56 protein-coding genes, 2 tRNA genes and 2 pseudogenes (1 of these 60 cut by a window edge) are annotated in these 55,453 nt (G+C 68.3%); 27 read left to right on the top strand and 33 right to left on the bottom strand.

Translation table 11 applies throughout. The annotated features are described in order from the left end of the window. The first annotated feature begins 59 nt into the window (after positions 1-59). Entirely contained in the window at positions 60-755 is a 696-nt protein-coding gene (locus WFH23_RS12230) for a winged helix-turn-helix domain-containing protein (protein WP_090146412.1), read from the top strand. 163 nt (positions 756-918) lie between these two features. Then, positions 919-1,617 carry a DUF4870 domain-containing protein gene (locus WFH23_RS12225; protein ID WP_090146409.1) on the top strand — a complete coding sequence of 233 codons (699 nt, stop codon included), beginning with the start codon at positions 919-921 and terminating at the stop codon, positions 1,615-1,617. 114 nt (positions 1,618-1,731) lie between these two features. Here the strand turns inward: WFH23_RS12225 and WFH23_RS12220 are convergent, their stop codons facing one another. Then, positions 1,732-2,082 (bottom strand): TIGR02611 family protein, encoded by a 351-nt coding sequence (locus WFH23_RS12220; protein ID WP_336662718.1) that lies wholly within the window; start codon positions 2,080-2,082, stop codon positions 1,732-1,734. Positions 2,083-2,151: 69 nt separating this feature from the next. On the opposite strand from WFH23_RS12220, the gene WFH23_RS12215 reads away from it, so the two are divergent. Next, positions 2,152-3,396, top strand: a complete 1,245-nt coding sequence (locus tag WFH23_RS12215) for an aminotransferase class I/II-fold pyridoxal phosphate-dependent enzyme (RefSeq protein ID WP_336662716.1) — start codon at positions 2,152-2,154, stop codon at positions 3,394-3,396. On the opposite strand, the gene WFH23_RS12210 is transcribed toward WFH23_RS12215, so the two are convergent. The 4 genes from WFH23_RS12210 to WFH23_RS12195 all read right to left on the bottom strand — a co-directional run bounded on the left by WFH23_RS12210 (position 3,308) and on the right by WFH23_RS12195 (position 6,757). Next, the gene (locus tag WFH23_RS12210; protein ID WP_336662715.1) at positions 3,308-4,306 is read right to left on the bottom strand and encodes a glycosyltransferase; all 999 of its coding nucleotides are present in this window, start codon (positions 4,304-4,306) and stop codon (positions 3,308-3,310) included. The two genes, WFH23_RS12215 and WFH23_RS12210, sit on opposite strands and share 89 nt — an antisense overlap. Before the next feature lie 7 nt (positions 4,307-4,313). Continuing rightward, positions 4,314-4,514, bottom strand: coding sequence for a CDGSH iron-sulfur domain-containing protein (locus WFH23_RS12205; protein ID WP_090146401.1), 201 nt, complete (start codon positions 4,512-4,514; stop codon positions 4,314-4,316). Next, a complete protein-coding gene (locus WFH23_RS12200) occupies positions 4,511-5,554 on the bottom strand; it encodes an iron-containing redox enzyme family protein (RefSeq protein WP_336662714.1) in 1,044 nt (347 codons plus the stop codon). Before WFH23_RS12200 ends, WFH23_RS12205 begins: the two co-directional genes overlap by 4 nt. Positions 5,555-5,674: 120 nt before the next feature. Next, complete coding sequence (locus tag WFH23_RS12195) at positions 5,675-6,757, bottom strand: YihY/virulence factor BrkB family protein (protein ID WP_336662712.1); 1,083 nt, start codon at positions 6,755-6,757, stop codon at positions 5,675-5,677. Between the two features lie 192 nt (positions 6,758-6,949). Between WFH23_RS12195 and WFH23_RS12190 the strand changes: the two genes are divergently transcribed. Continuing rightward, positions 6,950-8,653, top strand: coding sequence for a long-chain-fatty-acid--CoA ligase (locus tag WFH23_RS12190; protein ID WP_336662710.1), 1,704 nt, complete (start codon positions 6,950-6,952; stop codon positions 8,651-8,653). 69 nt (positions 8,654-8,722) lie between these two features. Here WFH23_RS12190 and WFH23_RS12185 read toward each other — a convergent pair. After that, a tRNA-Ser gene (locus tag WFH23_RS12185) sits at positions 8,723-8,810 on the bottom strand. Positions 8,811-9,090: 280 nt separating this feature from the next. On the opposite strand from WFH23_RS12185, the gene WFH23_RS12180 reads away from it, so the two are divergent. Continuing rightward, positions 9,091-9,687, top strand: a complete 597-nt coding sequence (locus WFH23_RS12180; protein WP_336662708.1) for a CHAP domain-containing protein — start codon at positions 9,091-9,093, stop codon at positions 9,685-9,687. Positions 9,688-9,743: 56 nt separating this feature from the next. On the opposite strand, the gene WFH23_RS12175 is transcribed toward WFH23_RS12180, so the two are convergent. The 9 genes from WFH23_RS12175 to WFH23_RS12135 all read right to left on the bottom strand — a co-directional run bounded on the left by WFH23_RS12175 (position 9,744) and on the right by WFH23_RS12135 (position 19,246). Then, positions 9,744-10,964, bottom strand: coding sequence for a glycosyltransferase (locus tag WFH23_RS12175; protein ID WP_336662706.1), 1,221 nt, complete (start codon positions 10,962-10,964; stop codon positions 9,744-9,746). A gap of 2 nt (positions 10,965-10,966) precedes the next feature. Further along, positions 10,967-12,154, bottom strand: coding sequence for a glycosyltransferase (locus WFH23_RS12170; RefSeq protein ID WP_090146392.1), 1,188 nt, complete (start codon positions 12,152-12,154; stop codon positions 10,967-10,969). A gap of 94 nt (positions 12,155-12,248) precedes the next feature. Next, positions 12,249-13,535 carry an MFS transporter gene (locus WFH23_RS12165; RefSeq protein ID WP_336662703.1) on the bottom strand — a complete coding sequence of 429 codons (1,287 nt, stop codon included), beginning with the start codon at positions 13,533-13,535 and terminating at the stop codon, positions 12,249-12,251. 99 nt (positions 13,536-13,634) lie between these two features. Beyond that, the gene (locus tag WFH23_RS12160; protein WP_336662701.1) at positions 13,635-14,810 is read right to left on the bottom strand and encodes a class I SAM-dependent methyltransferase; all 1,176 of its coding nucleotides are present in this window, start codon (positions 14,808-14,810) and stop codon (positions 13,635-13,637) included. Next, complete coding sequence (locus WFH23_RS12155) at positions 14,807-15,229, bottom strand: heat shock protein transcriptional repressor HspR (protein WP_176698262.1); 423 nt, start codon at positions 15,227-15,229, stop codon at positions 14,807-14,809. Before WFH23_RS12155 ends, WFH23_RS12160 begins: the two co-directional genes overlap by 4 nt. Before the next feature lie 87 nt (positions 15,230-15,316). Beyond that, complete coding sequence (locus tag WFH23_RS12150; RefSeq protein WP_090146386.1) at positions 15,317-16,270, bottom strand: DnaJ C-terminal domain-containing protein; 954 nt, start codon at positions 16,268-16,270, stop codon at positions 15,317-15,319. Continuing rightward, on the bottom strand, positions 16,263-16,874 hold the full coding sequence (locus tag WFH23_RS12145; protein WP_090146384.1) for a nucleotide exchange factor GrpE: 612 nt from the start codon (positions 16,872-16,874) through the stop codon (positions 16,263-16,265). The genes WFH23_RS12150 and WFH23_RS12145 overlap by 8 nt, the downstream gene beginning before the upstream one ends. A 2-nt stretch (positions 16,875-16,876) precedes the next feature. Beyond that, entirely contained in the window at positions 16,877-18,727 is a 1,851-nt protein-coding gene (dnaK, locus tag WFH23_RS12140; RefSeq protein ID WP_200330334.1) for a molecular chaperone DnaK, read from the bottom strand. A 204-nt stretch (positions 18,728-18,931) separates the two neighbouring features. Further along, a complete protein-coding gene (locus WFH23_RS12135; protein ID WP_090146380.1) occupies positions 18,932-19,246 on the bottom strand; it encodes a Dabb family protein in 315 nt (104 codons plus the stop codon). 152 nt (positions 19,247-19,398) lie between these two features. Between WFH23_RS12135 and WFH23_RS12130 the strand changes: the two genes are divergently transcribed. Continuing rightward, positions 19,399-20,718, top strand: a complete 1,320-nt coding sequence (locus tag WFH23_RS12130) for an MFS transporter (protein WP_336662698.1) — start codon at positions 19,399-19,401, stop codon at positions 20,716-20,718. 38 nt (positions 20,719-20,756) lie between these two features. After that, positions 20,757-22,031, top strand: a complete 1,275-nt coding sequence (locus WFH23_RS12125) for an AAA family ATPase (RefSeq protein ID WP_090146376.1) — start codon at positions 20,757-20,759, stop codon at positions 22,029-22,031. Between the two features lie 83 nt (positions 22,032-22,114). On the opposite strand, the gene WFH23_RS12120 is transcribed toward WFH23_RS12125, so the two are convergent. Next, on the bottom strand, positions 22,115-23,128 hold the full coding sequence (locus WFH23_RS12120) for a biliverdin-producing heme oxygenase (RefSeq protein WP_336662697.1): 1,014 nt from the start codon (positions 23,126-23,128) through the stop codon (positions 22,115-22,117). Between the two features lie 119 nt (positions 23,129-23,247). On the opposite strand from WFH23_RS12120, the gene WFH23_RS12115 reads away from it, so the two are divergent. The 9 genes from WFH23_RS12115 to WFH23_RS12075 all read left to right on the top strand — a co-directional run bounded on the left by WFH23_RS12115 (position 23,248) and on the right by WFH23_RS12075 (position 28,169). After that, on the top strand, positions 23,248-24,504 hold the full coding sequence (locus tag WFH23_RS12115; protein WP_200330342.1) for a serine hydrolase domain-containing protein: 1,257 nt from the start codon (positions 23,248-23,250) through the stop codon (positions 24,502-24,504). A 68-nt stretch (positions 24,505-24,572) separates the two neighbouring features. Beyond that, positions 24,573-24,643, top strand: a tRNA-Gly gene (locus tag WFH23_RS12110). Positions 24,644-24,811: 168 nt separating this feature from the next. Beyond that, positions 24,812-24,934: a hypothetical protein gene (locus tag WFH23_RS12105; protein ID WP_255536989.1), complete on the top strand. Its 123-nt coding sequence runs from the start codon at positions 24,812-24,814 to the stop codon at positions 24,932-24,934. A gap of 98 nt (positions 24,935-25,032) precedes the next feature. Next, complete coding sequence (locus WFH23_RS12100) at positions 25,033-25,230, top strand: hypothetical protein (RefSeq protein ID WP_336662696.1); 198 nt, start codon at positions 25,033-25,035, stop codon at positions 25,228-25,230. 450 nt (positions 25,231-25,680) lie between these two features. Beyond that, complete coding sequence (locus tag WFH23_RS12095; protein WP_090146368.1) at positions 25,681-25,959, top strand: hypothetical protein; 279 nt, start codon at positions 25,681-25,683, stop codon at positions 25,957-25,959. Between the two features lie 141 nt (positions 25,960-26,100). Further along, on the top strand, positions 26,101-26,961 hold the full coding sequence (locus tag WFH23_RS12090; protein ID WP_336662695.1) for a cytochrome c oxidase assembly protein: 861 nt from the start codon (positions 26,101-26,103) through the stop codon (positions 26,959-26,961). Further along, entirely contained in the window at positions 26,958-27,470 is a 513-nt protein-coding gene (locus tag WFH23_RS12085; RefSeq protein ID WP_336662694.1) for a DUF2243 domain-containing protein, read from the top strand. The genes WFH23_RS12090 and WFH23_RS12085 overlap by 4 nt, the downstream gene beginning before the upstream one ends. A 4-nt stretch (positions 27,471-27,474) precedes the next feature. Then, the gene (locus WFH23_RS12080) at positions 27,475-27,885 is read left to right on the top strand and encodes a protease inhibitor I42 family protein (RefSeq protein WP_336662693.1); all 411 of its coding nucleotides are present in this window, start codon (positions 27,475-27,477) and stop codon (positions 27,883-27,885) included. Positions 27,886-27,968: 83 nt separating this feature from the next. Next, on the top strand, positions 27,969-28,169 hold the full coding sequence (locus WFH23_RS12075; RefSeq protein ID WP_090146358.1) for a hypothetical protein: 201 nt from the start codon (positions 27,969-27,971) through the stop codon (positions 28,167-28,169). A gap of 24 nt (positions 28,170-28,193) precedes the next feature. Here WFH23_RS12075 and WFH23_RS12070 read toward each other — a convergent pair whose 3' ends face one another. From WFH23_RS12070 to WFH23_RS14120, 3 genes and pseudogenes are all read right to left on the bottom strand, one after another. Next, positions 28,194-28,763 (bottom strand): methylated-DNA--[protein]-cysteine S-methyltransferase, encoded by a 570-nt coding sequence (locus tag WFH23_RS12070; protein ID WP_336662692.1) that lies wholly within the window; start codon positions 28,761-28,763, stop codon positions 28,194-28,196. Then, entirely contained in the window at positions 28,760-30,046 is a 1,287-nt protein-coding gene (locus WFH23_RS12065) for a DNA-3-methyladenine glycosylase 2 (RefSeq protein WP_336662691.1), read from the bottom strand. The genes WFH23_RS12070 and WFH23_RS12065 overlap by 4 nt, the downstream gene beginning before the upstream one ends. A gap of 39 nt (positions 30,047-30,085) precedes the next feature. Beyond that, a pseudogene (locus WFH23_RS14120) lies at positions 30,086-30,412 on the bottom strand (Ada metal-binding domain-containing protein); the annotation flags it as partial. Here WFH23_RS14120 and WFH23_RS12060 point away from each other — a divergent pair. The 5 genes and pseudogenes from WFH23_RS12060 to WFH23_RS12040 all read left to right on the top strand — a co-directional run bounded on the left by WFH23_RS12060 (position 30,385) and on the right by WFH23_RS12040 (position 34,402). Next, positions 30,385-30,927, top strand: coding sequence for a TetR/AcrR family transcriptional regulator (locus tag WFH23_RS12060; protein WP_200330350.1), 543 nt, complete (start codon positions 30,385-30,387; stop codon positions 30,925-30,927). The pseudogene WFH23_RS14120 and the gene WFH23_RS12060 overlap by 28 nt on opposite strands. Before the next feature lie 149 nt (positions 30,928-31,076). Then, complete coding sequence (locus tag WFH23_RS12055; protein ID WP_336662689.1) at positions 31,077-32,234, top strand: tyramine oxidase subunit B; 1,158 nt, start codon at positions 31,077-31,079, stop codon at positions 32,232-32,234. Between the two features lie 50 nt (positions 32,235-32,284). Then, a pseudogene (locus WFH23_RS12050) lies at positions 32,285-33,031 on the top strand (FAD-dependent oxidoreductase); the annotation flags it as partial. Beyond that, positions 33,024-33,662: a carbon-nitrogen hydrolase family protein gene (locus WFH23_RS12045; RefSeq protein ID WP_336662688.1), complete on the top strand. Its 639-nt coding sequence runs from the start codon at positions 33,024-33,026 to the stop codon at positions 33,660-33,662. The pseudogene WFH23_RS12050 and the gene WFH23_RS12045, both read left to right, overlap by 8 nt. Positions 33,663-33,676: 14 nt before the next feature. Further along, complete coding sequence (locus tag WFH23_RS12040) at positions 33,677-34,402, top strand: GntR family transcriptional regulator (RefSeq protein ID WP_336662687.1); 726 nt, start codon at positions 33,677-33,679, stop codon at positions 34,400-34,402. Between the two features lie 21 nt (positions 34,403-34,423). Here WFH23_RS12040 and WFH23_RS12035 read toward each other — a convergent pair whose 3' ends face one another. The 9 genes from WFH23_RS12035 to WFH23_RS11995 all read right to left on the bottom strand — a co-directional run bounded on the left by WFH23_RS12035 (position 34,424) and on the right by WFH23_RS11995 (position 44,081). Continuing rightward, positions 34,424-34,966, bottom strand: a complete 543-nt coding sequence (locus WFH23_RS12035) for a hypothetical protein (protein WP_336662686.1) — start codon at positions 34,964-34,966, stop codon at positions 34,424-34,426. 201 nt (positions 34,967-35,167) lie between these two features. After that, positions 35,168-35,827 (bottom strand): TrmH family RNA methyltransferase, encoded by a 660-nt coding sequence (locus tag WFH23_RS12030; RefSeq protein ID WP_336662685.1) that lies wholly within the window; start codon positions 35,825-35,827, stop codon positions 35,168-35,170. 159 nt (positions 35,828-35,986) lie between these two features. Continuing rightward, positions 35,987-37,003, bottom strand: coding sequence for a sugar phosphate isomerase/epimerase family protein (locus WFH23_RS12025; protein WP_090146331.1), 1,017 nt, complete (start codon positions 37,001-37,003; stop codon positions 35,987-35,989). After that, positions 37,000-37,884, bottom strand: coding sequence for a sugar phosphate isomerase/epimerase family protein (locus WFH23_RS12020; protein ID WP_200330366.1), 885 nt, complete (start codon positions 37,882-37,884; stop codon positions 37,000-37,002). The genes WFH23_RS12025 and WFH23_RS12020 overlap by 4 nt, the downstream gene beginning before the upstream one ends. Before the next feature lie 84 nt (positions 37,885-37,968). Further along, the gene (locus WFH23_RS12015; protein ID WP_336662684.1) at positions 37,969-39,186 is read right to left on the bottom strand and encodes a substrate-binding domain-containing protein; all 1,218 of its coding nucleotides are present in this window, start codon (positions 39,184-39,186) and stop codon (positions 37,969-37,971) included. Further along, positions 39,183-40,409, bottom strand: a complete 1,227-nt coding sequence (locus WFH23_RS12010; RefSeq protein ID WP_336662683.1) for an ABC transporter permease — start codon at positions 40,407-40,409, stop codon at positions 39,183-39,185. Before WFH23_RS12010 ends, WFH23_RS12015 begins: the two co-directional genes overlap by 4 nt. Next, a complete protein-coding gene (locus WFH23_RS12005; RefSeq protein ID WP_200330372.1) occupies positions 40,406-41,449 on the bottom strand; it encodes an ABC transporter permease in 1,044 nt (347 codons plus the stop codon). Before WFH23_RS12005 ends, WFH23_RS12010 begins: the two co-directional genes overlap by 4 nt. Next, on the bottom strand, positions 41,446-42,984 hold the full coding sequence (locus WFH23_RS12000) for a sugar ABC transporter ATP-binding protein (protein WP_336662682.1): 1,539 nt from the start codon (positions 42,982-42,984) through the stop codon (positions 41,446-41,448). Before WFH23_RS12000 ends, WFH23_RS12005 begins: the two co-directional genes overlap by 4 nt. Next, positions 42,981-44,081, bottom strand: coding sequence for a Gfo/Idh/MocA family protein (locus WFH23_RS11995; protein ID WP_336662681.1), 1,101 nt, complete (start codon positions 44,079-44,081; stop codon positions 42,981-42,983). The genes WFH23_RS12000 and WFH23_RS11995 overlap by 4 nt, the downstream gene beginning before the upstream one ends. 98 nt (positions 44,082-44,179) lie before the next feature. Here WFH23_RS11995 and WFH23_RS11990 point away from each other — a divergent pair, with 98 nt between their 5' ends. Continuing rightward, the gene (locus WFH23_RS11990; RefSeq protein WP_090147360.1) at positions 44,180-45,364 is read left to right on the top strand and encodes an ROK family transcriptional regulator; all 1,185 of its coding nucleotides are present in this window, start codon (positions 44,180-44,182) and stop codon (positions 45,362-45,364) included. A 9-nt stretch (positions 45,365-45,373) separates the two neighbouring features. Here the strand turns inward: WFH23_RS11990 and WFH23_RS11985 are convergent, their stop codons facing one another. The 3 genes from WFH23_RS11985 to WFH23_RS11975 all read right to left on the bottom strand — a co-directional run bounded on the left by WFH23_RS11985 (position 45,374) and on the right by WFH23_RS11975 (position 48,737). Next, a complete protein-coding gene (locus tag WFH23_RS11985) occupies positions 45,374-46,306 on the bottom strand; it encodes an aldo/keto reductase (protein ID WP_336662679.1) in 933 nt (310 codons plus the stop codon). Between the two features lie 47 nt (positions 46,307-46,353). Further along, entirely contained in the window at positions 46,354-47,322 is a 969-nt protein-coding gene (locus WFH23_RS11980) for an aldo/keto reductase (protein WP_336662678.1), read from the bottom strand. A gap of 506 nt (positions 47,323-47,828) precedes the next feature. Then, the gene (locus WFH23_RS11975; protein WP_336662677.1) at positions 47,829-48,737 is read right to left on the bottom strand and encodes a PfkB family carbohydrate kinase; all 909 of its coding nucleotides are present in this window, start codon (positions 48,735-48,737) and stop codon (positions 47,829-47,831) included. Between the two features lie 159 nt (positions 48,738-48,896). Between WFH23_RS11975 and WFH23_RS11970 the strand changes: the two genes are divergently transcribed. Genes WFH23_RS11970 through WFH23_RS11960 form a run of 3 tightly spaced genes read left to right on the top strand, consistent with a single transcriptional unit; the run spans position 48,897 to position 51,129 of the window. Continuing rightward, a complete protein-coding gene (locus WFH23_RS11970; protein ID WP_336662676.1) occupies positions 48,897-49,697 on the top strand; it encodes a glycosyltransferase family 2 protein in 801 nt (266 codons plus the stop codon). Further along, positions 49,694-50,560 (top strand): endonuclease/exonuclease/phosphatase family protein, encoded by an 867-nt coding sequence (locus tag WFH23_RS11965; protein WP_336662675.1) that lies wholly within the window; start codon positions 49,694-49,696, stop codon positions 50,558-50,560. Before WFH23_RS11970 ends, WFH23_RS11965 begins: the two co-directional genes overlap by 4 nt. Then, positions 50,557-51,129, top strand: coding sequence for a hypothetical protein (locus WFH23_RS11960; RefSeq protein WP_336662674.1), 573 nt, complete (start codon positions 50,557-50,559; stop codon positions 51,127-51,129). The genes WFH23_RS11965 and WFH23_RS11960 overlap by 4 nt, the downstream gene beginning before the upstream one ends. A 32-nt stretch (positions 51,130-51,161) precedes the next feature. Here WFH23_RS11960 and WFH23_RS11955 read toward each other — a convergent pair whose 3' ends face one another. Beyond that, positions 51,162-53,333: an ATP-dependent Clp protease ATP-binding subunit gene (locus WFH23_RS11955; protein ID WP_336662673.1), complete on the bottom strand. Its 2,172-nt coding sequence runs from the start codon at positions 53,331-53,333 to the stop codon at positions 51,162-51,164. A 116-nt stretch (positions 53,334-53,449) separates the two neighbouring features. Beyond that, positions 53,450-54,091, bottom strand: coding sequence for a TMEM175 family protein (locus tag WFH23_RS11950; protein ID WP_336662672.1), 642 nt, complete (start codon positions 54,089-54,091; stop codon positions 53,450-53,452). Positions 54,092-54,192: 101 nt separating this feature from the next. Here WFH23_RS11950 and ddaH point away from each other — a divergent pair, with 101 nt between their 5' ends. Next, the gene (gene ddaH / locus WFH23_RS11945; RefSeq protein WP_283242030.1) at positions 54,193-54,963 is read left to right on the top strand and encodes a dimethylargininase; all 771 of its coding nucleotides are present in this window, start codon (positions 54,193-54,195) and stop codon (positions 54,961-54,963) included. 97 nt (positions 54,964-55,060) lie between these two features. Continuing rightward, on the top strand, positions 55,061-55,453 hold the 5' portion of the coding sequence (locus WFH23_RS11940; protein ID WP_211649878.1) for a DoxX family protein. The gene runs 42 nt beyond the window's last position; 393 of the gene's 435 nt are visible here — the first part of the coding sequence; it begins with the start codon at positions 55,061-55,063; the stop codon falls past the right edge of the window.

Here is a 55,453-nt window from a genome sequence, read left to right as displayed (position 1 = left end):
CTCCGTGTTCCGCGCACCGGTGCGCCGAACCGCATTCGACAGCCTCGAAGGACATCATCATGAACGCCACCACCCAGACCCTCCGCGCCGCTCGCCCCGACCTCGCCGCAGATCTCTCGCCGCAGCAGACCTCAGAGCGCCGCGTTCCCGAAGGCACCGAGGTGCGCGGTTTCGCACTCTACGTCGGCCTCGCCGACGACAAGATCGCCGACGGCGACCCGAAGCTCGGCGCCATCGTCACCCGCATCAAGCAGCTCGTCGCCGAACTCGCTCCGGCGGCCGAAACCTACGCAGCCGTCGCCCTCGCCCCGGAGCAGACGGGCGGTCGTGACGTCGACGTCGTGCGCCTCGCGCTCGGCGACCCCGCAGCTGTCGCCCGTCAGAAGCAGCACGAAGCGGAAGAGCAGGATCACGCTGCGAGCGGCGTGATCCTCGATCTGTCGCGGAAGCGCGTCCTGCTCGACAACGTCACTGCCGCGCTCACGTTCCGGGAGTTCGAACTGCTGCAGTACCTCGTGCTGCGCGAGGGGCGCACGATCAGCCGGGAGGAGCTCATCTCCGCGCTGTGGAGCGAGGGCACCGACGAAGAGGTGCCCAGTGAGCGCACCATCGACGTGCACATCCGCCGTCTCCGGGTGAAGCTGGCGCAGTACCAGGACATCGTGCGCACGGTGCGCGGCACCGGATACCGCTTCGACCGTCACGCTGACGTCGCGATCCTCCACACGGCGGCACCGAGCCCCGACGCTTTCTGAGCCGCACCGCACGAGTTCACCGCACGGGTTCACCGCGCAGCGCAGGCCCGTGATCGCTGCTGCCGTGCTGCGCCGCCCCGTCGCGCGCTGCAACGCGCTACCGCGTCGTGAGCCACCTGCGGTAGCCTCGGAAACGCATCCTACGTCTTGAAGGAGACCGAACATGACTACGTTGCCCCCAGAGGATCAGCCCGGCCGAGAGTCTGCCGCACCCGTTTCAGGCGATCCCGCACCGACCACGCCACCGGCTCCTCCCGCGCCTCCGGCGACGCCCCAGTCGCCCCCGAGTGCTCCCGAGACGCCTTCGACGGCGCCGCAGTTCCAGTCGCCGCAGTACCAGGCGCCGGCTACGCCTCCGGTCCCGCCGCAAGCGCCGCAGTACCAGTCGCCGCAGTACCAGGCGCCGAACGCGCAGCAGCCGCAGCAGCCCCAGCAGCCGCCGCAGTACGGCACGCCGGGCCAGACGCCTCCGCCTCCGGGCGGCTACCAGCAGCCGCCCGCCGGCTACGCTCAGCCGGTCGCCGATCCGGCCAGCAATGTCGTGCTCAACTACTGGCTGTCGGTCTTCTTCTCGTGGATTCCCGCGCTGATCTTCTTCCTCGTCGACAAGGACAAGGGCGATCAGCGTCTCTACGCTTACCAGCGCGACAACCTGAACTTCTCGCTGCTGCGCGTCGGCGTCGGCCTCGCCACATGGATTCTCGGGCTCATCCCATACCTGGGGCTGATCTTCGGCTTCCTGCTCGGCATCGGCTCGGTCGTGCTGTTCGTGTTCCACATCATCGCCGCTGTGAAGGCGAGCGAGGGCTTCCGCCGCGGCGAGCAGCCCGGATTCATCTTCAACGTTCCGCTCATCAAGTAGCGCGGCGTTCCTCCGTCGACGGCGCCCCGGTCAGCTTCTGCGAAGCCGGGGCGCCGTTGTCATTTCCGCGCCGAGCTGGAGCCGTGATCGCGCCGCTCCCGAGCGGTCAGCGGCTCAGGTGCCGAGAGCAGCGCGGCGCGAGCGCCATGCTCGCCAGCGCTCGGCGAAGCGAGCGAGGGCCATGCGCGCCCATACGAGCAGCCGGCGCGCCCAGTGGAACTCGGTGCCGAGTATGGCGAGTCCGAAGAAGACGATGAGCCAGCCCGGCCCGGGCAGCGGCACCAGGATCAGCCCGATGCCGACGATGAGCGCACCCACCGCGGTCAGGGCGACGCGGTAGAGCGTGTCGAGCCACCGACGCCGTTTGATGACGGCGCGAACGCGCGACGAGCCACGCACGATGCGATCCCAGCGACGACGCGAGCGCCCGTCGGGCGCGGCTCGGTGTGCGTCGGGTGCGGGCATGGGGCGAGCCTAGGTCGTGACGCTGGCAGCCCGCCGCGAGTCAGGTGAGTGCTCGCTTAGACTGTCGGAATGACTGAGCGATGGCGGTCCGTGGCGGCAGCGGCGGGCCTGGCGGCCGACGACGGCTCGACCCGGCCGACCATCTTCGCGGAGATGACCGCACTGGCGCTGGCGACGGATTCCGCGAATCTCGGACAGGGGTTTCCAGACGCCGACGGCCCGGAATGGATCCGTCGGCTCGCGGCGGAGGCGATCCTGCAGGGAGAGAATCAGTACCCGCCCGGGCGCGGGATCCCAGCCCTGCGCGAATCGATCGCGCAGCATCGCCTCCGCCACACCGGCATCGCCGTCGACCCGTCGACCGAGGTGCTGGTGACGGCTGGCGCGACGGAAGCCCTGGCTGCGGCGCTGCTCGCATTCACCGGTCCCGGTGATGAGGTCGTGACGCTCGAGCCCTTCTACGACGCCTATGCCGCACTCATCGCCATGTCGGGTGCGACGCATGTGACGGTGCCCCTCCGGCACATCGACGGAGCGTTCCGAGTGGACCGCGCCGCCCTCGCCGACGCCGTGGGCGACCGCACTCGCGTGATCGTGATCAACACTCCGCACAATCCCACCGGCACCGTGCTGAGCGCCGACGAGCTCGGCCTCATCTCCGACGTCGCGCAACGCGTCGACGCACTCGTGCTGACCGATGAGGTCTACGAGCACCTCACGTTCGACGGAGCCCGGCATCATGCGCTCGCGGCGCTTCCCGGCATGGCCGACCGAACCATCACGATCTCGTCCTCCGGCAAGACGTTCTCGCTCACCGGTTGGAAGATCGGATGGGCCGTCGGCCCCGCGCCGCTCATCGAGGCGATGACCGCGGTGAAGCAGTTTCTCACCTACTCGGGCGGAGCTCCGTTCCAGCCCGCGATCGCACGAGCCCTTGCCGCAGGCGACGACGACATTCTCGAGCTGCGCGACTCGTTGGCGGATCGCCGTGACCTGCTCGTCTCGGGCCTGCGCGCGGCCGGGTTCGATCTCGTGGTCCCAGGCGGCACGTACTTCGTGTGCGCCGACGCGACACCGTTCCTGAGCGATGCCGCACCCGATGGTGCGGCGTTCGCGCGCATGCTGCCCGGTGCGATCGGCGTGGCGTGCGTGCCGATCTCCGCGTTCTGCCGCGCAGGGTCGGAGACGGCTTCTGCGCTCTCGTCGTGGGTGCGCTTCACCTTCGTCAAGGACGAGCGGACTCTGCGTACCGCGATCGATCGCCTGTCTCGGCTCGGCGGCGCAGCTGAGCCTGCGAGTGAGCAGCACGGCTGAGCCGCGCGTCTCCGTAACGCACACCTCCGCGCAGGCGCAGTGCGAGGGCGATCCAGATCGTGACGCCCCGTTCGATCATCCACAGCGGAGCCCACCATGGCGCGCTCCGCGGGAAGACCCTGCGACCGTTGCTGCGCCGCCGACCGCGCTCTGCGACGAGCAGCAGCGCACCGAGCAAGGCGATGGCACGTGCGCGCTTGCGCAGGCACCAGAGCACGACCGGGAGGATCGCTGCTTCGGCGAGCAGACGCGCCGGCTGAGCCCAGCTGTCGTACGCCTGGCGCACGCGCTGGGACCGGAAGTGGCGCGCCGAGGGCGGGCGCCGCGCGACGTAGATCCCGGGTCGGTGCGCGACCCGCCCCCCGTGCGCGCGGACGGTGCGTTCGAGTTCCAAGTTCTCGAACAGCACTTCGGGATCGTACCCGCCCATGGCGGTGAACGTGGACCGTCGCAGCCCGTACGTGCCCGGGTAGTCTTCACCCAGCGCGCGATTGACCAGGCTGCGGCCCGTATCCCACCTCGCGTGCCAGGGGGCCGGGGTGAAGTAGTTCTGCGGTTTGACGAGATCGGCGGCGCCCAGGGCGCGGATCACGGCGATCAGCGCGGGGCGGTCGTACCGCACATCGTCGTCCGCGAGAATGACGCGCTCGTGGCGCGCGGCTGCGACTCCCGCGAGCACCCCGAGCACCTTGCCGTTGCCCGCGCCGGAGCCGGTCACCGGAAGGTGCCGCACGATACCCCGCCAGGCGTCAGCATGCGCCGAGAACCGCTCCTCGTCCGACCCGTCGACGACGGTGACATCGATCCATGCGGCGAGTTGTCGCAGGTACGACGTCATCTCGGCGAGCTCGTCATCCGCGCGCCAGCGCAGCGGGATGATGTACTCAGCCGCTTCCCGGTCGCCCATCATGCCGCCATTAGTCGTCCGTGCGGAATCCGGAGAGCCGGTGGGTCCCATCGCAGAACGGTTTGATCGTCGAGAGGCCGCACCTGCAGAGCGCGATGGTTCGTCGCTTCTGCGGAATCGGCGCTCCGTCCGACGTCCGAAGGTTGATCGCCCCGCGCACGATCAGCGGACCGTCGGGGTAGGGAGTGATCGACGGTTCCTCGGGAGTCATGCGGCCGTCGCCTCTCGGAGCGACGAACGCCCCTCAGTCCAAGCGGTGAGCATGTGCTCTCCCATCCAACCGTCGACGGTGAGACACGCCACCGCTCCGAACATGATGTCCGGCAGGAGCTCGGGGCGGTCCTCGGCGAGCGCGCCGGCCATGTCGCGCCCGGCGATCTGCTCGTGCACCGCGTCGGCTTCGACGTGCTCGTCGAAGTAATCAGTCACTTCCTCGCCGTATCCGAGGCGCCGGAATCCGTCGCCGTACAGCCGATTCGGGATGGCGGAGGTCATTTCGAACGCGGCGAGATGCCCGACGATCGCCCCGACCAGCCTGCGGTTGAGCCCGAACATCGACATCATGTTGTGCGAGGCGAAGGTGATGGCGGGAACGACGTCGACGTATCGCCCGTAGGCGTCGTCGAGCCCCGCCTCGCGCATCGTCTTCGCATAGATCGTGGCGTGGACTCGGTCCGGCCGGCCGCTCCCGTACTCGTCCGCCTGAATCTCGACGAGCGCCGCCTTCGCTCCCCCGCGCAGGCGCGGAATCGCCCAGGAATGCGGATCGGCTTCGCGGAGCGTGTAGATCGACTTCTGCATCAGGAACTCTTCGGCCTGCTCCTGCGTCGCCCGTTTGGCGAAGTACCGCGACAGGCTGGGCCCGGCGTCTGCCGACGTCAGATCGAAGAGAGCCTTCGCGACGGCTCGCGCCTGCGGGGTCGGAATCTCGGGAAGCGAGATGCGCGCGCGCAGCTCCGATTCGAATGCCGCCTCCAGCACCGCTCGCGCCTCGATGAGCGCGGTGTCCCACTCGCAGTCGGCGGAGATGCCGTCGATGGACCCGTAGTGGCAGGCGTAGAGCAGGAAGAGCGCGAGCTGAATGTCATCATCGTGCGTGATGTCCGCACTCTCCTCGACCGCGCGCCGCGCCGCCTCCGGAGCACCTGCGGTCTCCTCCGCCCCGGCGAGGCTGCGGAGCAGCGATTCGCTCAGCGGCCCCCGCGCGTGAAATGCGAGCAGTGCGGATGATGTGTCGACGGTGGCGGACATGGCTCTCCTATCTCAAGTCTTCTCAGCTTGGCCGAGCGAGAGGTGCACGAACAGGGCTTGGCGCCGTGCCAGTGCGTGCGCTATGCGCTGCCGTGACCGGCCCTCCGCCCGCGGTGCCCGTCAGCTCTCGTTGCGCTCGCGGATCTCCCGCCCTTCGTCGATGTCCTTCTGCTCCTTCTTCGCGGCCTTGTCGCTCTTGCGGGTATCCCGCGGAGGGAGTTGGATGCGTTCTTCCGCGGGCATGCCGGCCTGCAGTTCACGGCCGCGCTCCAGTTCGGCGTCGAACTCGGCTCCGAAGAGAATGGCGTTGTTCGCGATCCAGAGCCACAGGAGGAAGATGATGACACCCGCGAGCGAACCGTAGGTCTTATCGTAGTTGGAGAAGTTCGCGACGTAGAAGCCGAACGCGGCAGTCGCGATCGCGAGGAGAATGAGCGCGAGGAAGGCTCCCATGCTCATCCAGCGGAACCTGGGCTGCTTGGCGTTCGGAGTGGCGTAGTAGAGGATCGCCAGGATCAGCGCGAACACCACGGCGAGCACGGGCCACTTCGCGATCGACCACACCATCGTCGCAGTCTCGCCGATGCCGAGCGCCGAGCCGACCGCGTCGGCGACCGGCCCCGAGACCACGAGCATGACCGCTGCGATCACGATGAGCACGAGCGAGATGATCGTGACGAGCAGCTGGGCCGGCTTGAGCTTCCAGAACGGTCGTCCCTCTTCGATTTCGTAGATCCGGTTCATCGCACGGCTGAAAGCCGTCACGTAGCCGGAAGCCGACCAGATGGCGACGACGAGGCCGCTCACCAGGGCGAAACCGGCAGCTGGCGAAGTGGCGAACTGCTCGATGGGCCCGCGCACCACATCTGCCGTCCCCCCGGGAGCGACTTCGTCGACGATGCCCAGAATCGCATCCGTCGCGGCAGGGCCCTGCCCGAAGACGCCCAGCAGCGAGAAGATGGCGATGAGCGCGGGGAAGAGCGCGAGTACGGCGTAGTACGTGAGGCTCGCCGCGATGTCGGTGCACTGGTCCGCTCCGAATTCGCGGAGAGTTTTGCGCAGAACGTACACCCATGACCGCTTCTGCAGATCCGTCGGCCCATCGGGCTTCCGCGAATCCTCCGGGTCCGGTGCGGCCTTCCTGGCGTCGGTCTGCGGGCGCCGATGCGCGCTCGCGGTGCGTGAGGTGTGATCCGTGTTCATCAGGTGCTCTTCCCGTGTCGGCTCGAAGATGCGGACGTTCCTCTCCAGTGAATGACGGCCGGCGCGCGTCGTCATCGGGGTCGCGAACTGGCGTCGGCTGCCCTATAGTGGCGCGATCTGCTCCGCACCGCTCCTCCGAGTTCGACGCGGAATATTCTGCCGGGGCGACCGGCGAGACGGCAGGATAGAACCATGGTCGCCTCCCCGTACGCTTCTCGCCCCTGGCTCACCTCGTATGCGGAGGGTGTGCCCGCAGAGATCGATGAACCGGCGCAATCGCTGCCCGAGATGCTCTCGGCGAGTGTGCGAGCGTTTCCCTCCCATGTCGCACTCGAGTTCTTCGGTGCTCCGACGACCTACCGGCAATTGGGGGAACAGGTCGAACGCGCGGCTGAGGGGCTGCGGCGCATCGGCGTGACCAAGGGGGATCGCGTAGCGCTCGTGCTCCCGAACTGTCCGCAGCATGTCGTCGCGTTCTACGCCGTGCTCCGGCTCGGCGCCATCGTCGTGGAGCACAATCCGCTGTACACGGCGCGCGAGCTGCGGCACCAGTTCGAGGATCACGGCGCCCGGTTCGCCATCGTCTGGGACAAGGTCGTGGACACCGTCGCCGGGTTCCCGTCGGATCTCAAGCTCGAACGCATCGTGAGCGTTGACCTGACCGCCGCCATGCCCCGCGCGCAGCGTCTCCTCCTGCGGCTGCCGATTCCGGCGGCGCGCGCATCGCGGGCGAAACTGACGGCCGCGCCGCGGGCGAAGGATCTCATCTCGTGGAAATCGCTGCTCGACCACCGACGGCTCTCCAAGCGCGTCCCGGGTCCTGCGCTGCGGGATACGGCGCTCCTGCAGTACACCAGCGGCACCACCGGAACCCCGAAGGGTGCGATTCTCACGCACGCGAACCTCATGGCCAACGCGATGCAGGGCCGGGCGTGGGTGCCGGGGCTCGTCGCAGGATCTGAGACGTTCTACGGAGTGCTGCCGCTCTTCCACGCCTACGGGATGACGCTGTGCCTGACCTTCGCGATGAGCATCGGGGCCAAACTCGTCCTGTTCCCGACCTTCAGCGTCGACCTCGTGACGAAGGCGGCGCGCAAGAGCGCTCCCACGTTCCTGCCAGCGGTTCCTCCGATCTACGATCAGCTCGCGCGTGGGGCGTCTCGCGGAACCATCGATCTCTCCAGCGTGCGCTTCGCCATCTCCGGCGCCATGAGCCTGCCAGTCGCGACGGTCGAGCGATGGGAAGACGCGACGGGCGGCCTGCTCGTCGAGGGCTACGGGATGACGGAGAGCTCGCCGGTCGCACTCGGCAATCCGATCGGCAAGACCCGGCGTCCTGGAACGGTCGGCGTGCCGTTTCCCAGCACCGAGATCCGCGTCGTCGACCCGGAGGATCCCCTGACCGACCTTCCCTTGGGCGAAGCCGGAGAACTGCTCATCCGCGGCCCCCAGGTCTTCCAGGGATACTGGGGTCGCCCGATCGAGACTGCGGAGGCCCTGCTGCCCGACGGGTGGCTCAGAACGGGTGACATCGCCGAAGTTTCTGACGACGGGTTCGTGACGATCGTCGATCGACTCAAAGAGATCATCATCACGGGGGGATTCAACGTCTCGCCGAGCGAGGTGGAGAGCGCCATCGCGGCGCACCCGGACGTGGTCGCGGCTGCCGTCGTGGGGCTGCCGAGGCCCGATGGCGGCGAGGAGGTCGCCGCCGCCGTGGTGCTCCGAGACGGTGCGGAGCTGGAACCGGCGGCCCTGCGGGACTTCTGCCGCACGCGCCTCACCCCGTACAAGGTGCCGAGACGCTTCTTCCAGGTCGAAGACCTCCCCCGCTCGCTCATCGGCAAGGTGCTGCGCCGAAGCGTGCGAGAGCAGCTGCTCGCCAGCTCAGAGTGAGCTCGGCGCGGCTCTCCCCCACCAGGCCGGCAGACGCGACAGGGCCCGCCGCAATGCGACGGGCCCTGATGGCGGAGGATGGGGGATTTGAACCCCCGAGGGCGTGAACCCAACACGCGTTCCAGGCGTGCGCCATAGGCCGCTAGGCGAATCCTCCTCACTGGCCGAAGCCAGCGCGCACCAGTCTAGCGGGTTCTCGTCAGCACGCCGAACCGGGGGCGCCGCCGACCGCGTCGGAGACCTCACAGACGCCTGTTCGTCGCCCGAAAGAAACCTGAAGATGTACGAGACCTGACTACTGAACTTGAAAGTAACGGAACGGTAACGCATACTAGGTGAGGCGCACGGGCCACCGCCCGGCGCTTTTTGTTGGAAAGTCCGGAGTTTATCGCGTGAATGTTTCTGCCAAGGTGTTCGTAGTCGGCCTGGTTTCCTCAGTGACCTTTGCCGTCGGCGCAGCACCAGCGGCGGCCGATGTGCCGCTCGAGGATTTCTCCTCACCGGCCGCAGCCGTACAGCCCGTCACCACCGTCGCCCAGCAGCTCGACACCACTGAAGACGCCCTCGCCGGCGCTTCCATCGAGTCGGTACTGCAGGTCGAAGAAGAGATCGCGACGGTTCCGCACGGTTACGACGTCGAAGCGGCGATCGAGCTCGCGAAGAGCGAGATCGGCACCAGCCGCCCCACCGGGTGGAACGCTCCGGGCGAGTGCATCATGTCTGCGCAGCGCTGGGTCAAGGCAGGCAACGGCGCCTGGAACGGAAGCGGCGATCCCGTGGCGAACTACACGGGCGCGACTCGCGTGTCGCTCGCCGATGCCGAAGCCGGCGACATCATCCAGTACGAGTACACCGCTTCCCCCACGTCGTGGGTGACCGGCGTCCACACGGTGCTCATCACCGAGGTCAACGACGACGGCACCTTCACGATCATCCAGTCGAACAGCCCCGGCGGCTCCGGCCTGGTCACCGAGGAGCAGGACTGGACCCCGGCGCCGCCGGAGGGCTTCACCGCCGCCGTCTGGCGCTTCTAGCCCCGTCGCGCGCACCGCGCGGCTCCGGCAGCTTCACGCGCTCCCCATCGCGCCCCTCAGGCGCTGCGAGCGGCGCTGAGCACCGACTCGTACAGGGCGAGCATCTCGCCGCTGCGAGCCGACTGCAGAAAACGCGTCGCCGCTGACGCATCCACCCGTCGCGCTCCCGGAGCAGCCGCCAATTCCGCGGCGGCCTCCCGCAGTGCACGCGCGAGGGCTGCGACGCTTCCGTCGGCCACCACCCACTTCTGGTCGACGTCGACGTCGTCGGCGATCTCCGCGTCGGAGAAGATGGTCGGCGTTCCGAGCGCTGCAGCTTCGAACGGCGTGAGGCCCTGCGTCTCGAACCCGATCGACGTCTGCACCAGGGCGTCGGCATCCCGCAGCGCCGCGAGCGCAGCGGGATAGGGCACCGGCCCGGGAATGGTCACCCGGTCGGCGAGCCCGAGCGCAGCGATGCGCTCTTCGACGCGCGGCAGCAGCAGCCCGGCTCCGTGCAGGGCGATGTCGGCGTCGATTCCCGACAGCGCGATCGCGTCGATGAACTCGAGTACGCGCTTCTCGTGACTCATGCGCCCGAGCCACACGAGCTTCGGGCGAGTTCGTTCCGAGCGCGGCACCTCCCGAGCAGCGGCGACCGCTTCGTCGTCCACCCCGTTCGGCGTGACGAGCACGGTGGAGCTCACCCCGTGCCGTCGCAGCGCCTCGGCGAAGTGCTGCGACGGTGCGGTGACGGCGTCGGCGTCGGCTGCGAGCTCGGCCAGGTACCGCCACGCGCCGCGCGAAGCAGGGTCGACGCCCCCGCGCGGGCGGCCGAGAACGAGCTGTCGCCACGCGCGCAGCCCCGCGAACGCGAGCGGCGCGAGCGGCGTCACGGCGCGCGTGCCCTCATCGACGTGGTTGTGCATCGTGTGCACGATCGGCACCCGGAGACCTCGTGCCGCACGCACGCCGATCATCGCTCCCCAGAAGTCGCCCTGCACGTGCACCAGATCGACGGGCGGCCTGGTCGCGAGCGCGTTCGCGAGCCTGCGATCAGCACTCCTCCCCGGCCAGGTCAGGCTGTACTCGCGATCGCGCGTGATCGACCGAGAGGGGAGATCGATGTACGCGTCGCGATCCGGCTCCGCCGTCGAGTAGCCGAGTCGGTGCAGTGCGGGTGCCGCGACCGTGACACGATGCCCGAGGCGTTCGAGAGCGCGTCGCTGCATGCGGATCGCCACCTGCACACCGCCGAGCGATTCGGGGTGCTGATCGGTGACGATGAGGATGTGCACGGTCAGCGGGAGTCGGCTTCGCCGCGGTAGAGCTCCTCGAACGTGTCGAGGGTGCGATCGATGTCGTGCACGGTCACCGCTTCGAGCGACGCGCGCTGCATGCGCAGGTACTCCTCTGGCGTCTGCTGCAGCACGCGGGTGATGCGGCTCGCGAGCTCGCGGTCGTTGCCCGGTTGGAAGAGAAAGCCGTTCTCCCCGTCATGCACGAGGTGCGGCAGCGCCATCGCGTTCGCGGCGACGATGGGGAGACCCGAGGCCATGGCCTCCATCGTCGCGATCGACTGCAGCTCGGCGATCGATGCGATGGTGAAGACGCTCGCACTGGTGAGGTGCGCGCGCAGTTCGGCGTCGGTGACCCGGCCCGTGAATTCGACACGATCGGAGATGCCGAGTTCTTCGGCGAGCTTCTCGAGATTCTTGCGCTGGTCGCCGTCGCCGACGACGGTGAAGTGCACGTCGAGTGATTCGTCGAGGCGCGGGATCGCGCGGAGAATCACGTCGATCTCCTTCTCGAGCGTGACGCGACCGACGAAGACGAGCTTGTTCGCGGTGCGCGGCTCGAGATCCGCGGTGTAATCGGAGGCGCGAAGCCCGCAGCTCACCGGTCGCACACCGCGGCGGTGGGTATTGCGCTCGAGGAAGTCCGCCGCCCGACGGGTGGGCGTGGTGACGGCGGCGGCGAGCCGGAGCACGCGGTCAGCGGCGTTCCAGCCCCAGCGCACGAAGACGCGCTTCGCCTTCTCGGGCAGCAGCGTGAAGTCGAGCACGTTCTCCGGCATGACGTGGTTCGTGGCGACGATTCGGATGCCCCGCTTCGCGCCCTCGATGGCGAGCGCCCGGCCGATGACGATGTGCGACTGGATGTGGATGACGTCGGGTCGCACCCGATCGAGCAGTTTTCGCGCGTATCCGCGCGCCCTCCAGGGCAGCACGAACCGCAGCCAGTCGTGCGGGTACCAGCGCCAACTCGCCCACCGGTGCACGGTCATGCGCTCGCCTTCGATGGTCTCGACGTAGCTGCCGTGCTGGCTGTGGCGCTTCGCGGGAGCGACGACGTGGACGTCGTGGCCGCGCTGCACGAGCCCGGCTGAGAGGCGTTCGGCGAACCGAGCGGCGCCGTTCACATCTGGAGAGAAGGTGTCGCAGCCCTGCAGAATACGCAGGGGAGCCTGGCGATCGGTGGTGCTCACGGTGCGCGGGAGTCCTTCGGTCGGAGATGGGTGCGGATTCGCGCGGACGACGCACGACGCTGCACCAGTCTACAAACCGCGGCTTGGAACCACTTCAGTCGGCGGATCGCGGCGGGCGCCGACCGACGTGCGGCAGATACCGCGGAATCCATCGCCCGAATCCGACGGCGCCGGCGACCGCGAGCAGCCCGGCGGCGACACTCGCGACGGGCAGCGATACGGCGGCGAGCCCGGAGACGGCGAGGGGCGCGACAGCGCCGCCGAAGTCGGTCAGCGTGCGCCATGCCGCGAGAAACGGCGCCGGATGGTCGGCGGGCGCGAGGTCGGCGCCCAGCGTCATGTTGATGCCGCTCGACAGGCCGTTTCCGAGACCGACCACGATCGCGATCACGAGCAGCCAGACGCCGGCTCCCGGCAGGTCGTGCGTGCCCGCGAGCACGAGGAACCCGATCGCCATCACGACCATCGCAGGGAGGCTGGCCCACAGGCGGCCGAAGCGATCCATGATCTGGCCGCTCGTGTAGAAGAAGAGGAAGTCGACGGTACCTGAGATGCCGACGACCAGCGCGACCTGCGTCGCGTCGAGTCCGATCGACACTCCCCAGAGCGGGAGCAGCACGTCTTTGATCGACCGCATGCCGGAGAGGATCGCGGAGGCGCCTCCGATGCGCAGGAGCGCCGCCCCGCCGTCGCGCACCGCTCCGAGCACTCCCGGGCGGGATTCACTGGGGACGGTGCGCGACGCGGTGCTGCGCGCGCTTCGATCGGCGATGTCGTCGGGCGCTGTGCGTTCAGGATCAGGCGCTGCGCGTTCGGGATCGGGCGCCCAGGCGATGAGCGCCGCGGCGAGCACCAGGCAGGCGGCGAACGCCCAGACCGGGGCCTCCGGATCGCCGGTCGCGGCGATCATGGCCGCGGCGAGGAACGGGCCGATGAACCGCCCCAGCCGGTTCGTTCCGCCAAGCAGCGACAGGGCCCGAGCCCGGAAGTGCAGCGGAACGCGCGTCGTCATGAACGCGTGCCGCGCGAGCCCGAACGAGGCGGCGGCGAACCCGATGACGAGCACGGCTGCGCCGAGCAGCGCTGGAGTCGGGGCGAAGGCGACCCCGAGACAGCCGAGCAGGGCGACGGCGGCGGCGAGCAGCATCGCCGCGCGTTCACCGGCTCGTGAGACCACCCAGCTCGCCGGAAGGCTGCCGAGCACCTGCCCGACGACGGCCGCGGAGGCGATCACCCCGGCGAGCGCGATGCTCGCGCCCATCTCGACCGCGATGACGGCGACGAGCGGCAGAATCGCGTACTCGCCCAATGAGAAGAGCACCGACGGCCCGTAGATGCTCGGGGCCAGCCGCCAGAGGAACGCCGGAGCCGAATTCGTCATATCGGTTCCACAGTACTCTCAGCACCGCGCGCCGCCGGCTTCACGCGGCGCCGCGCTCCGGCGCCCTCCGCGCGCAGCGCCGCGTCGGCCTTGTCCCGGTCAGGATTCGCGCGTCGCCGACAGCACCGTGAAGACGGCATTGCGCGCGAGCTGCCGCGTCGGCCCCACCTCTCGCTCGACGAGCGGCCGGTACCCGAGATGCGAGTTGAAGACGAGCCGCAGTTCCCCGCCTGGCGCGAGCGCACGGCGGCACGCGCGGATGAGGCGATGACCGACTCCGGCGTGCACCGTGGCGCCGGTGTGGAACGGCGGGTTGAGCACGATCAGGTCCGCCCACGCATCGGGCACCGCCTCGAGCGCGTCGGAACGCTCGACGGCGATGCGATCCGCCACCCCCGCCGCCTGGGCCGTGAGGCGGGTGGCCGCGACGGCCGCCGTGGACTGATCGGTCGCCAGCACGCGCGCCTCGGGGAAGCGGCGCGCGGCCGACACGGCGAGCACACCGTTGCCGCATCCCAGATCGACGATCGTGGCGGGTTGCCGCTGCGTGTCGGCGAGCGTGGTGAGGAGCAGCCTGCTGCCGTGGTCGAGCACCGGGCCGCCGAATGTCGCGCCGAAGGCCGCGAGCGAGAAGTCGAGATCTGGATCGGCGCCCCACCTCGGGAACGCGCTCTCCGTCGTCGCCGGCACTCGGGGCCCTGCCGCGCGGAGCACGCGCGACTTGCGCCAGCCGAGACCTGCCGAGACTTCCGCGAAATCGCGAGCGAGCACGTCATTCATCGCGCGCGTCATGTGCTTCACGCGACCGCCGGCGAAGACGCGCACCTCCGGGTCCGCCCAGCGCGCGATCGCCCGAGACACCTCGGCGAGCGCGTCGAGGCCGCGCGGCAGCTGCACGAGCACGACCCGTGCCCCCGTCAGCGCAGCGGCATCGAGCCCGTGGTTCGTGTACCGGCCCGCCAACTGCATGCGCCGGGCGTTCTGAGCCAGGGCGCGCTCTCCGAGCAGCGGGTCCTGATGGGTCCGGATCCCCGCGACTCCGAACACGGTCGCGGCTCCGAGGGTGAGTGCGCCATGGCGGTCGCCGATGACGACGACGTCGTCGACTCCCAAGGGGACCTCGAATGGATGGTCGGCCAAGTCGTCGGCCGCGGTGCGGAGGATGAGCTGGTCGGCGGCATCGAACGCTTGCAGCTCCGGCGCGTCGAAATCAGGTTCGCGCGTCAGCTGCGCGAACAGGGCCTCGAGTCGATCATCGGTATCGTGCGGACTCACGGCTGCCACACGACGACCTCGGCGTTGCGCCGCATGCGTGTGCCGCGACGGAGGGTGACCACTTCTCCCCCGGCGGATCCGGCCGCGAAGACGCGGCGGTCGGGGCGCTGCAGTCGTTCCTCCGTCAGTGCGCGTTCGAGGTCGCGCACGCGATCCTCGAGACGGCGCACCTGGTCTTCGAGCTCGAGCACGCGGCGGATGCCCTCGAGGCTGAGCCCTTCTGCGGAGAGACGCGCGACCTCTCGCAACCTGGCCACGTCGTGCAGCGAGTACCGCCTGGTGTTCCCGCGGGTGCGCTGCGGTGAGACGAGTCCGATGCGGTCGTACTGCCGCAGGGTCTGGGGGTGCATCTCGGCGAGCTCTGCGGCCGCGGCAATGGCGAATACCGGCGTGAAACGGTCCAGTTGCGGATTCGCCATGATGCTGACCTGCTTTCGTGTGGCTCGTCGAGGAGCGCAGTGCGGGCCGCACGGCCGGCACTGCGCTCCTCGCTCAATGAGAGGAGATTATCCCTTCGCGCGAGCCAGGAGATCGGCTCGCGGGTTCTCCTGCGGTTCGACGTCGCGGAACGCTTCGAGCGCCGCCTTCGCCTCTGGCGACAGATGCGAGGGAACCACGATCTGCACCTCGGCGAGAAGGTCGCCGGTGCCCTTCGAGCTCGACACTCCGCGCCCCTTGACGCGAAGCACGCGGCCGCTCGGCGTGCCGGGCTGCACCTTGAGCTTCACCGGAGCGCCACCGAGTGTCGGCACTTCGACCGTCGCCCCCAGCGCCGCTTCGGAGAACGTCACCGGCAGCTTCACGCGGAGGTTCTGGCCGTCGCGCTCGAACACGGGGTGCTTGCGCACGCTCACGGTGAGAATGATGTCTCCCGCTGGTCCGCCCGTGGGGCTCGGTTCGCCCTTGCCGCGCACTTTGATCTTCTGGCCGTCGGAGACCCCTGCAGGGATCTTCACCTTGACCGAACCGGTCGAGGCCTGCAACGTGACCGTCTTACCCTGCACCGCCGTCTCGAAGTCGAGGGTCGTCGTGGCCTGGATGTCACGCCCGGACTGCGGCCCGCGCGGTGGAGCTCCGCCGAACATGCCTCCGAAGATGTCTTCGAAGCCCTGAGGGCCGCCCGACTGGAAATGGGTGTTGCGCCCGCCTCCGCCGAACATGCCGCCGAAGACGTCCTCGAAGCCCTGGTTTCCGCCGCCACCCGCGGTGAAGCGGGCACCGCCGGCGCCCATCGCGCGGATCTGATCGTACTCGGCGCGCTGCTCGGGGTCGGAGAGCACCGAGTACGCCTCGCTGATCTCCTTGAATTTCGCCTCGGCAACCGCGTCACCCGGGTTGGAATCCGGGTGGTACTTGCGCGCGAGCTTGCGGTAGGTCTTCTTCAGCTCGGCGTCGCCGACGTCTTTCGAGACGCCGAGAAGCTGGTAGAAGTCTTTATCGAGCCAATCCTGACTAGCCATCCGCTCCCACCGCCACCGCGACCTTGGCGGGGCGCAGTTCGACCTCGCCGATGCGATATCCGCGCTCGATGACGTCGAGCACCGTGTGCTGCTCGGTGCCGGGAACCGGAACCTGCGCAATGGCCTCGTGGATCTGCGGGTCGAACACTTCACCCGTTTCACCGAAGCTCTGCACGCCGATGCGCTCGAACGTTCCGCGAATCTTCTGGGCGATCGTTGCGAACGCCGTGCCCTCTGCCAGATCGCCGTGCTTCTCAGCGCGATCCAGATCGTCGAGCACCGTCAGCATCGGGGAGACCGCCGCTGCGATCGCCCGCTGCTTCTCGACAGCCGCATTCGACTCCGTGCGCTTCCGATAGTTGGCGTACTCGGCCGTCAGCCTCCGCAGATCATCGAGATACGGGTTGTCCGCCTCGTTCCCCGCCGCTGCCTCGTTCGCCGCGTCGGCGTCCGCTGCGGCGTCGCTCTGCTCCGCTCCCAGAATGTCATCGACCGTGAGATCGGGCTGGGGCGAGGAGCCGGAGTCCTGCGACTCCGGCTCCTGAGCAGGAACCTCGTCAGCGTTCGGGTCTTCCCCGGGCGTGCGCTGTTCCTCGTTCGCCATGGTTACTTCTTCTCCTCGTCGTCTTCAACAACTTCGGCGTCCACCACGTCATCGTCGTTCGACGTTGCATCGGCGCCGCCTTCAGCAGGAGACTCGGCCTGCGCGGCCGCGTAGATCGCCTCGCCGAGCTTCGTCTGGCTCTGGCCGAGCTTCTCCGAAGCGTTCTTCACTGCTTCGTCGTCGTCACCGGCGAGCGCCTGCTTCAGCGCGTCGAGATCTCCCTGCACTTCGGTCTTCACATCCTCGGGCAGCTTGTCGTCGTTCTCGGAGATGAGCTTCTCGACCGAGTAGGCGAGCTGCTCCGCGTTGTTGCGCACCTCTGCCGCTTCGCGTCGCTGCTTGTCTTCAGCAGCGTGCTCCTCGGCTTCGCGCACCATGCGTTCGATGTCCTCCTTCGAGAGCGTCGAGCCGCCGGAGATCGTGATCGTCTGCTCCTTGCCGGTGCCCTTGTCCTTCGCGGAGACCTGCACGATGCCGTTGGCGTCGATGTCGAAGGTCACCTCGACCTGGGGCACGCCGCGCGGGGCCGGGGCGATACCGGTGAGTTCGAACGTTCCGAGGTTCTTGTTGTCGCGGGTGAACTCGCGCTCGCCCTGGAAGACCTGGATGGCGACGGAGGGCTGGTTGTCTTCCGCCGTCGTGAACGTCTCGCTGCGCTTCGTCGGGATCGCGGTGTTGCGGTCGATGAGCTTCGTCATGATGCCGCCCTTGGTCTCGATACCGAGCGAGAGCGGAGTCACGTCGATGAGCAGAACGTCCTTGCGCTCCCCCTTCAGCACGCCGGCCTGCAGTGCGGCGCCCACGGCGACGACCTCGTCCGGGTTCACGCTCTTGTTCGGCTCCTTGCCGCCGGTGAGCGACTTCACCAGTTCCGTCACGGCGGGCATACGGGTCGATCCGCCGACGAGCACGACGTGCGCGATGTCGGACACCTTCACACCGGCTTCGGCGATGACGTCCTGGAACGGCTTGCGGGTGCGCTCGAGCAGATCCTTGGTGAGTTCCTCGAACTTGGCGCGGGAGAGCGTCTCATCGAGGTTCGCCGGACCGTTCTCGGTGAGCGAGAGGTACGGGAGCTGGATCTGGGTGCTCGTCGAGTTCGAGAGCTCCTTCTTGGCCTGCTCCGCCGCCTCCTTCAAACGCTGGAGCGCGATCTTGTCCTTCGCCACGTCGACACCGGTCGAGGACTTGAACTGCTGGATCAGCCACTGCACGATCCGTTGGTCCCAGTCGTCGCCGCCGAGGCGGTTGTCACCGGCCGTGGCGCGCACCTGGATCGTCGAGAAGTCGTCATCCTTGCCCACCTCGAGCAGGGACACGTCGAACGTGCCGCCGCCCAGGTCGAAGACGAGGATCAGCTCGTCCTCTTTGCCCTTGTCGAGGCCGTACGCGAGCGCCGCAGCGGTCGGCTCGTTGATGATGCGGAGCACGTTGAGCCCTGCGATCTCGCCGGCTTCCTTCGTCGCCTGACGCTCTGCGTCGTTGAAGTAAGCCGGAACGGTGATGACCGCGTCGGTCACCTTGTCGCCCAAGTAGGTCTCGGCGTCGCGCTTCAGCTTCTGCAGCGTGCGCGCGCTGATCTCCTGCGCGGTGTAGCGCTTGCCGTCGATCTCGTCGGTCTTCCAGTCGGTGCCCATGTGGCGCTTGACCGAGGAGAGCGTGCGGTCGACGTTCGTGACGGCCTGGCGCTTCGCGGTCTCGCCGACGAGCACCTCCCCGTCCTTCGTGAACGCGACGATCGAGGGCGTGGTGCGAAGGCCTTCGGCGTTCGCGATCACGGTGGGCTCGCCACCTTCGAGTACGGAGACCACCGAGTTCGTGGTGCCGAGGTCGATGCCTACTGCGCGTGACATATGTGCTCCTTCTGTCGATCGGATCGACCAGACGAAGCGCCTGGCCGGAGACTGCTCGTCACCGCCGACTCGCACGAGAGCGCGAGTGCTCACGATGTTGAGCCTGTTGGACTCAAGTTTACTCGCCGCTCAGCGAAGGTCAAGTCTGCACGGCAAAACTTGAGTCGATCCCACTCAACTCTCAGAATGAGAAGTGCGAACGTCTCAGCGCTCGTCCGAGCTCACCTGCACGACGAAGTCGTACTCCTGGAATTCGGCGACCTCGACAGCCCACCTCGCCCGCACGAACTCGACGTGAGCCGGATGGTCGTTGTAGGCGCGGAACGCGCTCTCGTCGAGGAACACCATGGAGAACTGCCATTCCAGGCCGCTCTTCGGACTGATCTGGCGCTGCACGGTGAACCCGTTCACGCCGGGAATCTGCGCGAGATCACGCGCCGCCGACTCCAAGAACTCCGCCTCCTCGGAAGACCCGCTGGCGTGGATGAGGCGGAAAACGACGGTGTGCTGGATGGGCATTCTGGCTCCTCGGGCCAGGGAAGCTCCTGCGCCTCCGGCCCGAGCCTACGGCGGAGCGGAAGCGCGCACCAGGGAACCAACGGAAGATGACGGAGCCATGAACGGCAGCGAAGCTCCTCACCCCGAGCCGTGACGGGGCTACGCTGAATCCCATGAGCGACCACGTGCTGCCGGCCCCCGCCGCGTCGGGCCCAGCCGCCCCCGCCTCCGTGAAGAAGCGAACCGTGTTCGCCTGGTCACTGTGGGACTGGGGGTCGGCATCGTTCAACGCGGTCGTCACGACCTTCGTCTTCAGCGTCTACATCACGAGCGCCCCGTTCGGCCCGGAAGAGCGGGTCTCGGCCGAGCTCGGGATCGCGTTGCTCGTCGCCGGCATCGTCGTCGCGCTGTTCGCGCCGGTGATCGGGCGCCTCACCGACCAAGCGGGACGCCGGAAGACCTGGCTCGGCATCAACACCGGCATCGTCGTCGTCTCCACCCTGCTGATGGTGCTCGTGGCCCCGGAGGAGCAGTTCTTGATCTTCGGCCTCGTGCTGCTCGCGATCGGCAACGTCGCCTTCGAGTTCGCGAGCGTCAGCTACAACGCGATGCTGGGGCAGATCGCGAACAACGGCAACGTCGGCAAGATCTCGGGCCTGGGCTGGGGCATGGGGTACCTCGGCGGGATCGTACTGCTCGCCCTCATCCTCGTCGGGTTCATCTTCCCCGAGGTCGGCTGGTTCGGCGTCACCTCGGATGGCGCCTGGAACGTGCGCATCGCCATGCTCCTCGCCGCCGCGTGGTTCGCCGTCTTCGCGATCCCCGTCTTCTTCGCGGTGCCCGAGATCCCGGCGGCCGCTCACCCCGAGAGCAAGGGACGCTGGTTCCTGCGCGCATACGCCGACGTGTTCCGCAGCGTCGCCGGCCTCTGGCGCGATGCGCGGCACACCCTGCACTTCCTCATCGCGAGCGCCGTGTTCCGCGACGGGCTCGCAGGAGTCTTCACGTTCGGCGGAGTGATCGCCGCGCGGAGCTTCGGGTTCGACAACACGACCGTGATCCTCTTCGCCATCGCGGCGAACGTCGTCGCGGGGCTGGCGACGATCCTCGTCGGCTTCTTCGAGGATCAGCTGGGGGCGAAGCGCGTCATGGTCTGGTCGATCGTGCTCATGGTCATCTGCGCCATGCTCGTCTTCGCGCTGCACGACTCGGGCACGTGGGTGTTCTGGATCTTCGGTCTCCTGCTCTGCATCTTCGTCGGACCGGTGCAGTCGGCGAGCCGCTCGTTCCTCGCCCGGCTCATTCCGCCGGGCCGAGAAGGAGAGATCTTCGGCCTCTACGCCACCACCGGCCGCGCGGTCTCGTTCCTGGCACCCGCGGGCTTCACCATCGCGATCGCGATCGGGGGCGCGACCATCTTCGGCATCATCGGCATCGGAGCCGTGCTGCTCATCGGGCTCCTGCTGCTGCTTCCGGTGCGCGCCCCCAGGTGAGGGGCGCAGCACGGGCCCTGGGGCAGTAGCCTGTTCGGGTGGCCCGTCCTGAACTTTCCGCCGAGCAGCTCGCCGTCTACGAACGCATCGAGCACACCCGCGAGCACCTGTTCATCACCGGCCGCGCCGGCACCGGCAAGTCGACCATCCTGAACCACCTCTCGTGGAACACGAGCAAGATCATCGCGGTATGCGCCCCCACCGGCGTGGCCGCGCTCAACGTCGGCGGGCAGACGATCCACTCGCTGCTCCGGCTGCCCACCGGCATCATCGCGGACCACGAGCTGGATCAGCCCGCTGAGCTCAAGAAGATGCTCGCCGCGATCGACACCCTCGTCATCGACGAGATCTCCATGGTGTCGGCCGACCTGATGGACGCGATCGACCGATCGCTGCGCCTCGCGCGCGGCAAGAAGCACGATCCGTTCGGCGGCGCGCAGATCATCATGTTCGGCGATCCCTACCAATTGCCGCCCGTGCCTCCGCGCGACCCCCACGAGCGCGCCTACTTCGCGGACACGTACCGCTCGCTGTGGTTCTTCGACGCCAACGTGTGGACATCGACGCCGCTCTCGACCATCGAACTGCTCGAGGTGCACCGTCAGCGCGACGACCGTTTCAAACAGATTCTCGGCGCGGTGCGCCACGGGGTCGTGACTGAGGATCAGGCGCACGAGCTGAACTCGGCGGGCGCGCGGCCAGCCCCGCGCGACGTCATCACCCTCGCCACGACGAACGCCACGGTGAATCGCCTGAACGCCCAGCGCCTCTCCGAGATCACCGGCTCATCGCTTCGCGCGGTCGCCGAGATCAACGGCGAGTTCCGCGAGAACACCTACCCTGCCGACGAGGTGCTCGAGCTGAAACCGGGAGCGCAGGTGATGTTCCTGCGGAACGACTCGGACGGACGCTGGGTGAACGGCACGATCGGCACCGTCTCGCGCGTCGACGGGACCGTGTGGGTCGAGGTGGATCGCGAGGAGTTCGAGGTCGAACCGATGGTCTGGGAGCGGTACCGCTACCGGTACGACGCCGAGACGAAGAAACTCGAGAAAGAGGTAGTGGCTGAGTTCGAGCAGTTTCCGCTGCGCCTCGCCTGGGCGGTCACCGTGCACAAGTCGCAGGGACACACCTACGACGCAGCGGTCGTCGATCTCGGACCCAGAGCCTTCAGCGCGGGTCAGACGTATGTGGCGTTGAGCCGCGTGCGCTCACTCGACGGCCTGTACCTGCAGCGTCCGCTGCAGCCGCGCGACGTCATCGTCGACCCCAATGTCGTCCGGTTCATGCGTGGCAAAGAAGAGTCCGTCTGAGCGGAAGAACTCGCCGCAAGGACAGTACGCGTGCGGGGACCGGGCTCCGCCCGATCCCCAGAGCCTGCATCGCGTGACGGGGACTACGCCACCGCGAGCTTCGCCTGGCCCAGGTCGCGGAAAACCGCCGTATTGAATGCGTACGCCGCGCGCACCTCGTCGAGCATGCGGGCGCGCTCGGCCTCGTCGAGTTGCTCGCCGAGAACATCGAGGGCCGCCCGGTACTGATTCTTGAAGTCGGCGAGATCGCCCAGCTCGGAGAAGTCGTAGAACGCGATGCCGGCGCTCGGCAGATCGTGCTGCTTCGCGACGCGCTTCGCGATGTACTGCCCGCCCGAGAGGTCGCCGAGATACCGCGTGTAGTGATGCGCGACCACGCCGGCCGCCCAGCCCTCAGCCGCGACCTCCCGCATGCGCGCCGCATACTCGAGCGTTGCAGGAACGGCGACGATCTGCTCGCGCCAGTCGGCGCCGATGAGGTGCACGAGGTCCGCCTCGAGTGCTGGCAGACGCACGAGCGACGGCGAATGGAAACCGGCGAAGCGCGGGTCTGCGGCGACCTGATCAGCGGCAGCCTCGAGGGCTTCGTACATGAAGTAATGCTGTGCGACGAGATCGATGTAGTCCTGCAGCGACCCCTTGCCGCGCATGATGTCTTCCATGAACGTCGCCCCCTCGCTGTCGGAGTGATCCGACCACGAGCTCTCACGGATGACGACTGAGAACGGCCGGTCCTCTGGCGCTGCGGCTGGCGCGTCGACGGACGCATCAGCAGCGTCGCTCTGCGGTTGCGCGCCGTGCTCGTCGCGCGCCGGCACACCGAGCTTCGCGCACGCCGCGGTGTAGAGCGCGACGACCTCGCGCCGGATCTCCGGTCGCTCCGTGATCGGGCCGCCGGGCCATTCGACCGACAGTTCGTGCTCTCCCTCGGCATCCGTCACGAGCCATCGGCCGGAGGCGCCGGTCACGCCCACCATGGTGCTCGAGGTGGCGCCGGGGTACCCGAAAGCACGCGCGATCAGGAGGTTGTCGGCCATATGGTCGCCGTTCATGTGCCGGGTCACGCCCGAGATCACGTCATCCGAAAAATTCGTCACCACGTCAGTCTAGTAAGGGTCGCCTCACTTCGCCCTACCCGGCGCCAAACTTCCCAGTCGCACGCAGTAGACTCCCGTGTGTTCTGTGTCCAATTCACCTTCGAGATTGGCGGTCGAATTTGATTCCGCGCTTTGCCCCTCGCACCCGCCTGCTGGCCGTCGGGGCCATCGTCGTCGCCGCACTCGGTCTCACGGCATGCACCGACGGCGATTCGGTGACCAGTTCCGCCGACGTCAACACCGTCGACCCGGCACTCGCGAGCGGCATCGATGACGCCATCGCGTCGGCCATGCAGCAGAGCGGTTCGACCGAAGCCGTCGTCGGCGTCTGGGGCAACGATGGAAGCGAGTATCTGCGCGGGTACGGCGACAGCGGGGTCGACGGCTCCGTCAGCATCCGCGGAGCACAGGCGACCCAGCCGGTCATGTGCGCACTCATGCTCGACCTCGTCGATGAGGGAACGATCGATCTGGATGGGAAGGTGTCGGAGGATCTGACCCGCCAGTCCGGCATCGAAGACGTCACGTACCGGCAGCTCTGCGAGATGCGGTCCGGCATCGCCGACTACAAGAGCGGCTTCGCCGACATCTTCGCGAACAACCCGACGCGGCCGTGGGCCGAGCAGGAGCTGCTCGCGCAGGGGCTCTCGCGGTCACCCGAATCGTGGCCGGGGCTCGACTTCCACCAGTCGGACTCGAACCTCGTGCTCCTCGCCCGCGCCCTGAAGGTGAAGACCGGGCTCGAGATTCCCGACCTGCTGCGCGATCACGTCTTCTCCGACGCGAATATGGGATCGACGTACTTCCCCGCCCTGAACAGCACCACGATCTCCGGTGACACGCTGCAGGGCCTCACCTATCCCTCGAGCGGTGGCAAGGCAGTCTGCGACGCCGAACCGGTCGAGGTAGCCGAGGTGTCACCCTCGATGCTCGCGGGAGCGGGAGCGACGGTCACGACCGTCACCGACCTCAAGAACTTCTACGACGGGTACCTCAGCGGCACCTTCGGCGGGGAGAGTGCCGGAGTCGTCACCGAGGCCTTCCCGACCAAGAACCCCGAGCGCGACGAGAACGGCGAACCCACCGAGGAGATCGCCATGGACGGTCGCCTCTGGAGCTTCGGCGTGGAGAAGGTCGGGCCGCTGTACGGCCGGAGCGGGGCCATCACCGGCACCCTCACCGCCGCCTACAGCGACCCCGACAGCGGCTTCTCCGTCGTCGTCTCGCTCAACAACTCCTCGGCGGGGGCGGGCTTCGCGAAGTCGCTCGCGTTCCAACTCGCCTCGCTCGCACAAGCGCAGGGCGTCGCGCCGGAACTGACGTGGAGCGCCGAGGAGCAGACCGAAGCGCTCGCGAAGGCCGCCGTCTGCCAGTAGCGGCGGTGCCGAGTACTCAGCCACTTTCTGCTACGGTGGGTGAGTCGGAATCCTCGTGATTCCGTATCGGGGATGTAGTTCAATGGTAGAACTTCAGCTTCCCAAGCTGATAGCGCGGGTTCGATTCCCGTCATCCCCTCTGAACGGGCCCTTTCCTCCACGATTGGGCCCGTTCTTCGTTTTCCCGGTTCCTTCGAGCCCCGTCCGAGCAACGGGGGTTCCGTCGCCCATTCCTCGTCCGTGACCTCCGCGCCCGGGTGGGCTATGGTCGGGTCAGGGTGGTCGCACCCGGAAAAGAGGCATCATCATGTCCAAAGACAAAGGCCAGAAGGCCGCCAAGAAGCCTGCCGCTTCGACTGCGAAAGAGAAGAAGCAGGCGAAGCGCGACAAGAACCAGGCCGCAGCGAACACGCTGAAGATGGGCAAGTAGGCCGTGTGCCGCCCGACGTCGCCGGGCGGCACCTGCCATCTACAGGAGTGAGAAGCATCGGCTGCGGTTGCCGGCTGGCGGCTGGGTAGGCTGGCCGCATGCAGCCGCAGCCGAACCCCTTCCTTCCCAGTATCGACACGATCATGGTCCTCACTGTCGTCGCCTCGATCATCGGAAGCCTCGTCTGGCTCGGCCTGCTCTGGGTGATCGTCCGCGGCGCCACGCTCTCCGCCCTCCGCAAGCATTCCGAGGAGCAGGGCGAGCGTCGTCGGAACTCCGCATCTCCGCTGAGCTGACGAACGCGAGTCGACGACGTTCGCGAACGACGCTGCAGCGTGAGCGAGCTTCGGCGATCAGCTTCTCGCGTTCGCCTGTTACCGTTGCCGCATGATCCTCGGGCTCGGCCTCGCACTCCTCGGCATCGTCGTGCTCGTCAACTGGATGCGAGACCGCAAGAACTGACGCCGGAGTTGCAGCGATACGAGCGCCGCCGCCCGGAAAGAGCCGGAGAACGCCGCCGTGGCATCATCCTCTCCATCGCGGGGGTCGTCAGCGCCGCCCTCGAAGACCGACGTACCAGAAGGGCTCGCGTGAGCGGCGCGTCAGGTCAGTAGCGCCGAACGGGAGGGTTCGCGCCGAGAGCGCGGGTTCGGAACGGGCGTGACGCCTCGCGCTCAGCTGAAACCCTCGGGCTCGATAGAGAACGCGCGTCACGCGCGTTCCGAGCGAACTGTAGGCTCGAATGCATGACCGGTTCGCAGCAGGATCACCGCGTGCGGCATCTGATCGCGCTCGCGCTCGGTCTCCTCTGCATCCTGTACCTGTTCGTGCAGGCGGGCGATGTGACCACGTACGTGATCCTTCTCGGGTTGAGTTGCGGTGGCGTCGCCGTCGGCCATCAGGCGATCCTCCGCTCAGGGCCCCTCGTATGGACCGCGATCATCGGTCTGGTCTTGAGCTACCTGGGCCTGCTGATGGCGATCGGGTTGCTCGTCGTGCGACTCACGCGCACGTTCGGAAGCTGAGGAAGTCAACCCTCCTCTCAGTACACCCACTCGCACGTAGCCTCTGGGCATGAGTTCACGCCCCCTGCACCGACCCCGCTGGGCGAGCGCACTGGCGCGAGCAGGTGACCCAATCACCTGCACAATCGCAGGCGGAGCACCGTGATCCCCGCACACACGCACGGTTCCCCGTCGAGCGGTGTCAGCTCCGACCTCATCGCTCTGCTCCCGGTGCTGGTCGCCATTGCCGTCTACCTCGCCGCGACCGCGATCGGTCGGCAGCGCGGACGATCATGGCCGTGGTTCCGCACGGTGTTCTGGATCGCCGGCGTGCTCGCCGCAGCGGCCGGCTTCATCGGACCGCTCGCCGCAGCCGCGCACGAGTCATTCGTCGCGCACATGGCGGCCCATCTGCTGGTCGGCATGGCCGCACCCCTCCTGCTGGTGCTCTCCGCGCCCATGACGTTGGCGCTGCGGACCCTGAGCGTCGCTCCGGCTCGGCGTCTGAGCTGGTTGCTCCGCAGCCCGCTCGCGCGCGTGCTGACGCATCCGGTCGTCGCCGCCGCACTGAACGTGGGCGGGTTGTGGGTGCTGTACCGCACACCGCTGTACGAGCTGATGCAGCGGGACGTGCTGGTGCATCTGCTCGTGATGCTCCACGTTCTGGCTGCCGGATACATCTACACGTATGCGTTGGTCGGGATCGATCCGTCGCCCCACCGCTCCGGCTTCGTGATGCGCAGCGTCGTCCTGGTGAGTTCGCTCGCTGCGCACGGCATTCTGGCGAAGCTGCTCTACGCGCATCCCCCACCCGGCGTCCCCGTAGCGGATGCGCATACCGGAGCTCGGCTCATGTTCACCGGCGGCGACGCGGTCGACTTCGTGCTGATCGTGCTGCTCTGCGCGGAGTGGTATCGCGCGACGGGCCGACGTCTGGGGGCCACGACCACCACCATGTCAGTCGTCCGGCGCACAGCGACAGGCGCGCGGGGCGGGAGCCGACGCACGAAGGGAGCATCATGATGATGGGCACGAGCAGTCGGATGGGAGGGTCTCCGTTGCGTTTCCGCTCCTACTGGGCCGGCTTCCTGCTCGGCGTGGCCATGATGGCGGCGATCGATGAGATCGTCTTCCACCAGATCCTCGCCTGGCATCACTTCTACGACAACGCCAGCCCGGACATCGCCATCCTCTCCGACGGGTTGTTGCACGCGGCCGAGCTCTTCGGCTTCGTCTTCGGGTTCTTCCTCATGCTCGACGCGCGTCGGCGTCGCACGTTCTGGGCGGCCGCCGCCTGGGCGGGGTTTCTGGTGGGGCTCGGGTTGTTCCAGCTCTGGGACGGGATCGTCGACCACAAGATCCTTCGGCTCCACCAGATCCGCTACGGGGTCGAACTGCTGCCCTACGATGTCGCCTGGAATGTCGCCGGTGCGCTGCTCCTCGTCTCAGGCCTCATCTGGACCGCGGTGCTCGCCAGACGGGGAACGCCCGGGAGAGCGGAAGACAGTGCGACGCCTCAGCCGATATCGTGAGCGCATGAGATCTCGCGCGCTGCCCGCCCTTGCGTTCGCAGCCGCGGCACTTTCAGCAGTCGTGCTCTCGGGGTGCGCTGCTCCGGCGAGCGTCACCGTCGGATACGAGGAGTCATCGGTCACGATCGAGGACGGGACGGAACTCGTCATCGACTTCGGCGAGGTCAACGCGTCGGTCGGCTCGGACTGGGTGATGATCAGTGAACCCGACCCCTCCGTGCTGACGCACGGGGAGAAGGTGAGCGAGTACGCCGGCGAGGAGGGCAGCGTGGGCGGACCGAGCGAACTCGCGTACCGGTTCACCGCGACCGGCACCGGAATGACGAAGATCCAGTTCGAATACCAGTTCCGCGGCGCTGTGCCCGACGATCCGACCGAGCAGAGAACAGCGCTGATCGACGTCTCGGTGGAGTAAACGGCTCGCCGATTCGCGCGCAACACGCACAGATTTTCTACCGCAATGTGACGGATGCGCCCGACACCTTGTAACTTGTCAGTATGGATACGACAAGTTTTCAGCGCCTCCCGAAGAGCATTCAGCAGATCGTGCTCGATGGCCTGGACAACGAAGTGCAGGCCGGGCTCGAGCGCCTCGACAATGCGAAGAAGGACGGAACGCTCGCTCCCGAGCAGACCGCCGCGCTCGAGGGCGACATTCGCCGCGCAGCAGAGCTGCGCAATCGCTACTCGCCGGCCTGAGCCTCCCGCCCGACTCCGGCGGCCTCAATCGGAGAACAGCTCGCGCTGGAGCGCACCTTCGTGCTGCAGCAGGCGCGTCTTGATATCCACGCCGAAGAGGTAGCCCCCCAGACCTCCGTCGCTGCGCACGATGCGGTGGCAGGGCACGACCAGAGCGACGAGATTGTTGGCGCAGCCCGATGCCGCCGCTCGAATCGCAGACGGGCGACCGGCGAGCCCGGCCAATTCGGTGTAGGTCACGGCCCGGCCAGCCGGCACCTCGCGGAGCGCGCGCCACACGTCGCCGCGGAACGGCGTCTCCGGCTGACGCACCATCAGTCCATCGATGGCGGTCACGTCTCCGTCGGCGTAGGCCAGCAGCGCGTCGGCGATCGGGTCGGCAACCGGGCCAGGGGCCGCAGCGGCGTCGGTGATCCCGCGCTCGGCGACGCCCGCGTCGATGCTGCGGAGACGCGCGGTGAGCGATTCAGCATCAGGATCCAGCTCGGTGGCGAAACCGGCGGCGCGAATGGCCCCGTCCTCGGGCGACCAGATCGCGTGGAACGGCGCTCCGACGATATCGACGACGGTGCGCGTGAGTGGGCTGGTGGTCATGCGAGGTCCTTTCGTGCAGACGAGGCGAGGAAGTCGGCCCAGAGGTGCTGGGTCGCGTAGCTGCGGTAGGGCCGCCAGGGTTCGGCGATCCGTTCGGCCGCCCTCGGGGCAGGATCGCCCAGCGCTCGGCGCAGGATCAGATCTCCGGCGGGATAGGCGTCGGGATCGGCCAGCGCCCGCATCGCGATCATCTCGACGGTCCACGGTCCGACCCCGCGCAGCGCGGCGAGTTCGCGCCGCGCATGTTCGCGATCGGCACCCGCACTGAGATCGAGCCCGCCGGCGAGGGCGACGGCGAGCGAACGCAGCGTCTCGGCGCGACTGCGCGTGAGGCCGAGCGCCTCGCGCAGCTCGTCGGCCGATTCTCGGGCGATCGCAGCGACGTCGAGCCCACCGTGGAATCCGGCGGCTGCGGCGACCCCCGTGAGGGGCCGTGCGAAGCGCGCCGCGAGACGCCCCTGCAGGGTGCGAGCGGCGGCGAGCGACACCTGCTGGCCGAGCACCGTGCCGAGCGCCGTCTCATGGGCCGACCGCGCCGCCGGCATGCGCAGGCCGGGGCGTGCGGCTACCAGGGGCGCGAGCCGAGGATCTGCGCCGAGCGCTTCGGAGATCTGCAGGGGATCGGCGTCGAGGTCGAGCATCTGCCGCACGATCTCGATGGCGCGCATCGCGTCGGAGAGAGACGGCAGCTCGAGGGCCACCGGGATCGCGACCGTCGCTCCGTGTTCGGCCGGCTCCCCCGCTGCCTCCGGCACTTCGCCCCAGTGCACACGCGCGACGGCGGTGCCTCCGCCGACGTCGAGTGCGTGCTCGGTCGAGCCGTCGAGTCCGATGACGTCTCGTCCCGGAATGGCGTGAGCGACGAGCGACGCTCGCAGGGCGGCCGCGTCGTAGGGTGCGCGGGTGCGCATCCGCAGTGCGAGCATGGGTCGCTCGTCGGAGCTCGGTCCGGAGGCGGCCTCGCCGTGACGCCGAGCCAGCTTCGACGGCGCCACGCCGAATTGCTCGCGCATCACCTCGCCGAACTGCCGGAGGCTGCCGAACCCCGCAGCGAACGCGATATCCGCGAGCGGGAGATCGGTCTCGTCGATGAGCGCCCGTGCCGCGTGCGCTCGGCGCGTGAGCGCGAGCTGCAGCGGCCCGGCGCCGACTTCTTCGATGAGGATGCGGCGCAAGTGCCGCTCACTCACCGCGAGCTCCCTCGCCAGCCCTGCGACGCCCGCCGCGTCGACGGCTCCATCGCGGATGCGGCGCACGGCTCGGCCGACCAGGTCACCGCGCACGTCCCACTCCCGCGTGCCCGGCACGGCCTCCGGCCTGCACCGCTTGCACGCCCGAAATCCTGCGGCGACGCATGCAGCCGCGCTCGGGAAGAAACGGCAGTTCCCCGGCAGTGGTTTTCTGGCCGGGCATGACGGCCTGCAGTAGATTCCCGTGCTCGTCACCCCGAGGTAGAACCGCCCGTCCCACCGTCCGTCGCGTCCGGAAGCCGCACGATAGCAGGCGTCGAAATCGAGCGGGAGGGCTGGGGGCGGCGGGGTCACGTGACTATCTTCGCTGGCTGGAGCCCGCCGCGCACGCCGGAATCGGACATGGCGGTGCGACGAGTACGCTCGACAGCATGAAAGACCTCTCCGGCCGCGAGGCATTGCTGCGCGCCACCGTGATCGTCGTCTCCGCCGGCGGACTCCGGGCGCTGACGTATCGCGCGGTCGCCGCCGAGGCCGGCGTCTCTCACGGGCTGGTGCGCCACCACTTCGGAACGCGGGATCAGCTCGTCGCCGAGGCGATGGAGTACGCCATCGACGAGAGCCTCAGAGGCTCGAACATGGTCGGAGACGCGTTGACGCCAGCGACGTTCGCCGCTGGCATCGAGTCGCTGGCCGATCGCGAGAGCGGGATGCAGGCGTTCCAGTACGAGCTCCTGCTCGAGTCCCGACGTCGACCTGAACTGCGGCCGCTCGCGGAGCGCCACTATCTCGCGTACCGGGAGGCGATCTCACGTCAGTTGGCCCGCCTTGGCGTGCGCGACGCTGAGCTGACCGAGCTCATCTGGTTCACCCTCGACGGCATCGTGTTCAAGCAGTTGGTGCTGCCGGAGGGCGTGGAGCCGGCGCTCGCGCGGCTCCGGGCCCTCGTGGCCCAGGCCCAGAGCGCGGACTGAACGGGCACGCGCGATCCGGGGCCTCCGAGGTGCTCTGCGCACTTGACTATCCATATGGATAGTTCTAGGGTGGTCCCACCCGACCCGAGTCTGCACGCGCAGACCATCCCGAGCACCGCAGCCGGGAACGATCGAAGGGACACACCGACGTGCCGCAGCCCCAGACCACCAGTGACACCGCGAACGACACCCGCATCGACTTCCTCTACCTCAGCGAATCCGACATGATCCGCGCAGGGGTCACCGACATGCCCGCCTGCGTCGACACGATGTCGGACATGCTCGGCCTCTTCGCGGCGGGCGACTACCGGATGGCCGGCACCGAGAACAACTCGCACGGCGCGCAGATCTTCTTCCCGGAGCACGAGACCTTCCCCGGTATGCCAGTGGACGGGCCGGATCGCCGCTTCATGGCGATGCCCGCCTACCTGGGCGGCGACTACCAGGCGGCCGGATGCAAGTGGTACGGGTCGAATGTGGCGAACAAGGAGCGCGGTCTGCCGCGCTCGATCCTGATGTTCACGCTCAGCGACAAGGACACGGGCGCGCCGCTCGCCATCATGTCGGCGAACCTGCTGAGCGCGTACCGCACGGGCGCGATTCCCGGCGTCGGAGCACGCTACCTCGCCCGCGACGACGCCCGGGTGGTCGGCATCGTGGGGCCCGGCCCGATGAACCGGACCTCGCTCGAGTCGTTTCTCGCCGTGCGACCCGGCATCGACACGGTGCGCGTCTTCGGTCGGAGCCAGGGCGGCATCGACACCTTCATCGCCTGGGCCACCGAGAAGTTTCCGCAGCTCGCCATCGAGCAGGTCGACAGCTTCGAAGCCGCCGTGCGCGGATCTGACATCGTGAGCATCGCAGTGCCCAGTCAGTCGGGTTCGCAGCACTACCCCCTCGTTCGCGACGAATGGGTGAAGCCCGGCGCCTTCATCTGCTGCTCGGCGCATCTCGCCGTCGAGGAGTCGCTCGTACAGCGCTCGCGCCACGTCGCAGACGCTCGGAAGATCTACCAGGCGTGGGCCGAGGAACTGCCGGAACCCGCCCATGAGACGGTCGGCATCTGGGGCATCCATCTCGTCGACCGCGTGCGCGACGGCCGGATTGCGCCAGAGCAGTTCGAAGACGTCGGCGAGATCATCCGCGGAATCACCCCCGGCCGCACCGACGACGACGAGATCTTCATCTACTCGGTGGGCGGCATGCCCGTCGAAGACGTCGCCTGGGCGACGCAGGTCTACCGCAATGCCGTGCGCGACGGAATCGGCACGAAGCTGAACCTCTGGGACACTCCGGCACTCGCTTAGGCGACCCGCGACACCGCACGAGCCACGACACCACAGGAGATAGAGGACTCATGGAACTTCAGCACGCAGACGTGATCGTCATCGGCGCCGGCACTGTCGGCTCGATGGCCCTCTGGCAGCTCAGCAAGCGCGAAGGCCTCACGGTCGTCGGCATCGAGCAGTACGGGCGCGTGCACCCGCACGGCTCCTACGCAGGCGAATCCCGCGTCTTCCGCACCGCCGTGCACGAGGGCGGCACCTACGTCGGCATGATCCAACGCTCGCGCGAACTCTGGCGCGAGCTGGAGCGGGAATCGGGCCGCGACATCTACGCCGAGGTGGGCTGCCTGAGCATCGCCCCCGAGGGCTTCCCCGATCTCGAGACGGCGATCGGCACCGTGCGGCAATTCGACATTCCGCACCGCCTCCTCAGCACGGAAGACCTGCGCGCCCAGTACCCGCAGCACCGCATCGCCGACGGAGACGTCGCACTCCTCGACGAGCACGGCGGCGGCCTGCGCCCGGAGGTCGCCGTGATGTCGGCGCTCGACCTCGCCGAGGCGAACGGCGCCGAGCTGCACTTCAACACCCCGGTGCTCGAGCTCGAAGAGCGCGGCAACGGCGTCGTGGTGCGCACGACGCAGGGCGCCTGGCTCGCGCGCACGGTGGTCGTCGCCTCGGGATCCTGGTCGACGCGCCTCTCCCCGGAGCTGAACGATCTGCTGCGCCTGCAGGTGCTCGGCCTCACCTGGTTCATGCCGCGGCACCCCGAGCAGTTCGTGCCAGAGCGGTTCCCCGCCTTCTTGCGCGATGCCGGGCCGATCCACTTTCGACGGAGACTTCGTCACCGCCCTGCGCAGCGCGGCGGCCGCCGGCAGCACGCACGTCGTCGCCGGGCTCACGGAGACGAACGCTGGTACGCACCCGTACAACACGCTCGTGCACATCTCGCCGACCGGAGAATTGGAGGGCGTGTATCGCAAGATCCACCTGTACGACGCCTTCGGGTACCGGGAATCCGATTCGGTGACGGCGGCGAGCGCGGACTCGCCTCTCGTCTTCGACGTGAACGGCATCACCGTCGGCGCGGCGACCTGCTATGACCTGCGCTTCCCGGAGATGGCGCGATGGCTCGTCGATCACGGCGCCGATGTGCTCGTCTACCCAGCCGCCTGGGCCGTCGGGCCGATGAAGGAACTGCACTGGGAGTCACTGCTGCGGGCGCGGGCGATCGAGAACACCACGTACGTCGCCGCGGCGGGCCAGACCGGCCCGCATTGCACGGGCCAGAGTCAGATCATCGACCCCCTCGGAATCACGCGCGCCTCAGCGGGCGAGGAGACCGAGACGTTCGCGACGGCAGTGGTCAGCTCCGACCGCGTTGCGCAGGTGCGCCGCACCAATCCGTGCCTCGAGAATCGGCGCTTCACCGTGGGCCCTCTGGCCTGAGCTACGATCTACGCATGCAGCTCATCCCGGATGTATCGCACGCCCGGTTCGGCGGCTGGTCGGTGAAGGCACCGCTGCCGCCGGGCGTGCGGCCCCCCGGCATCAAAGCTGCGGACTACGCCTACGGGTACCTGAAGAACCTCATCATCACGCTCGAGCTCGCTCCGCAGACCGTCATCACCGAGAACGAGATCGCAGTGGCGACAGGCGTCTCCCGCACTCCGGTGCGGGAGGCGTTCTCCCGTCTGCAGTCCGAGCAGCTCCTCACCCTCATCCCGCACCGCGGCGCCCTCGTGCCCGAGATCACCCTCCGCGCCATCCAGGAGCAGGCCATGACTCGCGTCGTGCTCGAGGGACACGGGGTGAAGTGGGTCTGCGACCACCGCGTGCCCATCGCCGGTCGCCTGTTCCACCTCATCGAAGAACAGCGAGCGATTCTCGAGGACGACCCCGACCGCATCGTCGACATGGTGGTCACCGACAAGGAGTTTCACTGGACGCTCGTGCAGGCGACCGGAAACACCGAGTTCGCCCAGCTCTACAACTCCATTCACGATCGCCAGGTGAGGATCGGCATCGCCATGTTCCAGGCCGTGCCCTCACGGCGATGCTCGGCTGTCGAACAGCACCTCGAGATCGCACAGGCCATCGAGCAGTTCGATCTCGACACGGCCACCGCTCTGCTCGAGTCGCATCTTGTCGGAAGCCTCCCTGAGGTATCGGGCATCTTCCGGAACTAGGGCTGAGGTCGCGCTCTCCGCTCAGTTCTCTCGCGCTCTCGACAGCACGAATGATTCATCTCGGCGCCAGCGCTGCTCGCGAGTGTCCGTGAACTCCAATGCATGGACCTGATACTTCGCCGATTGCATGATGGGGCGGAGACGATCGCCCGTGTGACTCGGCACTTCCGCAGCGAACTTCCACGTGTACGTCGTCGAGTCTTTGCTCAGCTCGACGAAGTATCGCCCCGGCGGCAGCATGACGAGTCGAATCGGCCTATCGATCACTGCGTCGAACATTCGGACAACCACACTGACATCGCGGAACGCGGATCCCGAGCAATTGTCGAGAATCACGCCGTACGTGCGTTTCCGCTCGTCCGGGTCAGTGACCACCCACGCCGAAAGTCGGCTTGCTTGCTCTCGAGCGTCACGCTCTGCGTCGGCACGCTGGCGGGCGCGATCGAGGTTGTAGGACCCCGCAGCGAACACCACGGCGGCCGCTGTCACCCATGTCGGAAGGTCTCCCAGCCAGCTCGGCCAATTCATACTGATCGCGCCCTCTTTCGTCTCGGCGGCATGCATGCTCGCAGCTCCGAGCCTTCCGCGCGCGGCCGAACGCATGTGCGAGATGTCGACCTTTCAGCCTCGGCAGGAGCGTCTTTACGCACGGGCGCCGCCATCGTCCGCGGTTTGAACCGTTGCGTGCGCGCCTACGTCCGCGAAACCGAGGGTTGATGCCGAGCGAGAGCAGAGCGGGCGAGCGCGGGCGAGCGCGGGCCGCCGTCAGCGCGGGCGAAGCGGGGAGTGCTGCTGCACCCAGCTGTACATCGACACCGCCGCAGCGGCCGAAGCATTGATCGAGCGCGTCGACCCGTACTGGGTGATCTCGACGACGGCGTCGGCCGCCGCGATCGCCTCCGCGGTCAGGCCCGGTCCCTCCTGACCGAAGAGCATCACGCAGCGCTCCGGCCAGTCGAAGGTCTCCATCGGCACGCAGCCGGGCACGTTGTCGATCGCGATGATCGGGATCCCCTCGCCCCGCGCCCAGGCGACGAGCGCGGTCACGTCTTCGCGGTGCTCCACGTGCTGGTACCGGTCGGTCACCATCGCGCCGCGCTTGTTCCAACGGCGGCGACCCACGATGTGCACGGTGTCGGCAGCGAACGCGTTCGCGCTGCGCACGATGGACCCGATGTTCATGTCGTGCTGCCAGTTCTCGATGGCGACGTGGAAGGGATGACGATGCTCATCGAGGTCGGCGACGATCGCGGCCATGTTCCAGTACCGGTAGCGGTCGACCACGTTGCGCGTGTCGCCATGCTCGAGGAGTTCAGCGTCGTACTGCGCTCCGGTCGGCCAGGCGTCGCGCCCTCCCGGCCACGGCCCGACCCCGGAGGTCGAGCGCTCGGGTGTCGGGTTGGCCAGGGGCGCTGCGTCGTTCACGCGTAGATTCTCCCACGCGCGGCCCTTCTGCGAGCGGGGTCACTTCGGGAGGGTGTCGCAAACGGGACCGACGCCGACACGCTCCCGAAGTGACCCCGCTCCAAGGAAGGCGGAGGCGGAGGCGGAGGCGGACGAAGGTGGCGCGGCGCGGCGCAGCGCCTACTGGTGGGAGAAGGCGGCGTCGAACGAGGCCGTCGGGCGCTTCCAGAGCAGGGAGCGGATCCGCTCGATCGCCTCCGCCGCGCCATGCAGGCGGTCCATGCCCGCGTCTTCCCACTCGATCGAGATCGGCCCGGTGTAGCCGATGCTGTCGAGTGCGCGGAACCCGTCCTCCCAGTGGGTGTCGCCTCGCCCGGTCGAGACGAAGTCCCAGCCGCGCCTCGGGTCGCCCCACGGCAGATGCGATCCGAGAATGCCGGAGCGGCCGGTCTGGGGGCGCACCCGCGTGTCCTTGCAATCGACGTGGCAGATGCGATCCGCGAAGTCGACGATGAACCCGATCGGGTCGACGCCCTGCCACACGAGGTGGCTGGGGTCCCAGTTGAGCCCGAACGCCGGGTGGTGGTCGATGGCTTCGAGCGCGCGCACCGTCGTCCAGTAGTCGTACGCGATCTCAGAGGGGTGCACCTCGTGCGCGTACCGCACGCCCTCCCCGTCGAACACATCGAGGATCGGCGTCCACCGCCGCGCGAAGTCCTCGTACCCCTCGTCGATCACCGATGCGGGCACGGGCGGGAACATCGCGACGTACGGCCAGATCTTCGACCCGGTGAACCCCGTCACCACGTCGGCGCCGAGTTTGCGGGCGACGCGGGCAGAGCGCTGCATATCGGCGGCTGCGCGCTGCCGCACACCCTCCGGGTCGCCGTCGCCCCATACGTAGGGGCGCACGATGGCCTCGTGCCGGAAGTCGATGGGATCGTCGCAGACGGCCTGCCCCGCGAGGTGGTTCGAGATCGCCCAGACCTTGAGCCCGTGCCGCTCGAGCGTGTCGAGCCGGGACTGCAGGTACGCGTCATCCTCGTCGGCGCGGGCGAGGTCGAGGTGATCGCCGGAGGCGGCGATCTCGAGCCCGTCGTAGCCCCACTCCGAGGCGAGGCGTGCGACCTCCTCGAACGGCAGGTCCGCCCACTGCCCGGTGAAGAGGGTGACGGGGTGCGTTGCTTCGTGGCTCATAGACGGCCGCTCCTTTGCAGCTGGTGGTCGGTGAGGAAATCGTAGGTGATGCGCGCGAGCGCGTCCTGCGACTCGGCGAGCGGTCGCCAGATCGACGCTGCGGTCGCGATCGTGTCGTTGTCCCCGGTGAAGCTCTCGAGCGTGAGCGGGCCGGTGTACCCGACGTCGTCGAGCGCGTCGAAGAAGGCCCCCCAGTCCGTGTGATCGGGGCCGGCCGGGCCTCGATCGTTGCCGCAGACCTGCACCACGGCGAGGTGCGCGCCGGCCGCGCGGATGGCTGCCGACGGCGAGCGCTCCTCGATGTTCAGGTGGTAGGCGTCCAGTGCGAGCGCGATGCCGGATGCCCCTGCGTCAGCGGAGCCCAGCAGCGGGTCGAGCACGTCGAGCGCTTGCGTGACCGTGTTGATGAGACTCGTCTCGTACCGGTTGAGCGGTTCGATCGCGAGCGTCACCCCGCGCTCCGCCGCATACGCGGCGACGGGCCGAAGGGCTTCGCGGAGCACTCGGATCGCTGCCGCGCGTTCGTCGGCGCCCATCCGCCAGACGCGGCCGGTGCGAGCGGTGAAGGGCCCGGCGACCGTCGGCGATCCGACCGCGACGGCGACATCGACGCAGTGCCGCAGGTAGGCCTGCGTCGATGCCCGAAACGCGTCGTCGAGCAGATCGCGCCCCGCTCCCATCGCCCCGACGACGCGCGCGCCCATGCCGAGCGCTCCCAGGCGTTCGGCCGCCAGCTCCGGCGACCAGTCCCCCGGCGACTCGACGGGCAACTCGAGCAGCTCGTACCCGATGCCGCGGGCGCGTTCCGCGATCCTCAGCAGCGATGCGTCTCCGAGCGGGGAGGTCCACACCCACGTGTTCACGCCGAGGGTTCTCCGCATGATGCTCCTCTCCAGAGCGATCGGTCGACGGGATGCGCCGGAGGGAGCGCGGTTCGTCCCCGCTCCCTCCGGCGTCGCACCCGCTTACGGGATCTGGCGATCCTGCCAGACCTTCGGGTAGCCCGGCAGGTTCTCGCCGCCGAACTTCGCGTAGTGACCATCGGGCATGCCCTCGTTGAGCTCGAGGAACTCGTCGAGGTCAGCGTCGGTGATCGGGCTCTGCGGCAGCACCCACTCAGCCGGCACCTCTTCACCGTCGAAGATCTTCTCGAGTGCGAGCAGCGGCGTGCGCCACTGGAAGTTCGAGTACACGGGCGCGAGAGCGGTGAGGCCGGTGTCCTTCCACTTGCGCAGGAAGCTCAGCTCGTCCTCGCCCGTCATCACGGGGTACTCCTTGCCGGCATCCTCGAACGCCTCGATCGCAGCGACCGCACCGTCGCCGGCGTCCATCCAGACGCCCTGCACGTCGCCCTTGGCGAGCTCATCGGAGATGATCTTCTTGATCTCGGCAGGGTCGCCGCCCGAGAAGTAGTCGACCGCTTCGATTCCGGCCTCCTCGAAGAGCTTCTCGGCGCCGGCCCAGCGCTGCTCGAGTACGTCGACGCCGGGCAGAATGCGGAGCGCGATCACCTTGTCGCCCTCTTCGAGGTTGTCGATCAAGAACTCGGCGGTGTCGATACCCCAGGCGAATCCGCCGATGGGGTGGATGAACGTGACCGCGCAGTCGGTCTCGACGCCGCGGTCGAACACCACGACGGGCTTCCCGGTCTCGCAGGCGCGTTCGACGGCCGGCGTCATCGCCGCGGTCGAGTTCGGCGAGATGATGAAGCCGTCGCAGTTGCCCTCCGCGATGAAGTAGTCGATGTCGGCGATCTGGGTGTCGTCGCTGTCCTTGGCGTCGCGGGTCTCCATCTCGGAGATCGCGCCAGACTCCTGCAGCACCTTCAGCTGCTCGTTCATCGTGATCCAGCCGGTCTGGCGCCACGGGTTCGAGATCGAGGCGTTCGCGAAGCACACCTTCTTCGCCCCGTCGGACGCGAAGTCGGACGTGTCCTTCATCTCGGCGTTGATCATCTGGAGGTAGGGCTCGTCTTCCGGCCCTTCCGGGGTCACGCCGCGTTCCTCGTCCTGCTTGTCGAAGAGCTCCTGGTCGAACCACTCGGTCGAGTCGGTCGATTCAGAGGTCTCGGCAGGTGCTTCTTCAGCGGAGTTCTCCACCGACGGATCGGTGGTGCACCCCGCGAGCAGGATCAGCGATGCCGCACCGACGAGGCTCGCCGTAATGCTCAGCGATCGTTTCATGATCGGTTCTCCTTCTTCTGTTCGCCCCGCACGGCAGCGGTGCCGGCGGGATCGGGTGACGGGGTGCTCCCCGTCGGATCTATCCCGGAGGTTCCGGGAGGTTCGTGAGCGCCGGCGGAGGCACCTGCGTCCGCGTCGACGACCGGACCGGGGGCGCCGGCGTCGGCCACCGCCCCGAGGCCCGATGTCGGCCGCTTGCGGCGTGCGCGGAACGCGGCGCCCGAGTATGCGACGGCGGCGATGATGATCGCTCCCTGGATGGCGTCGCGCATCGTCGACGGCACGGAGGTGAAGTTCAGCAGCGTGAACAGCGTCTCGAGGGCGAAGGCGCCGGCGAGCGCCCCCCACACCGATCCGCGCCCGCCGCCGAGCACGACGCCGCCGAGCACGACCGCGGTGATCGCGATGAACTCGTAGCCGCGACCGACCGAGGGGTGCACTCCGGCGTAGCCGACGAGCAGGACGCCGGCGACCGTGGCGCAGAGCGATGAGATGACGAACGCGGCCGTCTTGGTGCGCCACACCGAAGCCCCGGCGAAGACGCCGGCAGCCGAGTTGTCGCCGATCGCCACGAGCGTGCGGCCGAAGGGACGGCGGGAGAGCCAGGCCGCGACGGCGACGACCGCCGCGAGCACCAGCACGGCCCAGGGCAGCAGCCCGATGACGGGGAGCCCCTCGATGCCGCCGCGGCCGACCTGCCGGAACGAGTCGGCCGGGTTGCCCGTCGCCGCCCCGCCGGTCCACCACATCACTCCGCCGTAGAGCACGAGCATCATGCCGAGCGTGACGATGAACGACGGCACCTTCAGGAAGGTGGTGACGATCCCGTTCACGATGCCGACGACCGCGCCGAGCACGATCAGCAGGAGCAGCACCGGAATCACCTTCGCGTCGTCCTGCCCGATGAGCGTGCCCGCGAGGACGACCTGGGTGGTGACGAGCGACCCCTGCGAGAGGTCGAACTCGCCGCTGACGATGACGAAGTACTGGCCGATCGCGACGAGCGCGATGGGAGCGACGCGCTGGATGTAGCGGACGAGCTGACCGGGTTCCGCGAACGACGGGTTCAGGATCGCCACGGCGACGAGCAGCACGAGCAGCAGCAGGTAGACCGCGCCGCGCGGGCTGATGGCGGCGCGCGCGAAGCGGGCCAGTCCACCGGGAGCGGGGGCTGCGGCCGGAGTCTCGACGGGGCGGGTGACGCTCGGGTCGGTGGCGCTCATCGCGATCCCCCTTCTGCGGTGACATCGGCCGGCACTGGCGCCGCCTCCCCGGATCGCGTGAAGCGCTCACGACGGGCGACGAGTCGGCGACGCGAGTAGATCGCGACCGCGACGACGATGACTGCGCCGCGCACCACGTCTTTCAGGAACGGGTTCACCTGCAGCACGCTCATGAGGTTGTCGAGTACCGCGAAGATCGCGACCCCGCCGATGGTGCCCCAGATCGATCCGCGTCCGCCGGCGAGCAGGGTGCCGCCCAGGACCACGGCCGCGATGGAGAGCAGATCGTAGCCGCCCTGGACGCCCACGGTCGGGCTGCCGACGCCGAGACGACTGGCGAGCAGCAGACCGGCGATCCCGGCGAAGACCGAGCACAGCACGTGCGCCCAGATCAGCGGTCGGCGCGTGCGCACGCCCGACAGTCGGGCGACCTCCGAGTTGCCTCCCACCGCGAACAGGTGGTGCCCGAAGCTGCTGCGCGCGAGCATGAAGGCGACGAGGCCGGCGAGTGCGAGCATCACGATGGTGGAGACGGGCACGGGGCCGACCCCCGTGGCGCCGAAGAGCTGGAACGCCCAGGGCACTTCACCGGCCGTGCCCTGGTAGTTGGTGTCGAGATACCCCTTGAGCATGAGGCCGACGCCGAGCGTCGTGACGAAGCCGTGCACGTTCAGGAAGGTGACGATCATGCCGTTGGCGAGCCCGACGAGCGCAGCGACGGCGAGCGCGAGCAGCACGCCCGGCAGCACCATGCCGGTCTCGCCGTTCATGGTCTGCGCCGCGATGAGGCTCGTCAGGCTGACCACGTAGGGCACGGAGAGGTCGAGCGATCCGCCGAGGATCACGAGGGTCTGCCCGATCGCGACGAACCCGAGCACGCTCATGCCGGTGAGGATGTCGCGGATGCTCCCCGGGCTGAAGAGGTTGCGACCGACGGTGGAGACGAGAATCGCGCTCAGCACGAGCACGACGATCAGAGCGATGTAGACGATCGCGGTGGTGTCGAGGCGCTTGAGGCGCGCGGGGAGTGCGATGCTCATGCCGCACCTCCCGCTTCGACGGCGCCGGTCGCAAGCGCCAGCACGGTTTCCTCTGACGAGCCGGCCGGCAGCTCGCCGGCGATGCGACCGTCGCGCATCACGAGAATTCGATCGGCCATGCCGATCACCTCCGGGAGTTCACTCGACACGAGCAGGATCGCCACCCCGCGCTTCGCCAAATCGCGGATGAGACGGTACACGGCGACCTTCGCGCCGACATCGATACCGCGGGTCGGTTCGTCGAGCAGCACCACACGGGGTTCGGTGGCCAGCCACTTCGCGAGTACGACCTTCTGCTGGTTGCCTCCCGACAGCGCCTGCACCTCCTGCTTCGGGCCGCGGCTCACGAGTTCGAGCGACTCGAACACGCCGGGAATCGTGGCGCGTTCTCGGCGCGTCCGGCGCGGGAAGACGCTGCGGATCGCGAGCAGTGCGTTGTCGAGGATCGACTGATTCAGTGCGAGACCGGTGCGCTTCCGATCCTCGGTGACGAGGGCGATGCCCAACCGCACGGCCTGGCGCGGGGAGCGGATGGCGCGGGCGGACCCGGCGATCTTGAGCGTGCCGCGGGTGAACGGAGCCGCTCCGAAGATCGCTTCGACGAGTTCCGTGCGACCCGAGCCCTGGAGACCCGAGAGCCCGACGACTTCCCCCGCACGCACATCGAGGTCGATGCCGTCGAGTTGCGTGTTGCCCCCGTCGCGCACGTGCACGACGACCTCGCCGGGCGCCGTGCCCGGCACCGGATCAGGGAAGTAGGCGCTGATCGGGCGCCCCACCATGCGTCGCACGAGCGTCGGCTGATCCAGCGCCCCGACGGGGTCGCTCGACACCAGCGAGCCGTCCTTCATCACGGTGATGGTGTCGCAGAGATCGAAGATCTCCTTGAGCCGGTGGGAGACGTACAGGATCGCGACGCCGCGATCGCGAAGCCGTCGAATCACTCGGTAGAGGATCGCGACTTCGTGGTCTGCGAGCGCCGCAGTCGGCTCGTCCATCGAGATGACCCGCGCGTCGACCGAGAGCGCCTTCACGATCTCCACGATCTGCTGCTCGGCGACCGTCAGGCTCCCCACCTGCGAGCCAGGGTCGATTCCGGCGATGCCGAGGTCGTCGAGGAGGTCAGCGGTGGCGCGCCGCATGGCAGCGGTGTCGATGAGGCCGCGGCGACGGGGCTCGCGGCCGAGGAAGACGTTCTGCGCGACCGACCGGTCGGAGAGGAGGTTGAACTCCTGGAACACCGTCGCCACACCGGCGGCCGCCGCTTCGACTGGGTGCCCGAAGTCGACGCTCGCGCCGCCGAGGCGCACATCGCCTCCGTCGCGCCGGTAGACGCCGGCGACGATCTTCATGAGCGTCGACTTGCCGGCGCCGTTCTCGCCCACGAGCCCGTGCACGGTGCCGGGCACGAGATCGAGCGAGATGCCGTGGAGCACCTCGTTGCCGAAGAACTGCTTGCGGATGTCGATCACCGAAAGCACCGGAGCGCCGGTGGCGGCGGTTGGCGCGGGTGCTGGTGCCTCGTTCACGCTCATGCGGCGTCCACCTCCACCCAGCGACCCTCGCGCGCGGAGGCGAGCACGGCGTCCGTGATGTGCGCGGCGCGGTATCCGTCGGCGAAGGTCGGAAGCCCCTCGGGCTGTTCACCTGCGACGGCCGCGTATGCGTCGGCGACGAACGCATTGAAGGCGTCCTGATAGCCCTGCGCGTGACCCGCTGGGACATTCGAAAGCCGCGCGGCGTCGGGTGAGAGCGTATCGGGGTCGCGTCGCAGCAGCAGCGACTGATTGCGGCGCCCCACCCAGAGCAGTTCAGGATCCTCCTGCTCGAAGCGCACGCTCTCCTCGGCACCGGCGATCTCGAGTACGAGGCCGTTCTTGCGCCCGGGCGCGACCTGGGAGACGAGCAGCGAACCGATACCGCCGCCGGCGAGCTCGAGCGTCAGCGCGACCGCGTCCTCCGTGCTCACCTCCTGCCCGTTGCGCTCCGCGTGCACGGTGCGGGTCGAGGCGACGAGGCGCGTGATGCGGTCGCCGCTCACGAACTCCACGAGGTCGACGAGGTGCGATCCGATGTCCGCGAATGCGCGCGAGGGGCCCCCGGCGTCGGCGGCGACCCGCCAGTTGTCGTCTTGGGCGCCGAGCAGCCAGTCCTGCAAGTACTGACCGGACACGGTGACCACGGCGCCCGGCGCTCCCCCGGCGATGCGGGCGCGCGCCTCGCGCACCATCGAGTGGTAGCGATACACGAACGGCACGGCGCCGACGCGCCCTTCCGAATCGGCGAGTTCGACGAGTTCCCGGGCATCCGCGGCCGACGTCGCGAGCGGCTTCTCGCAGATCACATGCGAGCCCGCGAGGAGTGCGGCCCGCGCGAATTCGAGGTGACTCGTATTCGGAGTGCAGATGTGCACGACGTCGAGGGCCTCGGCCAGCAGTTGCTCCGCGCTCGACGCGCGCTCATAGCCCAGAGCGACGGCGGCGCGTTCGGAGCTGTGGCGACTCGAGGCGGCGAGCGCCGCGAGGCGCGCGCCCGTGAGCCGGGCGGCGTGGGTGTGTGTGCGGGCCATGAACCCGGCACCGAGCATTCCTACGCTCGGTGCCCGGCGAGACTCCATCGTCTGCGGGGACATGTGACTATTGTGTTTCCCGCCTCCCCACTTTTGTCAACTATTCTTCATAAGTAATCAAACCGTTACCCAAGTTCGACCTGTGGTTTACTGAAAGTGTGATCGTGCCATCTGCGCCCCCAGAACCTGGAGCCTCGACCGCCGGAGCGCTCCTGCAGCTGTTCCGCGACGGAGCGCCACGCACACGGGCGAATCTCGCCCAACTCACCGGACTGTCACGCCCCACCGTCGCCCAGCGCATCGACCAGCTGATCGACCTCGGTCTCATCGCCCCCGTCGCCGACGCGGCCTCCACCGGTGGACGACCCTCGGCGCAGCTCGCCTTCAACCCGCGCGCCCGCGTCGTGCTCGCAGCCGACCTGGGCGCCCTGCACGCCCGCGTGGCGGTCACCGACCTGCGCGGCGAACTCCTCGCCGAGATCTCGACACCGCGAGAGATCTCCTCCGGCCCCGAGGCGGCGATCGACTGGATCCTCGACTCCGCCGAAGAGCTCCTCCCCAGCCTCGGCTACGACGTTTCGCAGGTCGCCGGAGTCGGCATCGGCGTCCCCGGTCCCGTCGAGTTCTCGACCGGGCGGCCGATCAATCCGCCCATCATGCCCGGATGGGACCGCTTCGACATCCCCTCAGCCATCCGCGCCCGGATCGACGCGCCCGTGCTCGTCGACAATGACGTGAACATCATGGCTCTCGGTGAACTCTCCACCTCTTGGAACGGTGTCACCGACCTCATCTTCGTGAAGGTGGCGAGCGGGATCGGCGCCGGAATCGTCTCGGGCGGATCACTCCGCCGCGGAGCCAACGGAGCTGCGGGCGACATCGGGCACATCGCCCTCGCCCGGGCTGCAGACACGCCGTGCCCGTGCGGCAATCGCGGCTGCCTCGAAGCCGTCGCCTCGGGGCGCGCGCTCGCCCGCGAGCTGAGCACCGAGGAGACGCCCCTGCACCGCCCGAGCGAGGTGGTCGCGCTCGCGAAAGCCGGCGACGTGCACGCCATTCAGCTGATCCGGCAGGCGGGGCGCGACATCGGAGAGGTGCTGACCGCGTGCGTCTCGATCATGAACCCCTCGGCCATCGTCATCGGCGGCACCATGGCGCAGGCGGCAGAGCATCTCGTCGCCGGCGTGCGCGAGGTCGTCTACGCGCGGTCGATCCCGCTCTCCACGGAGCAGCTCACCATCGCGCCGTCGCTCGCCGCAGGCAACGCCGCGATCTACGGCGCCGCGCAGCTCGCCATCGACGCCGCACTCGCACCGGAACGCATCACCGCAGCCCTCGGAGGGTAACGAATCCCGTTACGGAACGGTGTACCCTGCCGCACGGAAGAGCTCGTACCACTCGGCGCGCGTCAGCGTGACATCCGAGCCCTGGGCCGCGGCGGCAACGCGGTCGGGCGACGTCGTTCCGAGCACCACCTGCATGCGCGCCGGGTGGCGGGTGATCCACGCAACGGCGATCGCTTCCGGCGGCACCCCGTACTGCGCGGCGAGGCGCTCGATCACCGTGTTCAGCTCGGGATAGCGATCCGACCCCAGGAAGGGGCCGTCGAAGAAGTTCGCCTGGAAGGGCGACCAGGCCTGCACGGTGATGTCGTGGAGCCGGCAGTAGTCGACCACGCCGTCGTCGCGGGTCACGGATTGCGGTAGGCCCTGCATGTTCGCGGCGATGCCCTGAGCGATCATCGGCGAATGCGTGATCGACAGCTGCAGTTGATTCGCGACGAGCGGCTGGGTCACGTACTTGCGCAACAGGTCGATCTGCCGAGGCGTGTGGTTCGAGACACCGAAGGCGCGCACCTTGCCTGACGCCGAGAGCTCGTCGAACGCCCGCGCCACCTCTTCCGGCTCGACGAGCGCGTCGGGCCGGTGCAGCAGCAGAATGTCGAGGTAGTCGGTGCCGAGGGCGTCGAGCGAACCGTGCACCGACTCCACGATGTGCTCGTACGAGAAATCGAAGTAGGGGCCGTCTTTCACGATGCCAGCCTTCGACTGGATCACCCACTGCTCCCGCTCCGACGGCGTCAGACGCAGGGCCTCCGCGAAACGGCGCTCGCACCCGTGCAGCGGGTCCCCGTAGATGTCGGCATGGTCGAGGAAGGTGATGCCGGCATCGCGCGCGGCTCCCACGAGCGTGCGCACCTCGTCGTCTGACTTGTCTTGGATGCGCATCAGCCCCAGCACGACGTCGGAAACGATGAGGTCGGTGCCCGGCAGTGTGAAAGTCCGCATGCGGCTCACACTACCGGGCGACGGCGATCACGTCAGCGGGTTTCCCGTCAGGCGGAAGCGGCCGTAATATTCGCGAGCTCCGCATCCGAGAGCTCGAGCGACAGCGACGCGAGCAGGGCGGGCAGCTGCTCGAGATTGCGTGCGCTGGCGATTGGCGCCGCGACCGTCGGCTGCTGCCGCAGCCAGGCGAGGGAGACCGCGGCGACCGGCGCGTCGTGGGCTGCGGCCGCGGCGTCCAACGCCTCCAGCACGGCACGGCCACGGTCGTCGAGGTACTCAGCCGCCTCACCCGCGCGCGGGCTCGCGCCAGCAGCGGTTGCGTCATCGGCGTCGCGGTACTTGCCCGCGAGGAACCCCTTCGCCAAGGAGAAGTACGGGAACACCGCGAGTCCCTCCTCCTCGGCGACCGCGCGCAGCCCATTCGTCTCGAAATCGCGCTCGACGAGGTTGTAATGCGGCTGCAGCGCGACCGGCAGGTGGTATCCCCCGTCCCTCGCGATTCGGAACCACTCGGCGACCCGATCGGCCGTGTAGTTCGATACGCCGATCGCCCGCACCTTGCCCGAATCGACGAGCTCCGAGAAGACGGCGACGGTCTCCTCGAGCGGGGTCTCGGCGTCATCGAAGTGCGCGTAGTAGAGGTCGATGCGATCCGTCTGCAACCGCTGCAGCGAAGCATCTGCCGCGGCGCGCACATTCGCCGGGGCGAGGCCGGAGAAGTCGGGGTGCGTCGACACCTTCGTCGCGAGAACGACGGAATCGCGGTTGCGGCGCTCGGCGAACCATTCGCCAATGATCGTCTCGGATTCACCGCCGGAGTTGCCTGGCGCCCACGCCGAGTATCCGTCAGCGGTGTCGACGAAATCACCCCCACCCGCCAAGAACGCGTCGAGCACGTCGAACGACGCGGCTCGATCCGCCGTCCAGCCGAAGACGTTGCCGCCCAGTGCGAGCGGTGCAATGTCGAGGTCGGAGGTGCCGATGCGGGTCCGTGCGGACTGTCCAGCCTGGGTCATGAGATCTCCTTCGCGGTTCGGGCCACCCTGCGGTGCTTCCACTGGAAGCTAACCGGGCGCCCCGCGCGCGCATTCCTTTGTGACGCGGTGCGACAGGCGCGCACAGCCCCGCACCATCTCGCCGCATCAGACGCGGAATTATACGTCACAACGCGATCTTTTGACAGCACTCCTCGGATTCCCTGTATAACGGCGACCATTGAATCCCAGAACGAGAGGAAAAGTGAGACCGACGATGAACCTCATGGCGCACGCTCCACATATCGCTCTGATCGAGTTGCAAGAAAGGCTGAACAAGCGCATGGCTATCGAGTACGCAGAACACCCCTTCTCCGAGTTGCCGACGGAGGAACAACGGGAAGTGCTGGCACGCATGGCTCGGGAGCGCCAAGCACGCTGGGAGGCCGCAATGCGGGAGGCGGGTCGCACGACATCGCGCATCCCCGACGCATCGGCGCGTCGTTATGCGGATACGGTACGCCCCACAGGGGACGGGTCCATTCCGCTCATTCATGGGTGAAGCGGGTGAACCCTCCGAACTGCTGCACGGCGGTCGACGCAGCCTCGGAGGCGCGTCGGCCGAGATCCCGCGCTGATTCGTCACGGATCAGACCCGCCACGAGACCCGCGACGAAGGCGTCGCCGGCACCGGTGCGGTCGACGACGGGAGCGTCTCCGAACGGGAATAACTGGGAGCCCCCTTCCCAGGCCACGAGATCACCCGCCCCCGAGACGGACAGTGCGACGACGGACGGGCCGCGGCGCAGGAGCTCTTCCGCCGCCCGCTGGGCATCGTCCGTGCTCGCGATCGTGCGCCCGGTGAGCGCCTCGGCTTCGTCTGCATTCGCTCGGACGACGTGTGCGTGCGCGAGCAGGGGCGCCCCGTATGCACCGTCGGCGCCACCTTCGACGGCACCGTCGAGGACGATTCGGGCATTCGGCGCGAGTTGGGCCGCGCGCAGCAGCACCGCGGCGGGTTGGCGCAGCTGGAGCACGACCACGCGCGCCGCTTCGAGCACCGGTGCAGCGCGGCGGAGGTCTTCCTCACGCACGTCCGCTTCCGGCGGCACGTGCTCGAAGATCCGGCGCTCGCCGGCGCCGGTCACGAGATCGAGGAACAACGACGTCGCACCGCGCCGCGCAACCGGTGCAGTGTCGATGCCGAGTTCGTGCGCATCTTCGAGTACCGCCTCGCCGGCACGGTCGGCGCCGAGCGCCGCGATCAGCGTGACGTGACACTCGGGGCTGAGCTGCCGAACCCCGGAGGCGATGTTCGCGCCTTTTCCGCCGAGTCGTTCCATGCGTTCCGAGACGCTCGCCGACGCGCCGGCTTCTGGAAGAGTCGTCGCGCCCAGCGCGAGATCCCTCCCGGCAGACCCCACGACGACCACGCGCTGCGAATTCTCGGCGACCATGTCGATCATGGTAGATCGCGCTCATGACCGGCGGCACAGGGTTGCCGACGCCTGAGGCGACCGGTAGACCGAACGCGCGCCGCTGCTGGGCACCCCTCAGCGATCGCCGCGCTCGCCCCGCTACGCTGGCCTGCAGAGCAAGAGGCCTGGGGGTGGCGCGTGGACGGGGATCATGACTCGACCGTATCCGTCGTGATTCCCGTGAAAGACGACGCGCCGCTGCTGGCCCGCTGCCTCCGCGCACTCGCGGAGCAGACGCGCGCGCCGCACGAGATCATCGTCGTCGACAACAACTCCCAGGACGACTCTGCCCGAGTCGCACGTGACGCCGGCGCGACCGTGGTTCCCTGCGCAGCGCCGGGCATTCCGGCGGCGAGCGCGACCGGCTACGACGCGGCGTCGAGCGACTACGTGCTGCGCCTCGACGCGGACTGCCTGCCCGAGCCGACGTGGATCGCGACCTTCGCCGGGGCGCTCGACGCGCGGCGCGATGTCGCCGTCGTCACCGGAGGCGCGCACTTCGTCGACGGGCCGAAGCCGCTCCGGCGGATCGCCGCGGCGATCTATCTGGGCATGTACGTCGCGACGACCTCTCCGGCGCTCGGACACTCGCCGGTCTTCGGATCGAACCTCGGGTTCCGGCGCTCGGCCTGGCTCGCCGTGCGCGACGAGGTGCATCTGCACGCCGGCATCCACGACGACCTGGACCTCGCGTATCACTTCGGCGAGCGGCACCGCATTCGTCGTGTGCGCACGCCGGTGATGGGCATGTCGATGCGGCCGCTGTCGTCGGTCGGCGGGTTCGCGCGACGCACCGCATGGGCGTTCCGCACGGTGCTGCTGCACTGGCCCGCCGATTTTCCGTCGGTGCGGTGGATCCGCCTCGCGTTACGGCGCGTGCTGCATCGGCTGGGCGTCCCGACTCCGCGCGCAGCACGGACGCGGCAGGCGCGAGCGTGAGTGCGAGGATCCTCGGGGATGCGACCGCCGAGCCGTCACCCTCCGTGCGTGTGATGACCGCGAACATCCGCCGGCGTCTCGACCGCTGGACGCGACGGGCCGACCGGTGGCCGCTGCGCCGTGATCGGCTGCGGCGACAGCTCCAGATCGCACGCCCGCATCTGCTGGGCGCGCAGGAGGCGCTGCCGAGTCAGACGCGATGGGTGCGCGAATCGCTCGGCGAGGGCTATCGCTTCGTCGGCCACGGCCGAGGCGCCTGCGGTGGCGGCGAAGGCTGCCCCGTGTTCTACGACGCGACCCGGCTGGAGCTGCTCGACTGGCGCCAGGTCGCACTCTCCGACACCCCGGACCGCGCCGGTTCACGCAGCTGGGGCAACCTGATCCCGCGCGTCGCGGTCATCGCGCATCTCCGCGACCGTCTCACGTCGACGGAGTTCCGCTGCATCAACACGCATCTCGATCATCTGAGCGGGCGCTCGCGGCTGCGTTCCCTGGAGTACCTGCGCGACAAGATCGCGGCCGAGGCTGGTCCGGCGATCCTCACCGGCGATCTCAACACCGGTCCGGGATCCCCAGCCCTCGATGCGCTTCTCGACGGGGGCGCGCTCGACGACGCGTGGCGCAGCGCGGGCGAACGAGGCAGCGCCGAGTACGCCACCTACGCGAACTACCGCACTCCCAGGCTCGGGCGTCGGCTCGACTGGATCGTGACGACCACCGACATCGATGTGGATCGCGTGGAGATGCTGACGGAGCCCGTGCTGGGCGGTTGGCCGTCTGATCATCTGCCCGTGCTCGCCGAGATGCGACTTCCGCAGCGACTCCCGACGCACCTCCTCAGGAGAGGCAGGGGAACCGGATGAAGGCGAACTTCTTGCGCCCCCCGCGGGGCGGCGCGGAGTACCTGGCCGACGCCCTGCGCATCATCGGCCTGCTCGGGGTGATCGGTGCGGCGATCTGGCTCGAGCCCACCGATGCGGGAATTCTGGCGCTCACCCTTCCCGCGCTCGTCGCACCGCGGTTCCTCGGGGCGCGTGCCGGGTTCGACATCCCATTCTCGATCATCGTGCTGCTCGCCGCGTGGAGCAACGTCATCGATCTCTATCGCACCGTCGATGGCTGGGACATCGTGATGCACGTCGTCTGCATGGGCGCGCTCGTGCCGATCGCGTATCTCCTCCTCGCGCACTGGAGCATCGTGCCGTCCACGTCGTCCCCGACGTTCCGCAAGCGCGTGCCGATCGTGCTCTACCCCGTGCTCGGGCTGGCGCTCGGCGCGGTCTGGGAGATGATCGAATGGGCCGGATTCGTCTTCGTCAGCGACGACATCTTCGTGGAGTACCACGACACGATCAGCGACATGGCGGTCGGGGCGCTCGGGGCGCTCGCGGCTGGCATCGTGCTCGCAGGGGTGCGCCTCGACCGGGACTGATCGAGGCGCACCCCCCCCCACCGAGCCGTTTCCTAAACCGCTGGCATCACCGAGAGTTCAAGCCCGTCTCCGTCGGCCGCGACATCGACGCGCACCGCAGAACCGTCGCGCACTTCTCCCGACAGGATCGCACGCGCGAGCCGGTCGTCGATCTCCTTCTGCATGAGACGCCGCAACGGCCTGGCGCCGTAGATCGGATCGTATCCCCGCGATGCGAGCCAGCTGCGTGCGTCAGGGGTCACCGCGAGCGTAAGGCGCCGATCCGCCAATCGCAGTTGCAACCGGTCGATCGACAGTTCGACGATCTGCGCGAGGTCGGCGACGCTCAGCGGGTGGAAGATCACCATCTCGTCCAGACGATTGATGAACTCGGGCTTGAACGCGCGCCGAACTGTCTCGCGCACCGCGCTCTCCTTGTCGCTCCACACCATGTCGGGGTCGATCAGGTACTGGCTGCCGAGGTTCGATGTGAGGATCAGGATGACGTTGCGGAAGTCGACCGTGCGGCCCTGCCCGTCGGTCAGGCGTCCGTCGTCAAGCACCTGCAGCAGCACGTCGAAGACCTCGGGGTGCGCCTTCTCGACCTCGTCGAGCAGTACGACCGAGTACGGCCGACGCCGCACCGTCTCGGTGAGCTGACCGCCCTGCTCGTACCCGACGTATCCCGGAGGAGCGCCGACGAGCCGCGAGACCGAGTGCTTCTCGCCGTATTCCGACATGTCGATGCGCACCATGGCGTGCTCGTCATCGAAGAGGAACTCGGCGAGCGCCTTGGCGAGCTCGGTCTTGCCGACACCGGTGGGCCCGAGGAAGAGGAAGGATCCGGTCGGCCGATTGGGGTCGGCGATGCCGGCGCGCGTGCGTCGCACGGCGTCGGAGACGGCGCGCACCGCCTCGCCCTGGCCGACCAGCCGCTTCGCGAGCTCGTGCTCGAGCGCGAGCAGCTTCTCGGTCTCGCCCTGCAGCAGGCGCCCGACGGGAATTCCCGTCCACGCCGCCACGACACCGGCGATGTCCTCGTCGGTGACCTGGTCGTTGACCATGCGCTCCTCGCCGTCGACCGCTCCCTGCGCTTCGGCGTCCTCGGCCTCGGTGAGCTGCTTCTGGATGACGGGGATCTCGCCGTACAGCAGCTTGGACGCCTTTTCCAGCTTGCCCTCGCGCTGGGCGACTTCAGCCTCCATCCGCAACTGGTCGAGCTTCTCACGGAGCGCGCCGACGCGGTTCAGCGAGTCGCGCTCGCGCTCCCACCGCGCTTCGAGCTCGTCGAGCTCCGACCGCTTCGCAGCGAGATCGTCACGGAGTTTCGCGAGGCGCTCCTTCGAGGCGTCGTCCTTCTCCTTCTTCAGAGCGAGTTCCTCGAGCTTCAGGCGATCCACTGCACGCCGCAGCTCATCGATCTCGACCGGAGCGGAGTCGATCTCCATGCGCAGGCGGCTCGCCGCCTCGTCGATCAGATCGATGGCCTTGTCCGGCAGCTGCCTGGCCGTGATGTACCGGTCGGAGAGAGCCGCTGCAGCGACGAGCGCGGAATCGGCGATGGTCACCTTGTGGTGCGCCTCGTACCGCTCCTTCAACCCGCGGAGGATCGCCACCGTGTCCGTCACGGACGGTTCGCCGACGTAGACCTGCTGGAAGCGACGCTCGAGCGCGGCGTCCTTCTCGATGTACTCGCGGTACTCGTCGAGGGTGGTGGCTCCGATGAGCCGCAGTTCGCCTCGGGCGAGCATCGGCTTGAGCATCTGCGACGCCGCGACCGAGGACTCTCCGCCGCCTGCCCCCATGAGCGTGTGCAGCTCGTCGATGAACGTGATGAATTTGCCGTCGGAATCCTTGATCTCCTGCAGCACCGCCTTCATGCGCTCTTCGAACTCGCCGCGGTACTTGGCGCCCGCGATGAGTGCTGAGATGTCGAGGGAGATGAGCTCCTTGTTCTTCAGCGACTCCGCGACGTCGCCCGCGACGATGCGCTGGGCGAGCCCTTCGACCACGGCGGTCTTGCCGACGCCGGGGTCGCCGATGAGCACCGGGTTGTTCTTGGTGCGACGCGTGAGCACTTGGCTGACGCGTCGGATCTCGGAGTCGCGTCCGATGACTGGATCGAGCTTGCCCGACCGGGCGACCTCGGTCAGGTTGACTCCGAACTGCTCGAGCGCCGACTGCTGCTCGTCTTCGCCCTGGGCGGGCGTCCAATTGGCCTGCATGTGGGGTCCTCTCTCGATCAATCTCGGTGTGCGGGCGACTTTTCTGGTTGGTGATCAGGGAGTCCCGCAAACTTGAGTGAATATGACTCAAGTTTAGCCGCTCCTGCAAGAATGCGCTAGGACCGGGCTCCGATCATCCGTCCGATGAGCCGCTGCGCCGGCGCCGACAGCAGCATGACGAGCATCGACCAGTACCCGAGAGCGGGAATCGCGAGCGCGAGCAGCAGCGCAGCGCCGAAGAGGATCACGAGCGAGAGATCGAGCGCGAGCCCTTCGAGCACGGCGCCGCGGGGCGCGCGGTGCAGTGCGGGGTGCGCGCGGAGAAAGAGGCGCACGAACAGGGATGCCAGAGCGGCGAGGACCAGACTGCCGATGTACAGCGTTCTCGCGACGCCGTCGTCATCATCCATGCGCCCGGCGATCGCGGTGGCGACGGGAAGCCAGACGATCGTGAGCAGCCAGCCCGCCAGCAGCCACATGAATGACGACGTCACGCGCTCGACATCGGCGAAGAGCCGGTGATGGATCATCCAGAACATGGCGATCAGCACGAAACTCAGCACGAAGCTCAGCAGCTGCCCCGTGTGATCACCGAGCCAGGTCAGCGCATCGTCGCCGGCTCCGGCGACCTCGCCCACGCTCTCCATGAGCGGCAGGATCAGGAGCGTGAGGGCGATCGCGACGACGCCGTCGACGAACGCGGTGACGCGCTCAGCGCCGGATCCGACCTGCTCACGGGGTACGGCCTCAGCTGCCATGTGGTCAGTGTAAGCGCGGGCGTCCCTCACGCGCAGCTGTCGTCTTCCGGCGCCCGATAGCCTGGGTACGACCCGTACCCGACCTCGAAGGAATCACACTGATGTCGAAGATCGCCCTCGTGCGCAAGCCCAGCCCCCTGCTCGACAACGGAATCGTCGACCACATCGAGAAGGTGGCGGTCGACCTCGAGCGCGCGCTCGAGGAGTGGCAGGGGTACGTTGCGGCGCTGCGCTCGCACGGCTGGGAGACGATCGAGGTCGATGCCGCCGACGATTGCCCGGATTCCGTGTTCATCGAAGACACGGTCGTGATGTTCCGCAACGTCGCCGTGATCTCGCGCCCCGGTGCCGACAGCCGCAAGCCCGAGACCGCCGGCACGCGCAAAGCACTCGAAGAGCTCGGCCTGCCGATCGCCGAGATTCGCGAACCCGGCACCCTCGACGGCGGCGACGTGCTCAAGATCGGCGACACCGTCTACGTCGGCCGCGGCGGCCGCACGAACGCCGAGGGCGTCGCGCAGCTGCGTCGCATCCTGGCCCCGCTGGGCGCGAAGGTCGTCGGCGTCCCGGTCACGAAAGTGCTGCACCTCAAGACCGCGGTGACCGCGCTCCCCGACGGCACGGTCATCGGCTACCCGGAGTTCGTCGACAACTCCGACATCTTCGATCGCTTCCTCCCCGTCCCGGAGCCGCACGGCACGGCCGTCGTCTGCTTGAGCGAATCCGAGCTCATCATTTCCGCTTCCGCTCCCCGGACCGCGGAGATGCTGCGCGACCTCGGGTACACCGTGACCGAGGTCGCGCTCGCGGAGTACGAGAAGCTCGAGGGCTGCCCCACCTGCCTCTCGGTGCGTGTGCGCAACGCCCACTGAGACGTCCAGCTGATCCCGCGCGGTACGGCAACCGGCTGTTCGTGCCGCCAGCGTGCACGTACGCTGGCCCCATCCATCACCCGCCGGGAGGCCACGCATGAGCGCACTGATCACCACCGCACCACCCCGGGCGACGCCCCTGCAGCATGTCGCCCGGGTGCTTCTGGGGCTCGCGCTCCTGTTCGCAGGGATCGCTCACCTCACGTTCGCACGCCGCGATTTCCAAGCGCAGGTGCCCGATTGGGTGCCCGCAGACAAGGATTTCGTGGTCGTGGCCTCCGGCATCGTCGAGATCAGCCTGGGCGGCGCGGTCGCCGTGCTCGGCAGGCTGCGGGTGCCGATCGGCTGGGTGATCGCGGGGTTCTTCATCGCAGTGTTCCCCGGCAACATCTCGCAGTTCGTGACCCGCTCAGACGCGTTCGGGCTCGACAGCGATGCCGCGCGCGGGATCCGGCTGGTGTTCCAACCGCTCCTCGTGCTCTGGGCCCTG

It is taken from the genome of Leucobacter sp. USHLN154, from assembly GCF_037145595.1.
GTDB lineage: Bacteria > Actinomycetota > Actinomycetes > Actinomycetales > Microbacteriaceae > Leucobacter > Leucobacter alluvii.
This window is presented reverse-complemented; position numbering and strand designations above follow the sequence as displayed.

What these genes read in the sequence shown, in the direction of transcription:
- WFH23_RS12075 (WP_090146358.1), top strand. Translation starts at nt 27,969, where the DNA reads ATGGATACGACAAGTTTTCAGCGCCTCCCGAAGAGCATTCAGCAGATC.
- ddaH (WP_283242030.1), top strand. Translation starts at nt 54,193, where the DNA reads ATGTCGAAGATCGCCCTCGTGCGCAAGCCCAGCCCCCTGCTCGACAAC.
- dnaK (WP_200330334.1), bottom strand. Translation starts at nt 18,727, where the DNA reads ATGTCACGCGCAGTAGGCATCGACCTCGGCACCACGAACTCGGTGGTC.
- WFH23_RS12195 (WP_336662712.1), bottom strand. Translation starts at nt 6,757, where the DNA reads ATGAACACGGATCACACCTCACGCACCGCGAGCGCGCATCGGCGCCCG.
- WFH23_RS12005 (WP_200330372.1), bottom strand. Translation starts at nt 41,449, where the DNA reads ATGAGCATCGCACTCCCCGCGCGCCTCAAGCGCCTCGACACCACCGCG.
- WFH23_RS12200 (WP_336662714.1), bottom strand. Translation starts at nt 5,554, where the DNA reads ATGTCCGCCACCGTCGACACATCATCCGCACTGCTCGCATTTCACGCG.
- WFH23_RS12070 (WP_336662692.1), bottom strand. Translation starts at nt 28,763, where the DNA reads ATGACCACCAGCCCACTCACGCGCACCGTCGTCGATATCGTCGGAGCG.
- WFH23_RS11995 (WP_336662681.1), bottom strand. Translation starts at nt 44,081, where the DNA reads ATGTCCCCGCAGACGATGGAGTCTCGCCGGGCACCGAGCGTAGGAATG.
- WFH23_RS12060 (WP_200330350.1), top strand. Translation starts at nt 30,385, where the DNA reads ATGAAAGACCTCTCCGGCCGCGAGGCATTGCTGCGCGCCACCGTGATC.
- WFH23_RS12220 (WP_336662718.1), bottom strand. Translation starts at nt 2,082, where the DNA reads ATGCCCGCACCCGACGCACACCGAGCCGCGCCCGACGGGCGCTCGCGT.
- WFH23_RS12020 (WP_200330366.1), bottom strand. Translation starts at nt 37,884, where the DNA reads ATGCGGAGAACCCTCGGCGTGAACACGTGGGTGTGGACCTCCCCGCTC.
- WFH23_RS12190 (WP_336662710.1), top strand. Translation starts at nt 6,950, where the DNA reads ATGGTCGCCTCCCCGTACGCTTCTCGCCCCTGGCTCACCTCGTATGCG.
- WFH23_RS12165 (WP_336662703.1), bottom strand. Translation starts at nt 13,535, where the DNA reads ATGACGAATTCGGCTCCGGCGTTCCTCTGGCGGCTGGCCCCGAGCATC.
- WFH23_RS12105 (WP_255536989.1), top strand. Translation starts at nt 24,812, where the DNA reads ATGTCCAAAGACAAAGGCCAGAAGGCCGCCAAGAAGCCTGCCGCTTCG.
- WFH23_RS11975 (WP_336662677.1), bottom strand. Translation starts at nt 48,737, where the DNA reads ATGGTCGCCGAGAATTCGCAGCGCGTGGTCGTCGTGGGGTCTGCCGGG.
- WFH23_RS12015 (WP_336662684.1), bottom strand. Translation starts at nt 39,186, where the DNA reads ATGAAACGATCGCTGAGCATTACGGCGAGCCTCGTCGGTGCGGCATCG.
- WFH23_RS12230 (WP_090146412.1), top strand. Translation starts at nt 60, where the DNA reads ATGAACGCCACCACCCAGACCCTCCGCGCCGCTCGCCCCGACCTCGCC.
- WFH23_RS12205 (WP_090146401.1), bottom strand. Translation starts at nt 4,514, where the DNA reads ATGACTCCCGAGGAACCGTCGATCACTCCCTACCCCGACGGTCCGCTG.
- WFH23_RS12100 (WP_336662696.1), top strand. Translation starts at nt 25,033, where the DNA reads ATGCAGCCGCAGCCGAACCCCTTCCTTCCCAGTATCGACACGATCATG.
- WFH23_RS12155 (WP_176698262.1), bottom strand. Translation starts at nt 15,229, where the DNA reads ATGGCGAATCCGCAACTGGACCGTTTCACGCCGGTATTCGCCATTGCC.
- WFH23_RS11955 (WP_336662673.1), bottom strand. Translation starts at nt 53,333, where the DNA reads ATGCAGGCCAATTGGACGCCCGCCCAGGGCGAAGACGAGCAGCAGTCG.
- WFH23_RS12150 (WP_090146386.1), bottom strand. Translation starts at nt 16,270, where the DNA reads ATGGCTAGTCAGGATTGGCTCGATAAAGACTTCTACCAGCTTCTCGGC.
- WFH23_RS12085 (WP_336662694.1), top strand. Translation starts at nt 26,958, where the DNA reads ATGATGATGGGCACGAGCAGTCGGATGGGAGGGTCTCCGTTGCGTTTC.
- WFH23_RS11960 (WP_336662674.1), top strand. Translation starts at nt 50,557, where the DNA reads ATGAAGGCGAACTTCTTGCGCCCCCCGCGGGGCGGCGCGGAGTACCTG.
- WFH23_RS12145 (WP_090146384.1), bottom strand. Translation starts at nt 16,874, where the DNA reads ATGGCGAACGAGGAACAGCGCACGCCCGGGGAAGACCCGAACGCTGAC.
- WFH23_RS12045 (WP_336662688.1), top strand. Translation starts at nt 33,024, where the DNA reads ATGCCGGGCCGATCCACTTTCGACGGAGACTTCGTCACCGCCCTGCGC.
- WFH23_RS12215 (WP_336662716.1), top strand. Translation starts at nt 2,152, where the DNA reads ATGACTGAGCGATGGCGGTCCGTGGCGGCAGCGGCGGGCCTGGCGGCC.
- WFH23_RS12035 (WP_336662686.1), bottom strand. Translation starts at nt 34,966, where the DNA reads ATGCATGCCGCCGAGACGAAAGAGGGCGCGATCAGTATGAATTGGCCG.
- WFH23_RS12095 (WP_090146368.1), top strand. Translation starts at nt 25,681, where the DNA reads ATGACCGGTTCGCAGCAGGATCACCGCGTGCGGCATCTGATCGCGCTC.
- WFH23_RS12025 (WP_090146331.1), bottom strand. Translation starts at nt 37,003, where the DNA reads ATGAGCCACGAAGCAACGCACCCCGTCACCCTCTTCACCGGGCAGTGG.
- WFH23_RS12210 (WP_336662715.1), bottom strand. Translation starts at nt 4,306, where the DNA reads ATGATGGGCGACCGGGAAGCGGCTGAGTACATCATCCCGCTGCGCTGG.
- WFH23_RS12010 (WP_336662683.1), bottom strand. Translation starts at nt 40,409, where the DNA reads ATGAGCGCCACCGACCCGAGCGTCACCCGCCCCGTCGAGACTCCGGCC.
- WFH23_RS11980 (WP_336662678.1), bottom strand. Translation starts at nt 47,322, where the DNA reads ATGACCCAGGCTGGACAGTCCGCACGGACCCGCATCGGCACCTCCGAC.
- WFH23_RS12040 (WP_336662687.1), top strand. Translation starts at nt 33,677, where the DNA reads ATGCAGCTCATCCCGGATGTATCGCACGCCCGGTTCGGCGGCTGGTCG.
- WFH23_RS12225 (WP_090146409.1), top strand. Translation starts at nt 919, where the DNA reads ATGACTACGTTGCCCCCAGAGGATCAGCCCGGCCGAGAGTCTGCCGCA.
- WFH23_RS12000 (WP_336662682.1), bottom strand. Translation starts at nt 42,984, where the DNA reads ATGAGCGTGAACGAGGCACCAGCACCCGCGCCAACCGCCGCCACCGGC.
- WFH23_RS12135 (WP_090146380.1), bottom strand. Translation starts at nt 19,246, where the DNA reads ATGCCCATCCAGCACACCGTCGTTTTCCGCCTCATCCACGCCAGCGGG.
- WFH23_RS11950 (WP_336662672.1), bottom strand. Translation starts at nt 54,091, where the DNA reads ATGGCAGCTGAGGCCGTACCCCGTGAGCAGGTCGGATCCGGCGCTGAG.
- WFH23_RS12080 (WP_336662693.1), top strand. Translation starts at nt 27,475, where the DNA reads ATGAGATCTCGCGCGCTGCCCGCCCTTGCGTTCGCAGCCGCGGCACTT.
- WFH23_RS11985 (WP_336662679.1), bottom strand. Translation starts at nt 46,306, where the DNA reads ATGCGGACTTTCACACTGCCGGGCACCGACCTCATCGTTTCCGACGTC.
- WFH23_RS12130 (WP_336662698.1), top strand. Translation starts at nt 19,399, where the DNA reads ATGAGCGACCACGTGCTGCCGGCCCCCGCCGCGTCGGGCCCAGCCGCC.